This is a genomic window from Parvimonas parva (assembly GCF_045866535.1).
GTDB lineage: Bacteria > Bacillota > Clostridia > Tissierellales > Peptoniphilaceae > Parvimonas > Parvimonas parva.
In genome coordinates this window covers 461372-519042 of the sequence record NZ_AP038371.1, presented here as the reverse complement: position 1 = coordinate 519042, position 57671 = coordinate 461372, and the positions used below count along the sequence as shown (strand labels likewise).

Sequence of the window (57671 nt, the reverse complement as noted above, 5' to 3'; positions counted from 1 at the left end):
TACTACCTCCTCTTTTTATTCTTCATCTAAAAATTTTAAACCTAATTCGTGCATTTTATCTATTACTTCTTCTACAGATTTTTTACCAAAGTTTTTAATCTTCTTTAGTTGTTCTATATCTTGTGAAATAATATCTTTAACTGTATCAAGGTTTGCTCTTTTCAAACAGTTAAAACTTCTAAGGGATAAATCTAATTCTTCAACACTCTTAGATAAAACACTATTAGCATCTAAATTTTTACCATCTTTTATACTTGAATTATCAAGATTAATGTCTGGTAATGCTCTAAATAGACTTAAATAATCTATAAAGATTCCAGCACCTGTTGAAAGAGCTTCTTGTGGAGTTATAGTTCCATCTGTCCAAACTTCAATTTCAAGTTTGTCAAAATCTATACTTTGTCCAACTCTAGTATTTCCTACTGTAAAGTTTACTTTCTTTACAGGAGAAAATGAAGAATCAACTGCTATTGAATTAATATCGCAATATTCTTTATTCAAATCGCTAACTCTATATCCTTTACCATTTAAAACTAAAAGATCCATTCTGATTTCTCCCTCTTCGTTAAGAGTTGTTATATAGTGGTCTTTATTAGCTATTTCAACATTTTGATTTTCAGAAATATCTCCAGCTGTTACTACTTTTGGTCCTTTTACATTTAATTCTAATACTACAGGTTCTTCATTAAATTTCTTTAATGCAATTCCCTTAATATTTATTAAAATTTCAGGAACGTCAGCAATTGAGCCTTTAATTGTTGTAAACTCATGTCCAACACCGTCAATTTTAACAGTTGCTATGGCAGAGCCAGGAAGAGAACCTAAAAGAACTCTTCTCATAGAATTACCTAGCGTAGTACCATATCCTCTATCAAGAGGCATTATAGCAAATTTACCATAGTTTTTTTCAAGATCTATATCTAAAACTTCAATACTTGTATTTAAATCTTCTGTCATAGACTTTATCCTCCTTAGTCTAATTCATATCGAAACTTTTAAATACCTTTAAAAGTCTGCAATTATACTCTTCTTCTCTTTGGTGGTCTGCAACCATTATGTGGGATTGGAGTAACATCTTTAATTAAACTAACTTCAAGTCCAGTAGCTTGTAATGATCTGATAGCAGCTTCTCTACCTGACCCAGGTCCTTTAACGTAAACTTCTACAACTTTTAGTCCATGTTCCATAGCTTTTTTTGCAGCTTCTTCAGCAGCTTGTTGTGCAGCAAATGGAGTAGATTTTCTTGAACCTCTAAAACCTAATTGTCCAGCACTTGCCCAAGAAATTACATTACCGTTCAAATCACTAAGAGTTACCATAGTGTTGTTAAATGAAGAAACGATATGAGCTTGTCCTTTTTCAATGTTTTTACGCTCTCTTCTTTTTATACGAGCTTTTTGTTTCTTAACTGCCAATTAAATCCCCTCCTTATTTACCTTTTTTAGTACCAGAAACTTTCTTTGGACCTTTTCTTGTTCTGGCATTATTTTTAGTATTTTGTCCTCTTACAGGTAATCCTCTTCTATGTCTGATTCCTCTGTAACAGTTTATTTCTCTTAATCTCTTAATATTCATAGCGATTTCTCTACGTAAATCACCTTCAACAAGATATTTATCTATTTCAGCTCTTATTAAAGCAACTTCAGCTTCAGTTAAATCTTTAACTCTTGTATCTGGATTAATTCCAGCATTTCTAAGAATATCATTTGAAGTTTTTTTACCTATACCATAGATATAAGTTAAACCAATTTCTACTCTTTTTTCTCTTGGTAAGTCGACACCTACAATTCTTGCCACTGTTACCTACACCTCCATCTTTCTTAACCTTGTTTTTGTTTGTGCTTTGGATTTTCACAAATCACCATTACTCTACCTTTTCTCTTGATGATTTTACATTTTTCGCACATTTTCTTTACTGATGGTCTTACTTTCATTTAAGTCCCTCCTATGCTACTTGTTTCGCCAAGTTATTCTTCCTTTTGTTAAGTCATAAGGTGAAAGTTCAACTAATACCTTATCTCCCGGAAGAATTCTTATATAATTCATTCTTAATTTTCCTGATATATGAGCTGTTATTTCATGACCATTTGCAAGTTTAACCTTGAATATAGTATTCGGCATAGCATCAATAACAGTTCCTTCAACTTCTATAACATCCTTTTTGGACATTTAAAGAACCTCCTATTTTTCTACATTATCTTGTATATATGATTTTAATAGTTTTCTCACATTAGAATCATTAAATGATAATGGATTCAAACTAAAATCTTTAAGCACGTCATTATAAATTTGCAAATGCTTTGACTTTTTAAGTTTAGGTTTAGAAAGAGGTCTGTTACTACCATTAGCAACCTTTACTAATGATGAACTTATTACCTCAACTACGATCATTACTTCGCCCTTGTCACGGCCCTTAAGTGATTTTACAACCTGACCTACTTTAAAATCAAAATTTAGATCCATAGTACACTCTCCCAAATGTTAGACATTTTAAGAAAGAGACTCCTTAATTTGTGAAAAGACATCCTCAATAGGTAAAGTACCATCAACAGTTAAAATCAAGCCTAAATTCGTATAAAATTCAATTAGAGGAAAAGTTTGATTTTCATAAACTTCTATACGATCCAATACAGTTTTTTCATTATCATCAGCTCTTTGAATAACTTCACCTGAGCATTTATCGCAAACACCTTCTTCTTTAGTTGGGTTTACATCTACATGATAAGGAGTTCCACAGTCTTTACAAACTCTTCTTCCAGAAAGTCTTTTTACTAAGATATTTTTGTCAACTTCAATATTCACAACTCTATCTAATTTAAGTCCTCTTTCTTCTAAGCCTTTTTGTAAAGCTTCTGCTTGATTAATTGTTCTTGGAAAACCATCTAGTAAAAATCCATTTTTACAGTCATCTTTTGAAAGTCTGTCCCAAACTAAGTCAATAGTAAGTTCATCCGGTACTAATTGACCGTTGTCTAAGTAAGATTTAACCTTTTTTCCAAGTTCTGTTTCATTTTTTATATTATGTCTAAAAATATCTCCTGTTGAAATATGTGTTATTCCATATTCAGAAACGATACTTGACGCTTGAGTTCCCTTCCCAGCTCCTGGGGGTCCTAACAAAATTAGTCTCATATTTTATCTCCTATAAACTATTTATTTAAAAAACCTTTATAGTGTCTCATTAACATCATAGATTCTATTTGTTTCATTGTTTCAATTACAACACCAACTATGATTATAACTGATGTTCCACCAAAGTTTATTCTCATTCCACTTAAACGTGAAAGAACTATTGGTGCTGAAGCAACTAAAGCTAATATAATAGAACCTGAGAAAGTAATTCTATTTGATATTTTTTGTAAATATTCTCCAGTAGGCTTTCCTGGTCTAATTCCTGGAATAAACCCACCATATTGTTGTAAATTTTTTGCATATTCAACAGTGTTGAATTGAATTGATGAATAAAAGAATCCAAATAATATAATCAATATAAAGTTTAATATTGAATATACATACACACCAACTGAACCTTCAACTGTTAAATAAGAACTAATCCAACTTGGAGTTCCACCAGCAAATAATAATGAAAGAGTTTGTGGCATAGCTAATAAAGATGAGGCAAAGATTACCGGCATTACACCACTCATATTAACCTTAACAGGAATGTGAGTAGCTTGTCCACCATACATTTTTCTTCCTACAACTTTTTTAGCATATTGTACTGTTATTTTTCTTTCACCTTCGTTGATAAGCACAACGATTACAACTATTGCAATAGCTGCTAGTACAACACCTATTATTGTTAAAATTCCAACTGTTCCAGTCATAATTCCATAAGCAAATGTTCCGATTTGTGTTGGTAGGTTTGAAACTATACCAAGGAAGATGATGATTGAAATACCATTACCAATTCCTTTTTCAGTAATAATTTCTCCTAACCAAACTAAGAACATTGAGCCTGCTAGTAAAGATGTAATAATTAATCCTGATTGAATATATCCTTTTGCAACTATCGCTTTAGCAAATAATCCATTTGCTATTGCCATTGCTTCGAATATTCCAAGAATTACTGCACCTATTTTTGTATATTTTGCAACTTTTTTTTTGCCCATTTCTCCATCTCTTGCAATTTCTCCAAGTCTTGGGAATGCAATTGTAAGAAGTTGGACAACTATTGATGCTGTGATATAAGGATAGATACTAAGAGCAAAAACACTCATTTGCTTTAAACTACCCCCAGCAAGTAAGTCTAGTAAATTTACTAAACCACCTGAGTTACCGTTCATAAGTTGGTTAACAACATTCTTATCCATAAACGGAATGGGAATGATGTTACCAAGTCTATAAACAACAAACATCAATAATGTGAAAATCATTTTGCTTCTGATTTCTTTTATTCTCCATGCATTTGATAGAGTTTTGAACATATTAGATCACCTCTACCTTTCCTCCAATGCTTTCTATCTTTTCGATAGCGCTTTTAGTAAACTTGCTACAAGAAACTGTTAATTTTTTAGTTAATTCTCCATTTCCTAAAATTTTAACTCCATCTTTTGCTTTAGCTCTTTTAGCTAAATTAACTTCAAATATTAATTCTTCAGTAACTTCTGTACCGTCTTCAAAAATATTTAATTGTTCTACATTTACTTCTGCGTATGCTTTAGCGAAAATGTTAGTAAAACCTCTCTTTGGAAGTCTTCTGAATAGTGGCATTTGTCCACCTTCGAAGCCAGGTCTTACTCCACCGCCAGATCTTGAGTTTTGACCGTCACGTCCTTTACCACCGTACTTACCAAGTCCAGAACCGTAACCTCTACCAAGTCTCTTTCTTGCTTTTGAGCCTCCACCTTCAGCAGGTCTTAAATCATGTAACTTCACGCTTTATACCTCCTTAAATTTCTTCAACTTCAAGCATAAAACTAATTTGATTGATCATACCTCTAATTGATGGAGTGTCTTCTTTAACAACTGTTTGACCAACTTTTTTTAAACCTAAAGCTTCAACATTTTTAATATGTTTTTCTATTCTACCAATTTTACTCTTTTTAAGTGTTATTTTGAGCTTTGCCATTTTAAAAGCCCCCCTTAACCTAATATTTCTTCTACGGATTTTCCTCTTAATCTAGCAATATCTTCTGCTCTCTTAAGATTCTTTAATCCTTCCATAGTTGCGTTAACTATATTTCTAGCGTTAGTAGTTCCTAAAGATTTACTTCTTACATCTTTAATTCCGGCAAGTTCGCAAACCGCACGAACAGGACCACCAGCGATAACTCCAGTACCAGCTCCGGCAGGTTTTAATAAAACTCTACCTGCTCCGAAAACTCCAACAACTTCATGAGGAATTGTAGTATTTACAAGAGGTACTCTAATTACGTGTTTCTTAGCATCTTGAACGCCTTTTCTAATAGCTTCAGGAACTTCAAGTGCTTTACCAATACCAACACCAACGTGTCCGTTTCCATCACCAACAACAACAAGAGCGCTAAATCTAAAGTTTCTACCACCTTTTACTACTTTAGTAACACGGTTGATGGCAACTACTCTTTCTTCTAATTCTAATTTTTCTACTTCTTTAATTAAAAGTTCCATTAATTACCCTCCTGATACTAAAATTTAAGTCCAGCTTCTCTGGCTCCATCAGCTAATTCTTTAACTTTTCCATGGTATAAGTAACCACTTCTATCAAAAACTACTTCTGTAATGCCTTTTTCAATTGCTTTTTTACCAATTGCAAGACCAACAGCTTTAGCAGCTTCTTTGTTTGATTTTGATTCTAATGAAGCAAATTCTTTATCTAAAGTTGAAGCTGAAACCAAAGTTACACCTTTAGTATCGTCTATAATTTGAGCATATATATTAGTATTACTTCTATATAAATTTAATCTTGGTTTTTCAGGAGTTCCAGAAACTTTTTTTCTTACTCTAGCATGTCTTGCTTTTCTATTTTCATTTTTGTTAATTTGCTTTAACATTAAATTTCACTCCTTCCTATTTACCAGTCTTACCAACTTTACGTCTGATGTATTCTCCTTCATATCTAACACCTTTTCCTTTATATGGTTCAGGTCTTCTATGAGAACGAATATTCGCTGCAAAGTTTCCAAGTTTTTGTTTATCAATACCATTGATTACTATCTTATTTGGTTCAGGAACTTCAACAGTAATTCCTTCTGGATCTAAAACTTCAATTGGATGAGAATATCCTAAGTTTAAAGTTAATTTATTTCCAGCTTTAGCTGCTCTATATCCAGTTCCTTCTATAATCAAAGTTTTAGTAAATCCCTTTGAAACACCTTCAATCATGTTAGCAAGTAAAGTTCTTGTTAATCCATGAAGTGATTTATGTCTTTTTATTTCAGAAGGACGTTCTACATTTATTGTATCGCCTTCCATTTTAATGTTCATTTCTCTGCTTAATTGTTGAGTTAATACTCCCTTAGGTCCTTTTACTTCAACAAAGTTTTCTTCTCCCAAGATTACCTCAACTCCAGCAGGAACAACAATTGGTTTTAATCCAATTCTTGACATTGGTTTACCTCCTTAGTTTTAATCCTTAAGTCTGTTACCAAACGTAACAAAGAACCTCTCCACCAATACCTTCTTTTCTAGCAACTTTATCAGTTACAACTCCTTTTGATGTTGAGATAATTGCGATTCCAAGTCCTCCTAAAACTTTTGGAATTTCGTGGCTTCTAGCGTAAACTCTTAAACCAGGTTTTGAAATTCTCTTAAGTCCTGAGATAACTTTTTCGTTATTTTTTCCATATTTTAAGTCAACTGTGATGATACCTTGTTTGTCATCTTCAGTTACGTTATATCCTTCAATAAAACCTTCATCTAATAAAATTTGTACAAGATTCTTTTTCATTTTAGATGCAGGTATTTCAACAGATGAATGTCTTGCATTATTTCCGTTTCTAATTCTTGTAAGCATATCTGCTATAGGATCAGTCATCATATAAGCTTCCTCCTTTATCTAAATATTACCAACTAGCCTTTTTAACGCCAGGAATTTCTCCCTTGTAAGCTAATTCACGGAATACAATACGGCTGATTCCATATTTTCCAATATATCCATGAGGACGTCCAGTGATTTTACAACGGTTGTGTAAACGAGTTGGTGATGCATTTCTTGGTAATTTGCTTAAACCAACATAGTCCCCTTTGGCTTTTAATTCTGCACGTTTTGCAGCATATTTTTCAACTAACTTTTGACGTTTTAATTCACGTTGTACCATTGATTTTTTAGCCATTAAATTTCCCTCCTACTACTTTTTAAAAGGCATTCCTAATAGCTCTAAAAGTGCTTTAGACTCTTCGTCAGTCTTAGCAGTAGTAACTATTATAATATCCATTCCTCTTATTTGATCAATCATATCATATACGATTTCTGGGAATATTAATTGTTCTTTTATACCTAATGCGTAATTTCCTCTACCATCGAAACTTGAAGCACTAACACCTCTAAAGTCTCTTACACGTGGAAGAGCTATATTAACTAATCTATCTAGGAAATCATACATTTTTTCTCCTCTAAGAGTCACCTTAGTACCAATTTTCATACCTTCTCTTAATTTGAAGTTAGCAATTGATTTTTTAGCAGTAGTTATTACAGGTTTTTGACCTGAAATAATTTCCAAATCTCTTAAAGCGCTTTCTAAAGCTTTTGGATTATCTTTAGCTGAACCTAAACCGATGTTGATAACAATCTTATCTAGTTTAGGAACCTCCATAATATTTCTATATTTAAAACGTTCCATTAAAGCAGAAACTATTTCTTCTTTATATTTAACTTGCATTCTGGAAGTCACCGAGATTGCCTCCTTTCAACTATTTATCTATTTTTGAACCACTTTTTTTACTGATTCTAACTTTTTTATCTCCTTCAAGAGTGTAACCAATTTTAGAAGGCTTATTTACCTTTGTATCAAAGTACATTACGTTAGAAGCATCAATACTTCCTTCAACTTTGATTAAACCAGCTTCATCTTTAGGGCTTTTAGCTTTTTTGTGTTTAGTTTGAACGTTTACTCCTTCAACTATTACTCTATTTTCTTTAGCTAAAGTTTTAACTACTTTACCAGTCTTACCTTTATCTTTTCCTGCAATTACAATAACAGTATCTCCAGATTTAATTTTCATTCTAACACCTCCTATTATAATACTTCAGGTGCAAGAGATATAATCTTCATAAAGTTACCAGCTCTTAGCTCTCTTGTAACTGAACCGAAAATTCTTGTACCAACTGGGTTTTTATCATCTTTTATAATTACTGCTGCATTATCATCGAATCTAATGTAGCTTCCATCATTTCTTTTTATACTATTTGTTGTTCTAACGATTACCGCCTTTACAACGTCGCTTTTCTTAACAACTCCACCTGGTGCAGCACTTTTAACAGCACATACTACTATATCGCCAACTTTTGCATATTTCTTATTAGTACCACCTAGTACTCTAATAACAAGAAGTTCTTTAGCGCCAGAGTTGTCAGCAACTTTTAAACGACTTTCTGTTTGAATCATACGATACTCCTTTCCAGATGAAAATTATTTTACTCTTTCAAGTATCTCAACAAGTCTCCATCTCTTTTCTCTTGAAAGAGGTCTTGTTTCCATAATTTTAACTCTATCACCAATTAAACATTCATTATTTTCATCATGTGCTTTAAATTTTGTAGTTTTTTTCATTTGTTTTTTATAAAGTGGGTGAGAAACGAAAGTTGCAACTTCTACAACTATTGTCTTATCCATCTTATTAGAAACTACATTTCCTATTATGACTTTTCTACTATTTCTTTCCATATAGTATTAAGCCTCCTTTCCAGCATTAAGCTCACGTTCTCTGATAATAGTTTTAACACGAGCTATATCTTTTCTAATGCCACCAATTCTCATAGGATTTTCTAACTGTCCAGTGGCTAATTGAAAACGTAGATTAAATAATTCTACTTTTAAATCTTTTAATTTTGCTTGTAAATCACTATCGTTCATTTGGCGAATTTCTTTAATTTTCATTAGCTTCACCTTCCTTCATCTCACGAGTTATAAATTTAGTCTTTACAGGTAATTTATGAGCAGCAAGTCTCATAGCTTCTCTAGCTACATCAACAGGAACTCCACTCATTTCGAATAACACTCTACCTGGTTTAACAACTGCTACCCAATATTCAGGAGCCCCTTTACCAGAACCCATTCTTACTTCAGCAGGTTTTTTAGTAACAGGCTTATCAGGGAACACTTTAATCCAAATTTTACCGCCTCTTTTTATATATCTTGTCATCGCACGTCTTGCAGATTCGATTTGGTTTGCAGTCATCCAGCAAGGTTCTAATGCTTGAATTGCATAATCTCCGTAAGAAATTGTATTTCCTCTTAGAGCTTTACCAGTCATTCTGCCTCTATGAACTCTACGATATTTTACTCTCTTAGGCATTAACATAGACTCTTTCCTCCTTCCGGCAACTAAGCTTCTTTCTTAGCGCCAGTTTTATTAAATCTTTTCTTATTGTCTTTCTTGTTTCTTCTGTCTTTTTTAGCTGGTCTTTCTTCAATAACAGCAGCTTTCATTCCTGGAAGAACTTCTCCTTTGTATAACCAAACTTTTACACCTAATTTTCCATAAGTTGTATCAGCTTCAGCGAATCCATATTCAATGTCAGCTCTTAAAGTTTGTAGAGGAATTGTTCCTTCAGAATATCCTTCAGTTCTAGCCATATCAGCTCCACCAAGTCTTCCTGAAACAGCAGTTTTAATACCTTTTGCTCCAGATTTTAATGATCTTTGCATAGCTTGTTTCATAGCACGTCTAAAAGATACACGTCTTTCTAATTGTCCTGCAATGTTTTCAGCAACTAATTGAGCACTTAAGTCAGGTCTTTTAACTTCTTCAACATTAACAATTACTTTTTTACCAGTTAATTTTTCAATCTTAACTCTTAATTCTTCAACGCCAGCTCCTGATTTTCCGATTACCATTCCTGGTTTAGCAGTGAAAATTGTAACCTTTACTCTATTTGCTGATCTTTCTATTTCAACTTTAGGTACTCCTGAAAGAGCTACCTCTTTTTTAACAAGTTTACGAATATTGTGGTCTTCTACTAATAAATTACCGAATTCTTTTTTGTCGGCAAACCATCTTGAGTCCCAATCTTTGATTATTCCAACTCTTAACCCATGAGGATTAACTTTTTGACCCATTTTTTATCCTCCTTACACTATTTTTCTGCTACTGTTACACCAATATGACTTGATCTTTTCAAAATTGGGTAAGCTGAACCTTTAGCCTTTGGTCTCCATCTTTTCATAACTGGAGCATCATTTGCATAAGCTTCTAATACATAAAGGTCTTTTCTATCTAAATTATGATTGTTTTCCGCATTAGCGACAGCTGATTTTAATACCTTTTCTAATAATCTAGCACCCGCTTTTGGAGTGAATCTTAGAATAGATAAAGCTTCATCTACATGCTTTCCTCTTATTTCTCTACAAATAAAGTTTACTTTAAGAGGTGAAATTCTTTGATATTTTGCAATTGCTTTAGCTTGCATGTTATTTCCTCCTTATCTATTATCTTACTTTACTATTTTTTTCGTTCTTTCCAACATGTCCCTTGTAAGTTCTAGTTAAAACGAACTCTCCAAGTTTATGTCCTACCATATCATCAGTAATATAAATTGGTAAGTGCTTTCTTCCATCATGAACAGCTATTGTGTGTCCAACGAATTGTGGAAAAATTGTACTTCTTCTTGACCAAGTTTTTACAACTTTCTTTTCATCTGCACTGTTTAATGCATCTATTTTCTTTAAAAGATGATCATCACAAAATGGTCCTTTTTTAAGAGATCTACCCATTTGTTCTCCTCCTTAATTAGTTTTTAGTTCTTCTTCTTACTATGAACTTATTAGACTTTTTGTTTTTCTTTCTAGTCTTAAGTCCTAAAGCTGGTTTACCCCAAGGAGTTGAAGGTGCTGGACGTCCAACAGGAGTTCTACCTTCCCCACCACCGTGAGGGTGATCTACTGGGTTCATTGCAGATCCTCTAACGTGAGGTCTTTTGCCCATATGTCTTGATCTTCCTGCTTTACCTACTGTTACAAGTTCGTGACTTAAGTTACCAACTTGTCCAACAGTTGCTCTACATTCTAAATGAATTAATCTAAATTCACCTGAAGGTAATCTTAATTGTGCAAATCTTCCTTCTTTACCCATTAATTGAGCTTCAGAACCTGCACTTCTTACTAATTGTCCACCTTTTCCAGGTTTTAATTCAATATTATGAACATTTGTACCTACTGGAATGTCTTTTAATTTTAAAGCATTACCGATTACGATATCTGCATTTTCTCCAGATTCTATCATAGCTCCAACTTTTAATCCTTCTGGAGCTAAGATATATCTTTTTTCTCCGTCTAGATAATGAATTAATGCTATGTTAGCTGTTCTGTTTGGATCGTATTCGATAGATGCAACCTTTCCAGGTACTCCATCTTTATTTCTTTTAAAATCTATTATTCTATATTTTCTCTTAGCACCGCCACCTCTATGTCTAACGGTAACTCTACCTAATGAATTTCTTCCGCCTGATTTTGATAAAGAAACTACTAAAGACTTTTCAGGTTGAGTCTTAGTTATCTCATCAAAAGTTAAAACGCTCATTCCACGTACACCAGCAGAAGTTGGTTTATACTTTCTAATAGCCATTAATATTACCTCCTATATTAAATACTTTCGAAAAATTCAATTTCTTTAGAATCTTCTGTAAGAGTAACAATGGCTTTTTTCCAATCAGATCTTTTGCCAACATTAGCTCCCATTCTTTTTTTCTTACCAGTAATATTCATTGTGTTTACTTGTTTAACTTTTACACCGAAAATTGTTTCTACGGCTTTTTTGATTTCAGATTTGTTAGCCTTAGTATCAACTTTGAAAGTGTATCTTTTTGATTCCATATTTTCCATTGAACGTTCAGTTACAACTGGTTTAATAATAATATCATATGCTGTCATTATGCATACACCTCCTCAATTTTTGATAAGGCATCTTTTACGATTACAAGATTATCAAATCTCATTAAATCATAAACGTTCATATAATCTACAACAACAGTTTCAATCTTTGGAAGGTTAGCGAATGATTTAATAATCATATCATTTCCTTCTGGTAAAACTATCATAGTCTTTGTTTCTAAATTTAAGTTTCTTAAGATTTCTTTTGCTTTCTTAGTGCTGAATGCATCTACTGTTAAAGCATCTAAAATTCTTAATTCTCCTTCAAGAACTTTTGAAGAAAGAACTGACTTCATAGCAAGTCTTCTTACTTTCTTAGGAACTGAGTATCTGTAGCTTCTTGGCTTTGGTGCGAATACAACCCCGCCACCTTTCCATTGAGGAGCTCTTATACTACCTTGTCTAGCACGACCAGTACCTTTTTGTCTCCAAGGCTTTCTTCCGCCTCCACGTACTTCTGCACGAGTTTTAGCAGATTGAGTGCCTTGTCTTCTATTAGCTAAATGGTTCTTTACTACTTCATAAACAACATGTTCATTAACTTCAACACCAAAAATAGCTTCGTTTAATTCTATATCACCAACAACTTCTCCAAGTTGGTTATAAACATTAACCTTAGGCATTATTTATCCTCCTTAAACTATCTCTTAACCGCTTCTCTAATTGTTACTAAACCACCTTTAGGTCCTGGAATAGCACCTTTTACAAGAATTAGGTTCTTTTCAACGTCAACTTTTACAACAACAAGATTTTGAACAGTACTTTTTTCATTTCCCATTTTTCCACTTGCTTTTCTACCTTTAAGTACTCTACCTGGATAAGTACCAGCACTTCTAGCACCGGCTACTCTGTGAGATTTTGAACCGTGACCTTCTGGTCCTCTTCCGTAGTTCCATCTCTTGATAGCACCTTGAGTACCTTTACCTTTAGAAGTTCCGATAACATCAACCTTATCTCCTTCAGCAAATAAGTCAACTTTAATTTCTTGTCCAGTTTCAAAAGTTTCGCCTCCGTTTAATCTAAATTCTCTTACAAATCTCTTATATCCAACACTTACTTTGTCAAAATGTCCTTTAAGAGGTTTTGTAACCTTCTTTTCTTTTTTGTCCACATATCCACATTGGATTGCATTATAACCATCAGTTTCAACAGTTTTAACTTGTATAACGAACATTGGGCCCGCTTCAACAACTGTTACAGGAACAACTGCTCCATCTTCAGTAAAAATTTGAGTCATTCCAATTTTTTTACCTAAAATACTCTTCATTGAGTACACCTCCTATTACTTACAGCGGATTGATTTACAATCATTCTAAGATTTATAACTTAATTTCGATATCTACCCCACTTGGAAGATTTAATTTCTTTAAACTTTCCAAAGTCTTTTGATTTGGGTTTAGGATATCAATAAGTCTTTTATGTGTTCTTTGTTCGAATTGTTCTCTACTATCTTTGTATTTGTGAACAGCTCTTAAGATTGTAATGATTTCCTTTTCTGTTGGTAGTGGAATAGGTCCTGATACTTCTGCACCAGTTCTCTTTGCAGATTCCACTATTTGTTGTGCTGAGCTATCGATTAATTCATGATCGTAAGCTCTTAATCTAATTCTGATTTTTTGTTTGTTTGCCAATTTTTTTACCTCCTTATTTCGCATGTTTTGGCATCATGCAACTAGGTCTTCCGTATCAACTCATCCGTGTGTTCCATTTTCACTTCTAAAAAATACGGCGACCCGTCGCCGAAATCTAGTTCGACATACTCAGAAATAATTACCTCACAAGCTGTAAAACAGCCGTTTAATGTGAGCAACCTATTTCGTCAACGCCTTTTTGTGCACACAAGCACTCATATATTATACAATAACAAAATAGATTTTGCAATACTTTTTTTGAATTTTTTTAAGTTTTTTTTCGAATTTTTAAGCGTTTTTTCAAAAATATTTTATTATGTGATTTGAATTACATTTTTAATATATTTTTTGTTTTTATAAAATTTTTTTATGAAAAAATTTGAAAAAGTGATACAAATTGTACCACTTTTATCTAAAATTTATTCTTCTATTTTTAAAATTTCTTCCATATTTTCTTTTTCAAAAACTTCAACATTTTTTATATTATCAAATCGCCTTGTAATTTTTGTAGAAGTTGTAAAAATATCTTTAACATCTTTGCTCACTTTATTTATATCTTTTTCCAAAGTTTCCCATCTCTTGGCATATCTATCAAACTCAACAGAAAGAGAATTCAATTCTTTTTGAATTTCCAATGCATATTGAGATTGTTTTAAATTTTGAGATACTGCTTGTATTGTCGTAAGTATCGCCATCATCGTAGTTGGAGAAGTAATCCAAACACGCTTTGAATAAGCATACTCAACAATTTTAGGCATATAAGCATTAAGATAAGCAAATATAGCCTCTGCAGGTAAAAACAAAATCGCTTGATCTGTCGTTTCGTTTTTTATTATATATTTTGAAGAAATATCATCAATATGTTTATTTAAATTTTGTTCAAAACTCTTTTCGTTTTCAACTTTATTTTCAGCTACATCTTCAAAAATTCTTCTATAATTTTCTAAAGGGAATTTGCTGTCTATACAAATAGTTCCAACAGGCTCAGGCGCAAACAATACGGCATCTGCTAAAGTTCCATTTGAAAGTTTATATTGTTTTTGGTAAATTTCATTGTTATCACCAAAAGCAGATGATAAAACTTGATAGAGTTGTACCTCTCCAAAAATTCCACGAGTTTTTTTATCCGTCAAAACATTATTTAGATTTTGAACATTATTAGATAAAAATTCCATTTTCTTTTGAGCCTCATCAAGCCTACCCAAACTCTGCATAACATTACTAAAAGTCTTTTTTGTATCTTCAAAACTTTTTTCAAGTTTTAATTCAACACTTTCATTTATCTTGTCAAGTCTTCCCTCAACAACAGTTGTAAGATTCAAAAAATCCCTTTTAAGTTCAGATTTTAATTTGTCGTTAAAATTGAAAATCGAATCAATATTTTCTTTTCCAGCTTTTATAATATTATCATTAGTAGAATTTTTAAATTCAAGTAGTTGACTAGTAATCTTTTCGTTATTTACATTTAGCTTATCATTCAGTCTATTGAATTCATCAGAAAAGCTAAGTTTTAATTTTAAAATATCTTCATCTTTTATAACTTCATCATTAGATTTTTTTGAAATTTGTAAAATCAAAACAATTGCAACAACAACTAATATAATTAAAATACCTATTAAAAAATAAATCATATCTCACCTATTTCAAAATGCCGAATTCATAACCATTTGATTTGAAGTGGTCAATTATACTAGGTAATGTTCTTAATGTTAAGTCTTTTCCTTGAGAATCATGCATTAAAACAACTACAATATTTTGTTGTTTCCAATAACTCAAAGATGTCTTAACATATTTTAACATTTCAGCCTCGTTAGTAGGTCTAACTTTTAAAGGCTCAGCATCACCAGACAAACTGTTCCAGTCAATCCATTCAAGTCCTAAACTCTTTAAAGTTTCATCTCCATTACCACCGGATTCAAGCCCTTTCCAAGACATATGTCCACCAGGATATCTCCAAACACCTGTATTGAACTTATCTCCTAAAAGTTCTTTTAATCTTGCCATAGTCTTTTCAGCCTCTTCTTTTATTACAGCAGGATTTGGAACTCTTTTTGGATATAATTTATTATAGTCGTGAGTAAAACTATGGATAGCTATTCCATGTCCCTCATTTAATTCTCTTTCCAAATATGGTTTAGCTTGGTCGTTCAAAGTCTTACCTACTATAAAAAATGTAGCAGGAACTTGTTTTTCTTTTAATATATCTAACGCTTTATCAGTAATTCCCGGAGTTACACCATCATCAAAAGTCAAGAATACAACTTTCTTTCCGGTATATTCTTTTTTACTCATAATATAATCTCTAATTTCAGCAGTATCATAAGCATAAGCGTCTGCAGATTTTATATGATTTCCAGATTCTGCAAAGTCAATTCCACTTGGATTAGATTTTTCTTGTTCTTTTTCAACTTCAGTTTTCTTTTCAGTAGCATTATCATCTGATTTTTTAGTATCGTCTTTTTTAATCTGATTTTGTGTTTTATTTTGATTTAAAACTCCTAAAACATATTTACCACCTAAAAAAGAAAAAAGAGCCAAGAAAACTGCACATATAATTACAAAATTTTCTTTTCTTCTCTTTCTCTTCTTTCTCTCTCTCATTCTTCTTGTTCTTTCTTCATTATCTATCATTAAAATTACCTCCTAACCGCCATATTGTTATTATCTATAAGTATATCACATTTACAATTAAGTTGTAAACTCAATTAACATTGTTTAACAGTTTTTTTCAGAATGAAATTATGATATAATAAAATATATGACGAACTAAAAATTTAGTTTAAAAAAATAAATTAAAGGAGTTTTTATGAGAAACATTTATTCAAATCCACTTACAAACAGATACGCAAGCAAAGAAATGAGTTATATCTTTTCAGATGAATTCAAATTTAAAACTTGGAGAAAATTATGGATAACTCTTGCAAAAGGAGAAAAGAGCTTAGGATTAAATATTACAGATGAGCAAATCAAAGAACTTGAATCTTTTAAAGATGATATAAATTTTGAAGTTGCTTTAGAAAGAGAAAAAATTGTAAAGCACGATGTTATGAGTCATGTTTATGCTTATGGAGTTCAATGCCCTAATGCAAAAGGAATTATCCACCTTGGAGCAACAAGTTGTTTCGTTGGAGATAATACAGAACTTATTGTTATGAAAGAGGCTCTTTTGGTTGTTAAGAAAAAAATTATAAATGTTTTAAATTTATTAAAAACAAATGCCTTAAAATATAAAAAAATTCCTACTCTAGCATATACTCACTTTCAACCTGCACAACCTACAACAGTTGGAAAAAGATTAACATTATATATGCAAGATTTACTTATAGACCTTGAAGAATTGAATTTCATCTTAGAAAATCTAAAACTTCGTGGAGCAAAAGGAACAACAGGAAGTCAAGCATCTTTTATGGAACTTTTCGATAATGACGAAGAAAAAGTTAAAAAACTTGATAATTTCATAGCACAAGAAATGAATTTCAAAGGAGTTTTTGCAGTTTCAAGTCAAACATACACAAGAAAAATCGACAGTAAAATTTTATTTTTACTATCAAATATAGCACAATCTGCTCACAAATTTTCAAACGATTTAAGACTTTTACAACATTTAAAAGAAATAGAAGAACCTTTTGGAAAAAATCAAATCGGCTCATCAGCTATGCCTTATAAAAGAAATCCAATGAAATCAGAAAGAATCGGTGCATTATCAAACTTTGTAATTTCAAATGTAATAAACCCTTCTATGACTTTCGCTACACAATGGTTTGAAAGGACTTTAGACGACAGTGCAAACAAAAGACTTTCAATCTCTCAAGGATTCTTAGCGATAGACGGGATATTAGAACTCTATGCAAATGTAGTTGACGGAATGGTAGTTTATAAAAAAGTAATCGAAAAACATTTAATGGCTGAATTACCTTTTATGGCAAGTGAAAACATAATGATGAACCAAGTTAAAAAAGGTGGAGACAGACAAGAACTTCACGAAAGAATTAGAGAACTTTCACAAATAGCAGGTAAAAATGTAAAAGAAAAAGGACTTGAAAATAATTTATTAGAATTAATAAAAGATGATGAATTTTTTGACATAAACGAAGATGAACTTGAAGAAGTCTTAGACCCTTCAAAATACATCGGAAGATGCCCATCACAAGTTGATGAATTTATCGAAAATGAAGTCAATCCCGTATTAGAAAACAACAAAAATTTAATTGAAGAAATAAAAGAAATAGAAATTTAAAAAACGCTCCACTCGGAGCGTTTTTAATTTTCAATAATATCTCTAAAACTTACTTGCATCAACAGAATTTAAGTATTCTTCTATTGGTTCAACAGCTTTTTTGATAGTTCCGTCAATAAATGGGTTTTCTAAGTTTGCAACTTCAAGTAATTGTAAGAATGGTTTTGTTCCACCTGTTTTGCAAAGTCTTAAATAATCAGCAAAAGCAGATTTGTGGTCTTTTCTATCCTTATTCCAGAATTGGAAAGCACAAACTTGAGCCAAAGTATAATCTATATAGTAAAATGGCATTTGGTAAATATGTCTTTGTCTAAACCAGAATCCACCTTCTTCAAGAACTTTTATTCCTGCATAATCTCTATGTGGTAGATATTTCTTTTCCAATTCTCTATATTTTTCACGTCTTTCCTTTGGAGAAAGTTCAGGATTTTCATAAACGATATGTTGAAATTCATCAACTAACGCACCATAAGGTAAGAACATTAGACAATGAGCAATATGATTATATCTAAACTTGTCAGCCTCTTCTTCAAAGAATAAATCCATCCAAGGCCAAGTAAAAAATTCCATACTCATTGAATGAATTTCAGCTGATTCCATTCCTGGCCAAGTATATTCAGGAATATAATCCCTTGATGAAAAAACTTGGAAAGCATGTCCTGCCTCGTGAGTCAAAACTTCAACATCATGAGTTGTACCATTGAAATTAGCAAAGATAAAAGGACTTCTCCAATTTCTTAAGTAAGTACAATATCCACCAGCAGCCTTTGTTCCCTTTGAATCCAAGTCAAATAAATCTTTTGTTTTCATAAAGTCAAAAAATTCTTTTGTTTCAGGAGAAAGTTCACTATACATTTTTTCTGCTCTTTCAACTAACCATTTTTCTTCACCGTGCGGAGCAGGATTTCCTGTTTTAAAGAAAATTGGTTCATCATAGAAAGTCAACTTATCAACACCAATTCTCTTGCTTTGTTCTTCTCTTAACTTATTACAAATAGGAACAATAGTTTCTAAAATTTGTTTTCTATAACCTTCAACATCTTTAGCATTATAGTCAACTCTTCCCATTTTTTTGTAACCAAGCTCGATAAAGTTTTTATAGCCAAGTTTTTTAGCCATTCTATCTCTTATCTTAACAATCTTATCATAAATTTCGTCTAATTTTTCAGTTTGTTCTTCATAAATTTCTGAAATAAGATTTGTAGCTTTTCTTCTAGTTTCAGCATCTGAATCTTGAGAATATTTAGCAAGTTGAGTAAGGTTTAACTGTTCTCCATTCCATTCTTTTGAACAAGCAGATAAAAGTTTTTGATATTCCATAACAACTTTTGATTCTTCAACTAAATCTTCCATAATTGAAGGATTAAAAGTTAATAAATAATTTTCATATTTTTGGAATAAATAAACACCAAACTCTTCTTCTAATTCTTTTCTAAATTTACTATTAACAAAAGCTCTAACATATTCAACTTCAGCCTCTTGAACTCTTGGATAATTTTCTTGAATAAATTGCATTTCCTTATCAAAAAATTCATCTTTAGTATCAATAGAATTTTTTATATTTGCTAAAGTTATCATACTATCAGTAGTTCCACTAACTTCATTAAGTTCATTATAAGTTGCAACAGCTTTATCACTTGTATTAGCATTTACAAGTCTTTGAGTCAAAGCTCTAATATCAGCTATAAGCTTTTCAAAATCAGGACGAACATAATTATAATCGCCAAATTTTAAATCTAAATTTTCTTTATTCATACTTCCCTCCTAAATAATTAATCAACAATAATATTCTAACACATTTTAAGTATAAAAAACAATCTCATAAAGATTTAAATTTAAAAAAGGAATTACAAGCGTAATTCCTTTTAAAATTATCTTTTTAACATCATTGCGTATGGTTCCCAAGGGTCAATTTTGATTGATTCTTCTTCTAAGCCTTTTAACCATTTTTCGTCAACGAATTTTTTGTCAACTATTGCTGAAATATTTTCATTTGTAAACCAAGAGTCGCTCATTGAGAATATTCCTTTATCTCCAATTTCATCTCCCCAAGAGTTTTCAACTTGCCATTTTATTGGATTTCCATTTTCGTCTAAATCAACTCCAACAAAAGTCATTGCATGAGTTAAATCTGTATATCTGTAATCAATTCTGTCTGCTTTTGAAAACTCTCCAAGTTCTGTTAAAGTTTCATCATAGTTGAATAAGTCTTTGTCCATTATTCCTAATTTTCTATCACAATTTTTCATAACATCACAAGCAAACCAAACAGCCTCTCCCGCTTTAAGTGATGCTATAATTGCTTTTTTAATTTCTTCTTGTGGAACATTTAGTGATGCAACAGGATTTCCTTCCCTAACTGATTTGAAATATTTTAACTCAATCTTTTTACCAAATGGATATTTTCCTCTTGGGTCTTCGATTAAGTCAACCTTAGTTGCAAAGTAATCACCAACATATTCTTCATAAAATTTCATCGCAGTAAGATTTGTAATCTTTTGGAATTTATCATCTTTATCCATATATTCAAAGTCAAAAGTTTCCGGTAATTTTCCTAAAACTTTTGTACAAATGTTATAAACTTCATAAAGAGTTTCTTCTTTTAATTTTCTTAACTCCTCAACAGTTGCACCATTTAAATGAGCTTTTCTCATATTCATAGCAGTTCTCTTTAGTCTAACATTGATTTGTTCAACAAAAGCCTCTGAATTTGATGAGCTGAAAGTTTCAGGCATAACTGATTTAGGAACAATACCATATTTTGAAATTAAATCATCAAAACATTCAAAAAAGTTTCCATCATCTGCACCAAGGTCTAACAAACAATCCATAAGTCTTGTTCCAAGTGGTTCATCTATATGTTCAATCATAAGTTCTAAGAAGTTGTTTGATTTTTCCATTTTATCCATAAAGAAAAGATAAACTTGTGAAAATTCAAAAGTTTTTAAATTTAATTTTTCCATAACTTTTAATCTCAAAACATTAAGTCCTGAGAACATCCAACAACGGCCTGATTTCTTTTGATTTGTTATTTCAGCTTTCTTTACACTGTCTGAAAATTTAAAATTATGAAATCTTAAAACATCATTATTAAGAGAACTTTCTTGAATTCCAGTTCTAGCAATCGCATTTGAAATAACTCTACTTGTAGCATCGTTTTCAAAACGATTTTTAAAATTTTTCATCATTTCATTTGTTACCATTTTATTCCCTCCATATTTTATATTTTAACACAACTATAATAGCACAACAAAATCATTATTTCAATAGATTTCTAGAATTAATTGATATTTTTTATCGATTATTTGTATTATTAGAAAAAATTATATTTTTATAATACAAATATCAAAAAAAATATTTACTAATGTCGTTTTATATGTTACAATTCTATCGTAAGAAATTTTATTAACTAATTTTTCTTATAATATTTTATTTTAGGAGATTTACTATGAAAAAGAAATTCATAGCACCATTGTTAGTTGCATCAACTTTTGCCACAAGTTCAAGCTTAATCTTAGCAAAAGAGACAAATTTAACCAAAGAAGAAATCGTTTTAGAAAAAAATAAGCAAAAAAATATTGTTATGCTTAGAGAATCTGATTGGGGTGATGATTAATTATGGATATAGAATTTTTAAAAAACTTTATACTACCAAAATTAAGTATAATTTACATCATTGTCATGTTATTATTAATCAGAAAATTTAAGCTGATAACAAATCCTATTAAAATTATAATAGCGTCAAGTTCAATGGTGTTTGTATTTAATTATTTTGTATTGTGTAATAGTTTAAAATACTCTTTGATAGAAACTTTATGTCTAACACTTATTGCAAATATTCCTTTTTCTAAAAATACATTTAAGAGGAAGTAATAAAATGAAAAAATATAATTTTAAAAAATTTTTATACCTAACTTAATTTTACAATATGAGTTATTAGAAAAAATTATATTTTTATAATACAAATACCAAAAAAATATTGACTAATACTGTTTTATATGTTACAATTCCATTGTAAGAAATTTTATTAACTAATTTTTCTTATAATATTTTATTTTTTGGAGGTTTACTATGAAAAAGAAATTCATAGCACTATTGTTAATTGCATCAACTTTTGCTACAAGTTCAAGCTTAATCTTAGCAAAAGAGACAAATTTAATCAAAGAAGAAATCGTTTTAGAAAAAAATAAGCAAAAACCTATTGTTATGCTTAGAGAATCCGATTGGGGTGATGAAAACTATGGAAATTGGAAAGAAATAGCAAAACACCCTGAAAATTACAAAAAAGTAACAGCTTGTATGTTAAAAAAAATGGCACTTTTGGGAATAGACTTTTCTGTTCAAGAAGTGTTAGGAATGTTAGCTACAGGTTCAGCAATATATTATTTAGGAATTAAAGCTGTTATATCTTTAGGCTCATGCTTATTTGAGTAAATTAATATGGACTATTTAATTTTAAAAAGAATATGTATTATCTGTATAACATTATTTCTAGCATTTATAATCAGAAAAAAAAATAATATTAAAAATATCTATATTAAATACTTAATTTTTTCAATATTTTGTTTTACAATTAATTATTTTGGTAAATTTGTGACTTTAAAATCATTAATTATATATTATATATACTCTACCGTTCTGTTTTTCGCTGTTAGATATATATGTGAAAGGTCAAGTAAAAATGAAAAGAATAAAGAAGATAATTAAAACTTTTAATATTATATTAGTTTGCTTTTTATTTTTATTTTGTATTTCAAGTTGTAAAAATCACGAAACACAAAATACTCAACAAAATCAAAAAGAAAATTTATATATACAAAAAATATCTGTAAACAAGTTAATAGAAATAATTGACAACCAAGACAATTTTTCCTTCATAATAACAAAAAGTTCTTGTGATATGTGTGAAAATTTATACAGTATATTAAATAATCACAAAGATATAAAAATTGATTACGAAATAAAATTAGATAATACAGACAAAAATTATAAAAAAAATTTAAAGAAATTAAAGAATATTCTACCAAATTTAATGGTAGCTCCGGATTTAAATTTCAAAAAAGGAAATAAGATTTATAGATTCGACTCTGAGTATTCGGATATTAATTATGAAAATTTATCTTCTTGGATAAAAAAATATAAAAATAATGATTAATATTATACTAAGATATTTTATCTTTAATTTTTTAGTTTTAAAATTAAAAAAGTTGGTGTTTTATATGCCAACTTTTTTATTACAAAAAAGCTGTGATTATTCACAGCTTAGTATTTCTTCTATTTTGTTATGAACTAAATCTAAATTAGCTTTAGAATCAGAACTAAAAGGTATAACCAGATTCATATCTTTTACACCTAAAGTTTCTCTAACAATTTTTAAATGTTTATTCCATTGACCTCTTGAAATCTTATCGGCTTTTGTCGCAATAACATAACCACTGAAACCATATTCTAAAAGCCAATTATACATCATTACATCTTCCTTGCTCGGTGCATGTCTGATATCTACAACAAGTATAACTTCACACAAATTTTCTCTGTTTGAAAGATAAGTTTCAATAATTGTTCCCCATTTTTCCTTTTCACTTTTTGAAACTTGTGCATATCCATAACCGGGTAAATCGACCAATCTAAACTCATCATTTATTTTGTAAAAATTTACCGTTCTTGTTTTTCCGGGCTTAGAACTTGTTCTAGCTAAGTTTTTTCTATTTATAAAAGCATTTATAAAACTTGATTTTCCTACATTACTTCTTCCGGCAAATGCGACTTCTTTCAAATCAGAGTTAGGATATTGTGAAATAATCGCAGCTATTTGTTCTAATTCACTTGAAATTATTTTCACTTTACACCTCTTTTTCTAAAACTAAGTCTAACACTTCACAAACATCAGAAACAGGATAGATATTTAAAGTTTCTCTAATATCTTCAGGAATTTCTTCGATATCTACTTCATTTTCCTTTGGAATAATTATATTTTTTATTCCATATCTATTTCCAGCAAGAATTTTTTCTTTAAGACCACCAATAGCAAGAACTCTACCTCTTAAAGTAACTTCTCCTGTCATCGCAAATTGTCTATTAACTTTTCTGTTTGTAAGAGCACTTACGATTGCAGTTGTCATTGTTATCCCTGCAGATGGACCGTCTTTTGGTACTGCTCCTTCAGGAACGTGAATGTGAATGTCTTTTTCTTTATAAAAGTCCTCATTGATATTAAATTTATCAGCTTTACTTCTTACAAATGAAATTGCAGTCATCGCTGATTCTTTCATAACATCACCAAGTTGTCCGGTAAGTTGTATCTTTCCGGTGCCTTTAACAATATCTGTTTCTATTGTTAAAAGTTCTCCTCCGACTTCTGTCCAAGCTAAACCATTTACAAGTCCAACTTTATCTTCTTTTTCCAAAACGTCATCGTGATATTTTTTCTTTCCTAAGAAATCAACAAGATTTTTAGAATTCACTGTAACTTTTTTAGTCTTCTCTGAAACCAAAAGTACAGCCGATTTTCTTATAACTTTTTCTATCAGTCTTTCTAAGTTTCTAACTCCTGATTCCCTAGTATAATAACGAATCATATCTCTAACTGCATCAACTTTTATATCAAGCATTCTCTTAGTTATAGAAAAGTTTTTAAATGCCTTCGGAATTAAATGGTCGATAGCAATTTTTTCCTTTTCGTCATAAGTGTAACTTGAAACCGGTATAACTTCCATTCTATCAAGCAATGGTGATGGAATTGTAGAAGTTGTATTTGCAGTAGTAATAAACATAACTTTTGACAAATCAAAAGGAATATTTATATAGTTATCTGTAAATTTATTATTTTGCTCAGGGTCAAGAACTTCAAGTAATGCACTTGAAGGGTCGCCTCTAAAATCATTTGAAACTTTGTCTATTTCATCAAGCAACAATACAGGATTGTTTACTTTACATTGTTCTAACAAATTCAAAATTTTGCCCGGCATTGCTCCGACATAAGTTCTTCTATGACCTCTTATCTCACTTTCATCATGCAGTCCACCAAGCCTCATAGAAACAAATTCTCTATTCAAAGACTTTGCAATGGATTTTGCGATAGAAGTTTTACCAACTCCCGGAGGGCCAACTAAACAAATGATTGAACCTTTTTGATTGTTTGAAATCTGTCTTAAAGCTATCGACTCAACAATTCTATCCTTAACATCTTTAAGTCCAAAATGTTCCTTATCTAAAATTTTTCTAGTATAATTAACATCTAATTTTTCTTTTTTTGATTTTTTCCAAGGAAGTGCCACTATCTTATCAAGATAATTTCTAATTACATTTCCTTCAGGAGAGCCTGACGGAATTTCTGAAAGTTTTCTAATTTCTTTAAATAACATTTCCTCAATATTTTCGTCAAAACCAAAGCTCATTATTGCATTTGCATATTCATCAAGCTCTGAGCTTAAATCTTCTCCATCCCCAAGTTCTTCTTTTATTACATTTAGTTGTTCTCTTAAATAATATTCCCTTTGATTTTTATTAAGTCTTGATGAAACCTTTCTTGACAATTTTTCTTCAAGGAAAGATAACTCTATTGAATTTTGTAAAATTTCATAAAGTTTTTCAAGCCTTTGACGCATATCAAAAATTTTGAAATTTTCAAAATGCTCATCATCAGACAATCCCATTATATAACTTGCAACATTATTTGTGAATTTATCCATATTTAAAGAAACTTGAACACTAACTTCCGTATCAACATCTAAATGTCTTTTCTTAGTTGTGTAGTCTTCAAAAGCACCTTCAACCATATTTCTAAGAGTTAATAATTCAGCATCTTCACTCTCAACTTCATTGTAATAATATTCTTCAACATCTGCTCTTAAAAATCTACCGTCATCATAAATTTTCTTTGCCTTACATCTGCAAATACCCTCAGCTAAGACTCTAGTAACACCGTTATTCATCTTCAAAATTTGCTTAACGATAACAACTGTTCCCATTTCATATAAATCTTCAGCTTTAGGGTCCTCAGTTCTAATATCTTTTTGAGTAAAAACAACTAGAATAGAATCTTTTTTCAATGCAGTTTCTATTGCATCAATAGATTTTTTTCTTCCAGCATCAAAATGAACAACAGAATATGGGTAAATCCAAAGACCTCTAAGTGCAAGTACAGGTCTATTTAATTTTTCTTCAATATTAAAATTTATATTGCTCATAAATATTTTCCTTTATTCTTTACTTTCTTTAAAAGCTAAAACAGGCTTTGATTCTCCTAAAATAACTTCTTTTGTAACAGTACATTTCTCAACATCTTTTTCAGAAGGTAAATTGAACATAGTATCTAAAAGAGAATTTTCTATAACAGCACGAAGTCCTCTTGCTCCTGTTTTTCTTTCAAGAGCAATCCTTGCAATCTCTTTTATAGCCTCTTGTTCAAAATCAAGTTTTACATTGTCCATTGAGAAAAGCTCTTTATATTGTTTAATAAGCGCATTTTTTGGTTCTTCTAAAATTCTAACTAAAGAATTTTCATTTAAGCTTTCTAAAGTTACAATCATAGGTATTCTACCTACAAATTCAGGTATCAAACCATATTTTAACAAATCTTCAGGTCTTAAGTTTTTGATTATTTCAGAAAAATCATCAAGTTTTTCCGATTTAACTTCTGCACCAAAGCCCATTGATTTCTTTTCTAATCTCGATTTTAAAATTGATTCAATTCCTTGAAAAGCTCCTCCAACGATAAATAAAATATTTGACGTATCAACTTGAATATATTGTTGGTCTGGATGCTTTCTCCCTCCCTTTGGAGGAACATTTGCAACAGTTCCCTCAATAATCTTTAAAAGAGATTGTTGAACACCCTCTCCACTAACATCTCTTGTTATAGACGGATTTTCACTTTTTCTTGTAATCTTATCAATTTCATCAATATATATTATTCCCTTTTCAGCTCTTTCTATGTCGTAATCAGCTGCTTGAACTAATTTTAAAATTATATTCTCAACGTCCTCTCCAACATAACCTGCCTCAGTTAAAGTTGTCGCATCTGCAATAGCAAAAGGAACCTCCAAAACTTTCGCAAGAGTTTGAGCTAAAAGAGTTTTACCACTTCCAGTTGGGCCAACAAGTAAAATATTTGACTTTTGGATTTCAACATCACTTTGGGTATCTCTGTTAATTCTCTTATAGTGATTGTAAACAGCAACACTCAATGCTTTTTTAGCATCATCTTGTTGAATAATGTATTCGTCCAAAATTTTCTTTATCTCAACAGGAGTTGGTAATTTTTCCAGTCTTTCTTGTTTCTTTGTTCTTTCTTGATGTTCAAGCATGGAATGACAAATTTCTATACATTCATTACAAATATTAGCGTTAATTCCACTTACTATTTGGTCAACTTCTTCAACTTCTCTTCCACAAAAAGAACATCTGGTATTCTTTTTTTCCAAAATTAACTCCTTAATTTTCTATAACTTCATCAATAATTCCATATTCCTTTGCCTCATGCGCTGTCATATAGAAATCTCTATCTGTATCTTTTTCAATTTTTTCAAGTGGTTGTCCTGTTCTTTTAGCTAAAATTTCATTTAAAGTACTTCTTACCTTTAAAATCTTTTCAGCTTGAATTTTAATATCTTCAGCTTGACCTTGAGCACCACCAAGTGGTTGGTGAATCATAACATCAGCATTAGGAAGAGCAAATCTCTTTCCTTTTGCCCCTGAAGTTAATAAAAATGCTCCCATACTTGCTGCACGCCCAATACAAATTGTACTTACATCAGGCTTAATGTATTGCATTGTATCGTAAATCGCAAGTCCTGCACTAACAGAACCTCCCGGACTATTTATATAAATTTGAATATCTTTTTTAGGGTCTTCTGATTCTAAAAACAAAAGTTGTGCAACAATCAAATCTGCCATTTGGTCATTCACTTCTCCACTTAAAAATATAATTCTCTCCTTTAAAAGTCTTGAATAAATATCATAAGACCTTTCTCCTCTATTAGTTTGTTCAACTACCATAGGTATAAGTGCCATAATTACCTCCTAATAAAAACCCACCCTTCCACGATGCTTTGCATCGGGTGGGTACCCGGGAACTTTGTTGTTCCACAATAAAAAAATATAGCTTGATAAATGCAAGCTATATTTCAATTAATTATTCTTCAACAGTTTCTTTTTTAGGTTCTTGGAATTTAACAAGACTTACCAAATGATCAACCGCTTTTCTTCTAATTAAACTTGCAGTAATACCTTCTAGACCTTCTCCTGATTTTAATTCCTTCTTAAATCCTTCAAAATCTTTTACTTTCATATTCTTTCCGAATTCATCGATTTCCTTATCAATTTCTTCTTCAGAAACTTCAATATTTTCTAATTTTGCAAAAGCGTCAATAACAAGCTCAGCATTAGCTCTCTTAGTAGCCTCTGGTTTTAATTGTTCTCTAACAGCCTCTTCAGTAGTATTTAACATTTTGAAATAATTATCTAAATCCATATTGTATTGTCTAATTCTACCAGCAAAATCTCTAAAAGCCTTATCAACTTCTTCATTAATCATAGATTCTGGAGCCTCAACATTTGAACTTTCGATAAGAGCATCAATAGCATTATTTTGTTTTTGAACTAATGCATTTCTATCTGCTGATTCAACAAGATGTTTTTTGATGTCTGCTTTATATTCTTCTAATGTATCGAATTCTGAAACGTCTTTTGCAAACTCATCATCTAATTCTGGAAGTTGTTTTTCTTTAATTGAATTTATTTTAACTTTGAAAAGAGCAGCCTTTCCTTTTAATTCTTCTGAATGATATTCTTCTGGGAAAATAACATTAACATCAACATTATCTCCAATATTTTTACCGATTAATTGTTCTTCAAAACCAGGTATAAAAGTATGTGAACCAACAACTAAATCATAATTTTCAGATTTTCCACCGTCAAAAGCAATTCCTTCAACACTACCATCAAAGTCAATATTTACAGTATCCATATCCTTTACAGGTCTATCTTCAACTGTAATTATTCTTGCATTATTTTCTCTTTCTTTATTTACTCTTTCATCAACCATTTCATCAGTTACTTCAAATTTAACATCATCAGCAACTAAATTTTTATAATCTCCAAGTTCTGGAACTGGTCTTAATTCTTGGTCAAACTTAACAACGATAACTTTATCCTTATCAAATTCTTCAATATCAATCTTTGGCATACCACAGATATCTTTACCAATTTCTAATTCTTTAACAGCATCTTCGAATAAATCAGGTAATAATTCATTAACAGCGTCTTCAAAGAAGATTCCTTCTCCATAGTTTAATTCAATAATCTTTCTTGGAGCTTTACCTTTTCTAAATCCAGGAATGTTAAATCTTGATTTCATTTTGTTATAAACTTTATTAATTGAAGCATTAAAAGCCTCTGAACTAATTTCTGATGTAAAAACTACTCTTTTATCATCTCTTGATACTAATTTAGTATTCATCTATATTCCTCCTAATCACTTTATAAAAATTAAAGTTTTAAATTTTTCTATTTACATACTTAAAAAGTATAACATAAAAAAACATATATTTCAATAGATTAAATATATATTCTATCAATTTAGGTCCTTCATCTCCAAATTTTTCATAAACCTTTATTCATTTTCTAATTTGTGAATAATTTATATTATATTTTTTCTCTAAATATCCATATCCTCCTTTACACTCAAAATATTCTTCTACCATTTTCTTTTTCAGTTCAAAACTATATTTTGCCATAAAAAATACCAACCCCATTTAGTTAAATTTTTGGTCTAACTTTTTGGGGTCGGTACAATTTCTCCAACCTTTTACTGTTATGAAATAACAAGATTACCGGGTATCCTCCGATACAAAGCATCGTGAAATTATTTTGTTCCGAATAATCTATCCCCTGCATCTCCAAGTCCAGGAACGATATAGCTATGTTCATTTAGTCTCTCATCTAATGCAGCTACAAAAATATCCACATCAGGATGATTTCTTTGAACAGCTTCAACTCCTTCAGGAGCAGCAATTATACAAACCAATTTAATATTTTTACAACCTTTTTGTTTTAAAAGTTTTATGGCATCAGAAGCTGAACCTCCTGTTGCAAGCATTGGATCAAGAACTAAAAAATCTCTTTCTTCTGCATCTACAGGTAATTTACAATAATATTCAACAGGTTGTAAAGTTTCAGGATCACGATATAATCCAATATGTCCAACCTTTGCAGCTGGAAGAATATTTAACATTCCTTCAACCATTCCAAGTCCTGCTCTTAAAATAGGAACAACTCCTAATTTTTTTCCGGATAATCTTTTAACCATTGTTTTTTGTAAAGGTGTTTCAATTTCCACCTCATCAGTTTTTAAATCTCTTGTAACTTCATAAGCCATAAGCATTGAAATTTCATTTACCAAAGCTCTAAAATCTTTTCCTCCGGTATTTTTGTCTCTTAAATATCCTAACTTATGAGAAATAACCGGATGGTCAAACACTGTTAATTTTGACATATCATTTCCTCCTAAAATTGTGCAAAAATTTTTATTCTATTAATTTTTATCTTTAATATTATATCACAATTACCTTTTAATAATCAAATATCTTTAAAACAAAATTTTTATTAAAAATGTTGAAAAAAAATTTTTTTTATGTTATACTATTTCAGTAATTAAATTTGCCGGCGTGTCGGAACTGGCAGACGAGACAGACTCAAAATCTGTTATCCGCAAGGGTGTGTGGGTTCGAGTCCCACTGCCGGCACCATTTTTATTATCACAAAAAATTATAAAAATTAATTTAGTTCATTAGGAGTAGAGTTTTAACTCTACTTTTTTTGTTGCGATAATTTGTCAAATCAAGTGCAACAAAAAAGCAACATACTTTTTCGTACATTGCTTTTGGTTTTAATATTAAATTATTTAATTGAATTTTATATTCAAAGATTTATTTTTTATTTCAAAATCTACTGTATTGTAAAAATCGTCCCATTTTTCTTCAATTCTTCCACAATTAAAAGATAATTCAAAATCTTTAGATAAATTTTTAGGAACTAACCAACCAAAAAGGGTATCAATTTCCATATCTTCAAATTCAATATCTTTACATTCTCCAAAATCTAAGAAAAAAACTTTATTTTCCAAATTAGCTTTCTCTTGTACTTTAGAAAAAAATTTTAAAAATTTATCTGATTCTTTTGTCCTTAATCCTAGCATTGTTTATACCCTCTTTCAATATAGTTATAAATTCTTCATCAGGATTTGTATAAATATTGGTTATAATTTCTTTAAATTTTAACCTATCTTCCTTTTATGATTCCTTCAGATTAAACTCTTGCATATGATAACCAGCTTTTTTCCCAAATTGTTTGTCATTAATTTTCAAATCTTTTTTAGCTGTTCTTTTTATTTTCTCTATTTTATCATCTTTTTCAGCTTTAGTCAATTTTTTAATCCAAGTTTTCTTCTTTGTCCATACGTCTTGTTTTTTTATCTGCCGGCACCATTTCAACTAACATTTTATGTTAGTTTTTTTTACAAAAAAGGTATGTCGATTAAGACATACCTTTTAAATTACTCTACATTATTCATTTTTTCTCTACAAGTTTTTTCGATTAAATCTAATTTATCAACACTTTCTTGTTCTGTTTTTCCGATTGTATAAATATATAATTTAATCTTAGGTTCTGTTCCTGATGGTCTTAATGCATACCAAGAGCCGTCATTCAAATAATATTTCAAGCAATTTTGTCTTGGAAAATCTAAATATCCATCTTTAAAGTCAACTATTTCCTTTAAAGAAATTTCTTTCATTTCTTTAATCGGATTTTCTCTAAAGTCCTCCATCATTCTTCCAATTCTTGCTTGTCCTTCAATTCCTTCAAGTTCAAGAGAAATTTGTCTTTCATTATAATATCCAAACTCTTTGTAAATATCATTTAAAACTTCTAATAAACTCTTTCCTTGCTTTTTGTAATATCCTGCCATTTCGACAACCATCATTGATGCACCAACAGCGTCTTTATCCCTTACAAATGTTCCATAGCAGAAACCGATGCTTTCTTCATAACCAAAAACATAATTCTTTTCTTTAGTTATATCATATTCATTTGTCTTTCCACAAATATTTTTAAAGCCCGTTAATGTTTCAACTGTATCTATTCCATATTTTTTAGCTATCGCTCTTGATAAATCTCCGGTTACGATTGATTTTACTAAAACAGGATTTTCTGGCAAGTTTTTAAGTGCATATCTTTGTGAGAAAATGTAGTATGATAATAAAGCACCAATTCTATTTCCATTTAAGAATACATATTCTCCATTTTTATCTCTAACTTCAAGAGCAACTCTGTCGCAATCAGGGTCAGTTGCGATTAAAATATCAGCTCCTACTTCTTTACCTAAATTTTCTGAATAAAGAAATGCTTTAGGAACTTCAGGGTTTGGATAACCGACAGTTGTAAATTCAGGGTCAGGTAATTCTTGTTCCTTAACTACAAATACATTTTCAAAACCTCTTCTCTTTAAAACTTCTCTAACAGGTAAATTTCCAACACCGTTTAATGGAGTATAAACAACTTTAATATCCTTATCAACATTTTCGTCGTTTATAGTTAAATTTAAAACTTCTTTTTTATATTCTTCTTCAACTGATTCATCAATAAAACTTGCCATTCCACTTTTGATTGCCTCTTCAAAAGGAATTTGTTTAACATCTTCAAATTTTTCGATTTTTTCCATATGAGCAGAAATTTGATTTGCAATGTCGTCAAGAATTTGTGAGCCTTCTTTCCAGTATGCTTTATATCCGTTATATGCTTGTGGATTATGACTTGCAGTAACCATTACTCCTGCCATACAATTTAATTTTCTAATTGCATAAGAACACATCGGAGTCGGTCTTATCCCTTTATAAATATACGATTTAATTCCATTACCCGCCATTATTGAACAAGTAAGTTCAGCAAACTCTTTTGAGCCATATCTAACATCGTAGCTTATTGCAACTCCTCTTTCAATAGCTTCTTTTCCATGGTCAATAATTGTATTTGCAAGAGCTTGTCCTGCTTTTGAAACCATATACTTATTCATTCTGTTTGTTCCTGCACCAAGTTTACCACGAAGTCCGGCAGTTCCAAATTCTAAAACTTTATAAAATCTATCCTTAATTTCTTCTTCATTATCTTTTATTGAAAGTAAATCATTTTTTGTTTCTTCATCAAAAAAATCATTATTTAACCATTCTTCATAAACTTTTTTATAATCTATCATAATTCCCTCCTAAAATTTACATACTCTCAGTATATTTTACATCAATCAATATTTTTTTTCAATATATTTTTGATAAAAAAATACTACTCAAAAAAGTAGCATTTTTAAAACTATACAATTATACAAATTATAATAATTTGATCTATTTATTTTTATTATTTTTATAATTAACAAATAAAGTAATAAGCCAAAATGGAAACCAAGATAAAATAAAGCCAACATAAAGAGCATTAACTGAAAGTAATGAATAAAAAAGTCCTTTTGTTTCTTTAAAATTGTCCATAAAAATTTTACCATGATCTACTTTAAGATAAAAAACATTATGCAAGTATTCAGTATCAAACTTTCCATATCCAATATAATAAAAAATTTCAAAAAATATTATAAACGTCGCTATAAAAAAAACAAACGTTAAAATTGGTATTAAAAAATCTTTAAAAAAATTACTTTTTAAAAATTTATATTTGCTGTTATCTATTTTTTTCATCAAAAATTTACTTACAAAAAATATAATAAACAAAATAAACAAACAAATTATAATATTATAAAATACAACTATTTCTATATTATATTTAAAAGAATCCAAATACTTACTTATCTCATAAAAACTTAAAAACAACAAAAATATAGCCGTAATAATAATTTCAAAACCATTTGTTTTTTTTATCATCTAGTTGCCCCCTCTTCCATCGATACAATATCCATTACTATCAAACTTAAACCATTCTGAATTAATCTCTCCCCATTGATCTGCATATGCACCATAATCTCCCGGTATATGATACATCCATTTCCCATTATATATTTTCCAACCCGAATGTTCAATCAAATCTTCATAAGTAGAAAATTCATACCATTTCCCATTTATTTTTTTCCAAACACTTGGGTCTCCTGGAACATAAGCCCAATCAGAATCAATATAATACCAAGGTTCTCTTACAATTAAATCATAAGGATTTACCCCATATTCCTTATCTGTATGTTTTAATATTTTTCCTTTACTCCATCCGAAAAAATATTTTTCTTTAACTGTAATTTTCGAAAAATTCCTTCCTTCTTTTGTTTTAAAATTATGAATATAATATATTATACTACGCCCATATTATATTACTTTCCCATAAAAAATACAATCATTTTATTATATTTTTTCTTATGGATAAATATTATATTTATCCCATATTGTAAAATTAAGTTAGTGTCGGTAGTGATAGAAAAAAACAGTAAACCTTTTTTGATTTACTGTTCCTATGTTAGTTTTATTAAGTTATAAGCTACACAAACAAATATTTACCTATATCTCTATAAAAGCGTCAAAATGTAGCCGTCTATTACAGCAATTAGCAAATACATTACGAAACCTCTAACAAATGCTTCTATATGTTTTTTCGGATTTTGATAAAATTTCTTGTCTGGTATTTTACTCAAGCGGATACGCTTTGTATTTCGCCACCACAAAAGGTCTATGACTAACAAATCGAAAATATTCAACCCCTGCCCCATAATGCTTAAGTACAAAAAATTATTAAAGAAGTTATCTTCTTTGATAAAGAGACCCAAGAAAAACAGAATTACTGAAAATAATAATAGGTTGAATATAAACGTAATAAATTTATTATGTTTATTGAACTTCCCTTGATACTCCAAAATATTATTTATCTGAGCCTGTACTTCATCCGGATATGAAGAATAACTTTTTAAATTCTTATCGTCTGTACCAGTTCCGATATAGCAAAGTAAGAAAAATACAATACATAAAATTACTGTTTCAACTGCTACCACCATTTTGTTCCACCTTACCTTCAAATTTATCTTCCTAAAAAGCCAACAAACAAAGCTTGAATTATAGCTATAATAGGGACAAGCAAAAATGGAACTAACAAAAAATGTTCCCAAATTGCCAAATGTTTCATCCAATTCTTGAATTCATAATCCTTGTGTCCCTCTGTTCCCGGAATAACTATCTTTTCTTTATATTTTCCTTGAAATAAGAGACAATCCAATAACAAAAAATCTCCTATATTTAATATACTCCACTGAATGTATCCCATCCAAAATATATTCCAAAAGCCAACAACTCCTGAATGTAAAATACTTATTGTTGAATAAATAAAACAAATTCCAACAATGACGATAGTGAGTATCGTATTTATCTTTTTCTCTTGTTTTGTCATTTGCTTAAGAGCTGATTTCTGAATAGCCTTTGGATAGGAATCAAAAAACAATCTTGGATTTATTAGTACCAAACTAGCCACTATTCCATTAAAAATAGCTGCTATTGCAATTCCGTCAAGAATTGCTCGTATGAAGTCCATAAAATCAACCTCCTTCATATAATCCTAATTTTTCACATCGGATTCTTAGTCTTATCTCCAACAATCCAGTAATCACATATTTCTCCCCCAGATGCTAATGTCTGTTTTCTATGAAGAACTGCTTTCCTTTTCTCAAATACAATATGATCAACATCACAGCACAAAGGCAATAAATCAAGATAACCATTTTCTCCAGCAAATTTTTCCATAGGACACCTTGTAAAGTGATAATAGAAGCCATCCTTATGAAGATTTTTATCAAAATTAAAATCCCATGTATTATTCTTATATTTCTGATATTTATCTGCCCATTCTCTCATTTTATACATTTGTCCGGCAAATTTTTCCATATCTTTAGGATTATTTAAATCAAATCTACTTATAGCTTTGTTAATTAATTTATTATTTAAAAATTCAACAATTACTTCTTTAAAATCATCTATCTTAAAATCGCCCGCTCTGCATACAGCCATAAATACATAGCCTAAGTAAATATTACCTGACATAGGATTATTCGCACCAATATCTTCGGTCTTTTCAATCATTTGTTTATATAGACTACGTGCCTTTTTTAAGCTTTCCATAGTTTTATTCTTGCCAAATTTTCTAACCATTGGTCTTTTCAAAAATAAACTCATTAAATTAAAATACATACCTTTATATTTCACTAAAATCGCCCCACTAATTTTTCTACAAGCTTAGATTCATATTTTTTCAAAAATTATTACACCAATCAGACATCTAACAGCCAAAAGTTAGCCAAAATTAACTAATGATATTATAGCATTTTTTAGTTATTTTTTCTACTGCCGTATTTTCTACTCATTCGCTACTATTCCCTTTTGAATGTATTACCTTAAACAGCTTATCTTGAAATGTTTCCTTACTCTTTTTATCAAAATATATCTCTGTTACAATAGTTAATTATAAACTCTTTTTTTCAACAAAAAAAACAATTTAATTTCACCATAGTTACTTCTGTTTGATTATAAAATTGAAACTATGATATAATTAAATTCACATTAATTCAGTATAAAAAATAATTTAATTTCACCATAGTTACTTCTGTTTTATTATAAAATTGAAACTATGGTATAATTAAATTCACATTAATTCAGTATAAAAAATAATTTAATTTCACCATAGTTACTTCTGTTTTATTATAAAATTGAAACTATGGTATAATTAAATTCACATTAATTCAGTATAAAAAAATAATTTAATTTCACCATAGTTACTTCTGTTTGATTATAAAAATGGAACTATGGTATAATTAATAAGTAAGTAATTAAACAAAATAAATATGAGGTGATTAAATGAGATTTGTTTCTTGGAATGTAAATGGGCTTAGAGCTTGTATTAAAAAAGGATTTTTAGATTATTTTAACGATATTAATGTAGATTTTTTCTGTTTACAAGAAATTAAAATGAGTGAAGGACAACTTGACCTTGAACTTGATGGATATGAAACTTTTTATAATTATGCACAAAGAAAGGGATATAGTGGAACTGCTATTTTCACTAAACACAAACCTTTAAGTGTAAAGTATGGAATGGGGATTGAAGAACACGACAATGAAGGCAGACTTATAACTTTAGAATATGATGATTTCTTTTTAGTAACTTGCTATACTCCAAATTCAAAGCAAGAACTTTTAAGACTTGATTACAGAATGGTTTGGGAAGATGCATTTAGAGAATATCTACACGAATTAAATAAAACTAAATCTGTAATTGTATGTGGCGACTTAAATGTTGCTCATAAGGAAATTGACCTTAAAAATCCAAAGACAAACAGAAAAAATGCCGGTTTCACAGATCAAGAAAGAGAAAAAATGTCTATTCTTTTAGATAGTGGCTTTACAGACACTTTTAGATTTTTCTATCCGGATAAAGAAAATGAATACAGTTGGTGGAGTTACTTCGGCAAATCAAGAGAAAGAAATACAGGTTGGAGAATCGACTATTTCTTAACTTCAAAAGATATGGATAACAGACTTGTAGATGCACAAATTCATCAAAGCATCTTAGGAAGCGACCATTGTCCTGTTTACTTAGAAATAAAATAAATTAAAAAAGGCTATTGCAAAACGCAATAGTCTTTTTCTATTCAACAATTTTTAATTTTATATTGTTTTTGTCTTCAACTTCAACATAATTATTTTCTTTTACATAATCAATCAAAACTTCAGCAATATCTCTTGTATCTTCTTTTAAAGTTTTAAGCTCAGGAAAAAAAGAAAAATTTCCACCACCTGTTGCTCTATAATTATTCAATACAAGTTTATATTTTTTGTCTAAAATTAACTCTTCTCCATCTACTTTTACATCTGTTACGAAATTTGTACCATTTTTTGAAATGTTCATTGTATATTCTATTCCGTCAAGCATGTCGTAATTATACATTTCTCTTTTCGGATATAAAAATTTAGGATTTATATCAATTTCATTATCTTTAACAATCCAGTATGTCGATAATTGTGTTAAATAGTCTAAAATATTTTGTCCACTCATTTCTTTTAGAACTAATGTATTTGGGAATGGATAATTTAAAATTATATCTCTATATCTTAATTTTTTACCAAAACCGGGCATTACTTCAAAAAGACAACAAGCAGAAATATCTGCACCCATAGTTTCTTTTTGAATTTTGTTTATAAAAGTTGTAATTGAATGTTTTTCAAGTTGTGCTTTTTTTATATCGGAAATATACATTTCTTTGTTACAACTTCCAATTTCAATATCTAACCATTTTTCCGTTTCATTTAAAACTTCTTTAAATTTTTCTTCCACTTCAGTATCTATTTCATATCCTGAAATGTCTTTTATATTTACAGAAATTTTATCGTCAAACACAATTTCCATACAAGTTGAACAACCGTCTGCACATTGTATTACGAGTGTATCTTTTATCTTACCTGTTAGAGTCCTATGTTGATGTCCTGTAACTAAAACATCTATTCCGGAAATTTTATCACATATTTTATATCCAACATTTTCTCCGGTTAAATTTTCAGTCGGTTCTCCAGTTTCTAAATCTCTTTCAAAACCCCCATGATAAAAAACCACTACATAGTCAACCTTATCTCTAACGACTTCAACTGAGCTTTTAACAGTTTCAAAAACATTTAAAACCTCTAAATTTTCTAAATTTTTAGGATTTTCCCAATGGTCAATATAATCAGTCACAACTCCAATTAATGCAACTTTTTTATTATCTATTTCAACTATATCTGTTCTTCCAAGATTTTCATTTTTATATTTTACATTGCAAGTAATACATTTTGCATTATTTTCTTCAACATAATTATATAAAAATTCATTTCCATAATTAAAATCGTGATTTCCTATATTTATATAATCACATTTCAAATGGTTAAGAGCTTTTGCAACAATATTTTTTTTAACATTTGAATTAGCATAAGTTACTAGAGGAGTACCTTGATTAATATCACCATTATCAACGTAAATTACTTTTCCTTTTTTTCTTTCTTCTTTTAAAAAGTTCGAAAATCTGGAAAGTCCTTTACTTGCAATACTTGAGTTTACAAAGTTATATGCTAATAAATTTCCATGAACATCTGTTGTTGATAAAATTTTAAAAGCCATTAATATCCCCTCGCTAATTTTCTTCTAACTTTGTTTGAAAATACTTCTATAATTAAAACTAAAACTATAATTCCAACTAAAATAGATCCAACTTCATTCCAACGATAATTATTCATCGCAAATATAAGTGGCGCACCAATACCACCTGCTCCAACAAGACCAAGTACAGATGCATCTCTTAAATTCATATCAAATCTGTAAATTACAATTGAGATTAATTTTGAGTAAAGTTGTGGTAAAATTCCATATCTTATTTGCTCAATCTTTGTACAACCAATAGCTGAAAGTGATTCGATAATTCCAAAATCTAAATCCTCTATAACATCAATATACAATTTAGTAACCATTCCGATAGATACAACTGACATTGTAAATACTCCGGCTAACGCACCCGGACCTGTAACGCCGATAAACATAAGTCCATATATAAACGCAGGAACAGTTCTAACACACATTGTAAAAAATCTTCCAATTACAGCTACATATTTTGAAACAATTTTCTTTGCAGAAATAAACGCAAAAGGAATTGATATAATCGCACCGATTATTGTACCTAAAAATGCAATACACATTGTTTCAAAAAGTAAATAAATTACACCTTTATTATCAAGTCTAAAAAGAAATTCCATATCTGGATGCAAAATACCATTTATAATATTTTTTGCAATACTCATAGAGTCCTTAACATCATCACCCTTTTTGATAGACATTGCAGACCAAACTAAAAGTCCTAAAACAATCACAATAACTGCTATGATATAAGTATATGATTTTGGTTCTTTATTTAATTTTTCTTCTACTTTTAAATTCTTCATACCAATTACTCCAATCTTCCTCTAAAATGTTCACTTATAATTTCAATTACAAAAACAGTTACAAGTAATAAAAATACTATGGTACCAACTTTTGAATATTCTCTCCAGCCAAGTTTTTCATTTAAAATCATTCCAATACCACCTGCTCCAACATAACCTAAAATTGCAGCATATCTTACATTTCCTTCAAAGTTAAACAAAGCAGTAGAAATATATGAAGGTAATACAACCGGTAATATCGCATATCTAAAAGCATAAAATTTTGTAAATCCCATTGATTCCATACATTCAAAAGCTCCCATATCAACAGTTTCTATTGATTCGTAAAGTAACTTTCCAACATAAGATAATGAAAAAATAAAAATTGCAACTGTTCCGGCAAAAGTTCCAAGTCCCCATATATAAGTTGCTATTAAAGCACAAACAAGTGAAGGTAAAGTTCTTAAAATACTTAAAAATAATTTAAAAAATCCATTTACAAACTTATTTTTAGTTATATTACTAGATGCTAAAATAGCAATAGGAAGTGATACCAAAGCTCCTAAAAAAGAACCCATTAATGACATTTTTATAGTGTCAAAAAGAGGAGTTAAAACCTCTCCACTATAGCTAAAATCCGGTGGAATCATTCCTTTTAAAATATTAAAAAAGTTCCCAAAATTTTCAAAAACTTCAAAATTAAAACCTGTAACATTTATTGAAATATACATCAACAAAATTACAATAATTGTAATTAAAGGAGTTTTTGAACGAGGTCTAAAAACTACTTTCCCATTTACCAGAGTAATTTTTTCTTTAGGAAATATCTTATCAAATATATTTTTCATATTATTCTCCAGCTAAAAATAAATCTTTTTGGTAAATTTTGTCTAAAATTTCTTTTGTAATATCACTTGATTTTCCATCATAAACAATTCTACCTTTATTTATTCCAACAACTCTATCACAATATTTTAAAGCTAAATCAACATCATGAATGTTAATCAAAATAGTAATTTTATTTTCTTTATTAATTTTTCTAAAATCTTCCATAACTTGATTAGAAGTTACCGGGTCAAGAGCTGCAACCGGCTCATCTGCTAAAATAATTTGTGGATTTTGTCCTAAAGCTCTGGCAAGAGCAACTCTTTGTTGTTGTCCACCCGAAAGTTGATCAACTCTAACATAAGCCTTTTCTAACATATCAACTTTATCAAGAGCCTCTAAAGACTTCATCTTACATTCCTTTGGAAATATTCCAAAAAATTTTCTAAACCCTGTTAAATCAGGTACAAATGCAGTTAAAACATTTTTTATAACGGTTGTTCTTGTAACTAAATTAAAAGATTGAAAAATCATACCAATTTTTCTTCTAAATTTTCTAATTTCTGAACCACTTAATTTTTTTACATCGACATCATTTACAATTAATTCTCCTGACGTAATTTCATGCATCTTATTGACACATCTGATTAATGTAGATTTTCCTGAACCGGAAAGCCCTATAATCGCAACAAATTCCCCTTGTTCAATCTTTAAATCTACATCTACCAAACCCTTAGTTCCGTTAGGATAAACCTTGCTAACTTTTTTAAATTCTATCATAATTTTCTCCATATAATTTGTTAAAAAAGGGAGAGATTTCTCTCTCCCTAACTCTCACACAATTTAATTAATTCAACATTATTTTAATTTTTTTACAATTTCTTGAGCTTTAGCTTCATTATCATAATCAGCATCTTTTGCCGGTTGATAACCTTCATGACTATAAACAGCTATAACTTTTTTACCTTCTTCTGTTTTAGCAATTTCAATCAATGCTTTTTCTAAAGCTTTTTTAAATTCAGGCGTTACATTTTTAGATTTTTTAGAAACACTTACTGTATCATTATAGATAGCAGGTGTTACACCTATAAGATTTGTTTCATCCCAAATAGATGCTTTTCTTCCATAAGTTTCATTCCATTTCTTTTCTTGGTCAAGTCTGGCGTCAGCGTATGTACAAAGCACATCTACTTGTCCTGAAGCAAGTCTGGCGAATGCAGAACCATAAGAATCACTTAAAATAGCATTGTTTCCTAAATCTTTAATTGTCTTTCCGAAAGTTTCATTTAACCAAAGAGTTGGATAAATATAACCTGCAGGTGAAGTTGGATTCATAACACTCCATTTTAAATCTTTAACATCTTCCCATGCTAACTTTTCTCCGGAATTTACTTTCTTAGCGATAGCTTGACCTTTTTCAGATGGTCCGGCAATCATTAATGCTCTATAAGAAGTAACTTGATTATCAGTTTTCTTTGTAGGCTTTTGTTCATTCCAAACCTTAGCAGAATCATCATTTACTGAAAGTCCTTTTCTAGTTGCAGTCAAAAGAACTTCTGCCCCATCTCTATATAAAACATAAGTTCCGGCAGGAATAAATCCAATATCCAAAGTTCCGGCATTAAGTCCTTCCCCTACTGCCTCAAAACTTGTTCCAACTGTTATATCAACATTCTTAACGTCAAATCCTTCTTTTGATAATTGATCCTTCAATAATTTTTTTAAAGGTTCAGTTGCAGTAACTATCTCTGATGGTTCTCTTGAAGGTACAAAACCGATTGAAATCTTTTCAATAGCAGTTTTTCCATCAGAAGATTTTTTTGCTTCTTTTTTAGAGCCACAGCCCACAAGAAGTCCGGCACTTAAAACAAGTGCTAAAGATGAAATTAAAATTTTCTTAAATAGTTTCATAATTCCCCCTGTATATTAGTGAAATATAAATTGTATGATTTACCCTTATATTATATCATTTTGAACAAGTGTTTACAATTACAAATATGACTTTTATTTAATTTTTTTGTGTTATGATACAATTGATGTGAGACCAAGGGTACAAAAAAAAGAGAATATCCTATATAATTAAAACAACAAAAAAATTAACCAGAAAGGAACTCTCTTTTATGAATAATATTATATTACAAAATCAAGAAAATATAAAACACAACCAACGTTATATCCCTCATTTACTTCAAACAAGATACCATGCTGTTAAAACTTACAGAAACGGTAATTCTGTTAGCTTTGTTTGTAGAAGATATAAAATATCTAAAGCCTCCCTTATGCGTTGGAATAAAAGATTTGATGGCTCTATTGACTCCCTTAGGGATAAATCTCATAGACCTTTATCTAAACATCCTAATTCTAATACCGATACTGAAATTTATTGGATTAAAAATCTCATTAGAAGAAATCCTAATATTTCTTTGATTGAACTTTATGCTAAACTTAAACTAAATAAAGGTTATACTAGACACCCTTGCTCCCTTTTTAGATTCCTTAGAAAACTTGGTTTTTTTTAAGATGTTAAACAACCTTCCAAACCCTATGTTCCTAGACCTTATCATACTCCTACTAAAATTGGTGTTAAAATGCAACTTGATGTTAAATATGTTCCCAATTCTTGTTATGTTGGTAAATATCCTGACAAATTCTACCAATATACAATTATTGATGAGGCAACTCGTGAAAGGTTTATTTATCCTTTTAAGGAACAATCTTCTTATAGTACTGTTACTTTTGTTAAAATGGCTATTAAACACTTTGGTTATACTCCTGAAATTATTCAAACCGATAATGGCTTTGAATTTACACATTTTAAAGATACTAAAAGAGTTCATCCTTTTGACAAACTATGTAATGAATTGGGTATTAAACATCAATTAATCAGACCTAGAACACCTAGACACAACGGAAAGGTTGAAAGAAGTCATAGAAATGACAATGAAAGATTTTACAGTAATTTATCTTTTTATTCTTATGAAGATTTGATTGTACAAATGAAAAAATATCTCTACAAATCTAATAGATTACCTATGCAAACTTTAAATTGGCTTTCACCTATTGAAAAACGTAAAGAATTATTAGAATTAAAGGAGAATTAATTCTCCTTTAATTCTAACATACAGGTTATGTTTTTTTATAATTTTTGGTCTCACGTCATTTACAAATGTACAATATGACTTTTATTTAATTTTTTTGATATTTTTTTATTAAAACATTTACAATTATACTTATACTATATAATAAATCGAAAAAATTTATAAAATTTAATCAACAAAAAAGCGAGTAAAACAAACTCGCTTATATCATAACATCAATATTAATTAATAACTAAAAAACGCCACAAAGGCAAACAACCCAAACAAAATTACAATTTGCTTTTCTTAATTCTTTATAACATTCGTCAATTGTTGCCCCACTTGTATGTATATCGTCAACCAATAGAATATTTTTTTCGGTTAAATCCCCTTCGACTGAAAAAGAATTTTTCAAATTCATACTTCTTTCTTCTAATGATAAAAAATGTTGTGATTTTGTATTTTTTACTTTGTGTAAATCATCAAACAATGGTATTTTTGAATATTTTGATATTTCTTCAGCCAAAAGCTTTGAATGATTATATCCTCTTAATTTTAATTTTTTCTTGCTTGACGGAACATAGGCAATGTAATCCATTTTTTCAAGCAAAGTTTTATCTAAGTTTTCAAACATCAACTTTCCAAAAGGTTTTTTAAGATAAACTCCATTTTCAAACTTAAATTCCTTTATTTTCTTTTTAATTATTCCAGAATAGTAAAATAAAATATCTTTTTTAAAAATTTCTTCTCCATAATCATTAAAAATCTCTTTGTCATATCTTCTAATTTCAGATATACATTCTTCACATAGATATGAGTTTTTAATCACATTTTCTTTACAGAAAAAGCAATAATCTTCATTATAAAAAAATGTTTTAAAAAATTTTCTAAGCATTACAACAATTCCTCTACAAGTCCAAAAAAGTGTTTAATTCTATTTTCTAAATTTGAATATCTACTGTTTATCGTATTGTTTTGAATCATATTGTTCATAACATTTTTATCTCCAACCAAAACAATATTTTCTTTAGCTCTAGTTATTGCAGTATATAATAAATTTCTGGTTTGAAGTAATCTATATCCGTCAAACATAGGAATGATTACAGCTTTAAACTCAGAACCTTGCGACTTATGTATAGTTATCGCATAGGCAAGTTCTAAATTATCCAAATCTTCCAAACTATATTCAATTTCTCTTTTATCGTCCATTTCAACCGTAACTTTTTTACTAGATTTATCTATAAAAATTATATGTCCCATATCTCCGTTATAAACTCCAAAAGCCTCTTCTCCGTCGGAGTCCAAAAAAGAAAGATTGTAATTGTTCTTAGTCTGCATAACTTTATCATTTACACGAAAAATTTTATTTCCAACCAAAAGCTCATCACTTGTTTCAGTTTTTGGATTTAAAATATCCTGTAATAACCTATTCAACTCCATAACTCCACAGATACCTTTTCTGCTTTGAGTTAAAATCTGAATATCTTTAGAAAAATTATAACCATAAGCCTTTGGAAGTCTTTTACTTATCAAATCCACAACTATATTTCTAGTTCGCATCGGACTTTCAGTTTTTAAAAAGAAAAAATCACTATTTTTTTCATTTAAAATCGGTTCTTGTCCGTTATTTATTTTATGTGCATTAACTATTATATTGCTATTTTCAGACTGTCTAAAAATATCAACTAACTTTGTATATTTTATTTTTTCTGAATTTATCAAATCCCTTAAAACATTACCTGAGCCAACACTTGGCAACTGGTCAACATCTCCAACTATAATTAACTTTGTACTGTCCTTTATTCCTCTTAGAAGTTTTTCAAAAAGTACGATATCAACCATACTCATTTCGTCAATTATGATTAAATCCGTATCTAAAGGATTATCTTCGTTGTATTCAAAATGTCCAATATCATCATAACTACTTGGAATATATCCTAACATTCTGTGAATTGTTTTCGCCTCAAAACCTGTCGTTTCTTCAATTCTTTTAGACGCTCTTCCAGTAGGAGCGCAAAGAGATATATTATATCCATTATTCATAAATATTTTTGCTATTGTATTTATTATTGTAGTCTTTCCGGTACCGGGTCCTCCGGTTATTATTGTAACATTTTCTTCAAAACAAGATTTTATTGCATCAATTTGAATTTTTGATAGTTTTATGGATAAATCTTTTAAAGATTTTTTTATTTCACTATCAACATCAAATAAAATTTCCATATCTTCATTTAAAGCCGTTTTTGCAAGTTTACTTGCAACATAACTTTCCGAAACATAAAGATAATCTAAATAAATATTTGTTTCTTCAAAAGAATTATCAATAACAATATCAGAAGATAAGAGTAAGTTCATATAAACAGGCTCAATAAGGTCTGTTTCAACATTAATCAACTTAGACACTTCAAGAGTAAGTTTATCTTTCGGATAATAAACATGACCGAAATTAATAGCTTTTTGAGTTAAAACATAAAGTATCGCCGATTCAATTCTGTATGGACTATTTTTATTCAAATTGTTTTTCAAAGCAATCTCATCAGCTTTCAAAAATCCAATTCCCTTTACATTCTTAATCAGCTTATATGGATTTTCATTAATAATTTCTAAAGTATTTTCTCTAAAGATGCTATAAATTTTTTTGGATAAACTAAGGCTTATTCCAAGTCCACTAAGATGAAATAAAATATTTTTACTAAATCTTAATTCTTCAACGGATTTTTTTATTTTTTCGATACTTTTCTTTCCGATTCCTCTAACTTCAATCAATCTATCAGTTTCATCAAAGACAATATCCAAACTCTTCTTTCCAAATTCTTCAACTATAAATCTTGCATTCTTTGGACCAATCGTTGAAATAATACCGCTGGCTAAATATCTTTCAATCTCAGCAACAGAGCTTGGAAGTTTCTTTTCGTAAGAAGACATATTTAATTGTTCGCCATATTTATTATCGTATGTAAATTCTCCCTCTATTTCTAAAGTTTCTCCAACGTTAATTGAATCAAAAATACCTACAATTTTCAATTCTCCATCAGTTGTATTCAAGTCAAAAACGGAATATCCATTTTCTTCATTTACATATCTAACCTTTATAACTTCTCCTGTTACTTTCATAACTTCTCCCGCATACAAATTTAGGAAACTACAAGTAGTTTCCTAAAAAATTAATCTTCTATTCTTTCAATATTCGCACCTAAAGACTTCATTTTGCCAACAAAATCATTATATCCTCTATCTATATGATAGATATTTCCGATTGTTGTTGTACCATCTGCAACAAGTCCTGCTAACACTAAAGCTGCTCCCGCTCTTAAATCAGTTGCTTTTACTTCTGCTCCAACAAGTTGTCTAACACCGGCAATTCTTGCCTCTTTACCACTTGTAGCAATGATTGCACCCATTTTATTAAGTTCTTCAACATGCATAAATCTATTTTCAAAAACTGTTTCTGTAACTTTTGCTTGGTCTTCACAAACACATAAATAAGCCATAAATTGTGCTTGAACATCTGTTGGAAAACCGGGATAAGGTAAAGTTTTTATATCTGTTCCTTTAATCTTATCAGCACCCTTTACAAAAATTGAATCTTCATCTTCATTTACAACAACATAAGCGCCAGTTTCTTTAAGTTTTGCAATAACCGGTTTAATATGATTTGAAATACAATTTTGAACAACAACTTTTCCACCTGTAATCGCAGCAGCTATCATAAATGTAGAAGCCTCAATTCTATCAGGGATAATTGTATGAACAGTACCTTTTAACTTTTCAACTCCAACAATTCTAATTGTAGAAGTTCCGGCACCTGTAATCTTAGCGCCCATTTTATTTAAAAAGTTGCCTAAATCTACAATTTCAGGTTCTTTTGCTGCATTTTCAATTATAGTTTCACCTTTAGCTAAAGTTGCAGCCATCATTATATTTTGAGTCGCACCAACTGAAGGGAAATCTAAATAAATAGTATCTCCATAAAGTTTTTCGCCTCTTGCTGAAACCTTATCAGGTTCTTCATCGATTAATGCACCTAAAATTTTAAATCCTTTTAAGTGCAAGTCAATAGGACGTGAACCTATTGCACAGCCACCAGGTAAAAACGCCTCTGCTCTTCCAAATCTTGCAAGTAGTGGACCCATAACTAAAAATGACGCTCTCATTTTTTCCATTAGAGTTCTATCAGTTACAAATGAATTTATATGACTGGAATCTATTGAAACTCTATTTTCAGATAAAAATTCAACTTTTGCTCCCAAACTTTCTAAAACTTTTAAAATTATTTTTACATCTACCAAATTAGGAACATCTTCTAAAATTATCGGCTCAGTTCCCAATAATGACGCAGCTATAATAGGAAGTGCTGCATTCTTCGCTCCATCTATCTTAACAGTGCCTTCTAAAGGTCCACTCTTTTTTACTAATATCTTAGGCAAACAAATCCCTCCAAAATATTTTTTTATTACAATTTCATTAATTAAATTATCTTTTAATATCTAGACTAATGTAAACTTAATTATATCATATTTCCCAATTCAGACAAATTTTTATAAGGTTAAATATGATGAAATTAAATTATCTTTTAACATCTACACTAGTGTAAATTTAATTATATCACATTTTCTGATTTTATGGTATATTTTCAAATTATTTATTGTTTTTCTTGGACTTATATCTTAATTGTGAATCTAATATCTTCTTTCTCATTCTTAAACTCTTAGGTGTAATTTCGATATATTCATCACTTTCGATAAATTCCAACATTTCTTCCAAACTCATAATTTTTGGAGGACTAAGTTTTAAAGCATCGTCTGATGCTGAAGACCTAATATTTGTTTGTTGTTTTTTCTTACAAACATTAACTTCAATATCAAGACCTTTTGCATTAGAACCTACAACCATTCCTTCATACACTTCTGCCTGTGGAGAAATAAATAATATTCCTCTTTCTTGTGCAGCATTTAATCCATAAGCAGTAGCAACACCTGTTTCAAAACAAATTAATGAACCGACATTTCTCTTTGGAATTTCTCCTTTAAATGGTTCATAATCCTTAAACTCAGTATTTAAAGTTCCACTTCCTCTAGTATCAGTTAAAAATTCTGAACGGTACCCAATAAGACCTCTTGCAGGAATATTGAATATAAGTCTGGTATAACCGGCTTGTGATGGATTCATATCAATTAAGTCCGCTTTTCTTTGTCCTAATTTTTCTATGATTGATCCTACAAACTCTTGGTCAACATCGATTGTTACAGTTTCTATCGGCTCTAATAATTTACCATTTTCATCTTTTTTATATAATACTTCAGGTTTAGAAACTTGGAATTCATATCCCTCTCTTCTCATATTTTCGATTAAAACAGAAAGATGCAATTCACCTCTACCTGAAACTCTAAAACTATCTGTTGAATCTGTGTCTTCAACTCTTAAACTTACATCTGTTTCAAGTTCTTTATATAATCTTGCACGAATTTGCCTACTTGTAACAAATTTTCCTTCCTTACCTGCAAAAGGAGAATTATTTACTATAAAGTTCATTGCAAGAGTTGGTTCAGAAATCTTTACAAAAGGAACAGGAGTAACATCATCTAAAGAACACAAAGTATCTCCAATGCTAATTCCTTCAACGCCGGTTACGGCAATAATATTTCCTACTGATGAACTTTCAATTTCTTTTCTTGATAAATTTTCAAATTCATAAATCTTAGTTATCTTTATTTTTTTATTTACGCTACTGTCATTATAGTTTACAATAACTGCATCATCCCCAAGTTTAACACTACCACTTTCAATTTTACCAATACCTATTCTACCAACATATTCGCTATAATCTGTTGTTGAAATAAGTAGTTTAAAAGGTGCATTTTCATCTCCCTTTGGAGCAGGAACATAATCAACGATAACATCTAAAAGAGTTTTCATATCCTCAGTTTTTTCGTTGAAATCCATAGTTGCATAACCGGCTCTTGCTGATGCAAAAACAAATGGACTTTCTAAATATTCCTCTGATGCCTCAAGTTGAATAAATAAATCTAAAACTTCATCAACAACTTCTTCACATCTAGCCTCAGGTCTATCAATTTTATTTATACAAATAATAGTTGGAAGTCCAAGTTCAAATGCCTTTCTCAAAACAAATTTTGTTTGTGGCATAGGCCCTTCAAAAGCATCAACAACAAGAACAACACCATTAGCCATTTTTAAAACACGTTCAACCTCTCCACCGAAGTCGGCATGTCCCGGAGTGTCAATTACATTTATCTTAACTCCCTTATAGTCAATAGCTGTATTTTTTGAAAGAATTGTAATTCCTCTTTCTCTTTCAATATCATTAGAGTCCATTACTCTCTCTTTAACATCTTGATTTTCTCTAAATGCACCACTACTCTTTAATAAACAGTCAACAAGAGTAGTCTTACCATGGTCAACGTGTGCAATAATTGCAACATTTCTTATATTTTCAATCTTTCTCATATATTTTCCTTTCTAAATTTTAAATTCAACGCATAACAATTAATTATAGCATATAAATACAAAAAAGTAAAATAATTTTGTTGGTTTTATGCCTTTTTATCTAAAAAAGACAATCCGTTACGAACTGTCTCTTTTGAAATATTTGCATTAAATTTTTATTCTAGTAAAATATTGCTCTTCATTTTCGCTAAATATATATGCTCCACAATTTAGCTGAGTTTTTAAAGAGTAAGGATTATCCTTATTTACACTCATATAAATTTCGTCTTCTTCAATTTCATCTTTTATAAGCTCGATTACTAGTTTAAGTCCTCTAGTTGCATAGCCTTTATTTCTATATTTTTTTATAATTCCATAACCGATATGCCCTGCTCCATCTCTTAAAGAGTCATTAAGTTTTTTGCGTACTTTAAAAAGTCCCACAATTTCACCATTATCCCATAGAAAATAATAATTTTGAGCAACTCTATTAGGTTTTAAGTCAATTCCCTTAGATTGTTTTTCACAAGTTGGAATTACCTCGTTTACAAAATCTTCAAATGAAACATTATAAAATTTATTCTCAAATCCATTTTCATCCTCAGGAATTGAAGTTATTGCAATATATTCTTTCTTTGCATCTTCAATATTCATCTCTTTTAAAAATAACATATAATCACCTTTTATATAAGTCTTATATTTCTTTTAGTTTTAAAATTTCCTCATCTTTTATTTCTAAAATTTCTATTTTATTTTTTATTTCTTCGTATTCAAAATAACTTCCAATAAGTTCTTCAAAACTATTTTCTGCATTTATTTTGGAAATTTTTCCATTAACTATTTCAACATTATAACCTTTTTCTTCATTTAACACAAAAGTACATTTTGGAGATTGTCCATATATCCACTCTTTTGTAGAATATTTTTCTTCTTTTATTCTATCAATATTTAAAATATCTTCTTCTGTCAATTCATAAATTTTAAAATCTTCTCTCATTTTTAAAATTTCATTTTTCAACTTTTCAATAAAATCTGAAATTTCATAATTCAAATTTGAAATATCTTTTAAATTTGCAACACTACTTCTAACAGACTTGGCAGAATTCGAAACAACTTGCTTGTGTTTTACATTCAAAGCTCCTCTTAAATCCTCTAAATTACTATTAAACAAAATACAACCATGGTGTAAAACTCTCTTCTTTCGCATAAACTGAGAATGTCCACAAATTTTATTTTCTCCAACTCTAAAATCATTTCTTGGAGAAACATAAGCATCTATATTCAAACTTAAAAGAGCATTATACATCGGTTTTAAAAATTCTTTAAAATTTAGTTCTGTATCTCCGGTCGTATTTGTTATGTAGGTATAATTCAGATTTCCAAAATCGTGAACAACAGTTCCCCCTCCCGAAATTCTCCTTGCAATTTTTATTTTATTTTCAAAACAGTATTTCATATTTACTTCTTCAACTAAATTTTGATGCTTTCCAATAACAACGGAAGGCTCATTAATCCAAAGCATGAATATTTCATCTTCTTTAAATTTTTCAAAGATATATTCTTCCATTGCCAAGTTGAAATAGACATCTGTAATTTTATTTTTTATAAAAATCATATTTTCTCCTTAATTTCATAAATCATAAATAAACTTACAATTATTTTATCATATTCAATGAAAAAAGGATAGAATTTTTTTCTATCCTTTCAAAAATAAATTTCTATTTTCTTGGTAAATGAACGCTAACTCCTTCAACATCTGCGATTGCCTCGTAGATTGCCTCTGAGAATGTTGGGTGTCCGAATACCATTTTAATTGCTTCTTCAACTGTAATTTCTGATTGCATTAAAACTGAAACTTCGTTGATTAATTCACTTGCTCTAGGTCCAACGATATGTGCTCCTAAGATTTCTCCATATCTTGCATCTGAAATAATTTTAACCATTCCTGATGAATCTCCATGAGCTAATGCTCTTCCGTTTGCTCCATAGTTAAATTTACCAACTTTTACATCATATAATTTCTTAGCATCTTCTTCTGTTAATCCTACACTACCAATTTCAGGATATGTGTAAATTGCTCTTGGAATGATATTATTATTATATTTATCTGACTTTCCTTCAACGATTTCAGACGCTACAATATCTCCCATTTTAAATGCTGAATGTGCTAGAAGATTTATTCCGTTTGAATCTCCCGGAGCATAAACATTCTTCATACTTGATTGCATTTTTTCATTTACAACAACATTTCCATTTGATAATTCAAGTTTTACATCTTTTAATGCAGTTAAGTCAGCCTCTCTTGTTGTAACTAAAACAAGTTCTGAACTTGAAATTTCTTCTGAGCCTGCTAATACTTTTTCTCCGGAAATTTCTGTAATTTCTTTTCCAAAAATAAATTTAACTCCAGCTTTTTCTAAAGATTTAATTAAAATTGAAGAAACTTCTTTATCTATAACTTCAACAGCAAAGTCTTTCTTTTCAACAACTGTTACCTTAGTACCAAATGAATTAAAGATTTGAGCCATTTCAACTCCAATATAATCTGCACCGATTATTGTTAAAGTTTTAGGAGCCTCTTTTAAGTCTAATGCCTCATCTGTATCTATAACATTTTTAGAGTCAGAGCCTTTAATATTTTTAACACATTTTGAACCACCAGCAAAAATGATTGAACCACAAACAAGTTCTTTTCCACTTTCTAAAGTTACATTTCCATTTGCATTTATATAAGCAGTTTCTTTAAACATTTCAACTGAATTGCTCTTTAATAAGAATTCAACTCCTGCAGTAAGTTTTTTAACGATTGAATTTTTAAATTTCAATGCCTTAGCTACATCAACAGTTGCGTTATCATTTTCTAAAACAATTCCTCTTTTACTTGAGGCTTTAATTCTTTCTATATCTTCAACATTTTGTAAATATGTCTTTGTAGGGATACAACCTCTATTTAAGCAAGTACCACCAAACTTATTATTTTCAGCAATAGCAACTTTTGCTCCCTTTTGAGCAGATTTGATAGCTGAATAATAACCAGCAGGGCCTCCACCGATTACAACTACATCATATTCACCGTCTTTTAATTCTTTTTTAGTTTCTGTTTTAACATCAACTTTTTCTTCTTTTGAAGTTTCTTTTACTTCTTCCTTAACTTCTTCTTTTACAGGTTCTGATGCACTTTCAGGAATTACATCTCCCTCATCACCGATATATGCAATAGTTGTTATAACCGGAACAATTTCTCCGTCTTGTTTTAAAATCTTTAATAAGGTTCCTGATGCCTCTGCCTCAATTTCCATATTAACTTTATCAGTCATTATTTCTAAAATTATTTCGCCAGCCTCAACCTTATCTCCTTCTTTTTTTAGCCACTTTACAATTTGGCCTTCTTCCATTTCACTACCAGCTTTTGGCATTATTATTTCTGTTAACATAATTTTCTCCTCACACTAAACTAAAATTGAAATAGGATTTTCTAAATAATTTTTCAAAGTATTTAAAAACTTTGCAGCCTCCATTCCATCAACAACTCTATGGTCAACCGTAATTGACAACTTCATAATAGGTCTTATAGCTATTTCTCCATTAAGCACAACCGGTTTATCAACAGTTGCACTAACACCTAAAATAGCACTATTTGGTTGATTGATGATTGGAGCAAATGAATCTATTCCAAACATTCCTAAATTACTAATAGTAAATGTACTATCTTCTAACTCTTCTGATTCTAATTTCATTTCAACAGCTTTTTTAGTTAAATCTTTCAATGAAATCATAAGTTCCCTTAAACTCATCTTTTCTGCATTCTTAACTACCGGAGTTAAAAGTCCATTTTCAAGACCAACAGCCATAGCAAGATTTACATATTTATGAAGTAAAATCTTAGTTCCGTCTTTTGACAAACTACAATTTACATAAGGATGTTTCATTAAACTCTTAACAGTTGCTAAAGAAATTATATCTGTAATAGTAAGTTTGTATCCAGTTTCTTCTTTTAATTGCTCCATAATATTTGCTCTTAAAGTCTTAACTTCTGTCATATCAACTTCTATATTAGCAACAAAAACCGGAGCTGTGAAATAACTTTCACTCATTCTCTTAGCAACAGTTCTTCTCATCATTGACATTGGAACTTCTGTAATTTCGCCATAAGATTTTTGAACTTCTGTAACTTCAGGTTGTAGAACTTCTATCTTAGCTTCTTGTGCAACTACATTTTCATTTCTCAAGAAATCTAAAACATCGTCTTTTAAAATTTTTCCATTAACACCTGTTCCAACAACTTTTGATAAATCTATATTTTCAACTTCTGCAATTTTCTTTGCAAGAGATGAAACTCTAATAATTCCAAAATTTTTAAAATTTAAAACATCTTCTTTTTGTATTCTTCCCTTAGGACCTGTTCCCTTTAGTAATGATAAGTCGATATTATTTTGTTTAGATAAAAATCTTGCAACGGGAGTTGCTCTAAATTTTATATCAGACATAATTTCCTCCTATCTATTAACTGCTTTTCTAATCGCATTTTTTATATCTTCAACACTTGGAACAATAACTGCCTCCAAGTTTTTAGCAGAAGGAATATTTGTATCAGCACCTGCCACTCTATAAATTGGAGCGTCTAAGTAATCAAAAGCATCACTTTCAGCAATTCTTGCAGAAATTTCTCCACCAAATCCACCAGTCTTGAATGAATCATGGCAAAGTACAAGTCTTCCCGTTTTCTTTACAGATTCAACAATTATTTCTTCATCTAAAGGTACTAAAGTAATAGGGTCAACAACCTCAACGCTAATTCCTTCAGCTTTTAATTCTTCTGATGCTTGTAAAGCTCTTTCTAACATTCTTCCCCAAGAAACTAAAGTTACATCTTTCCCTTCAACTTTAACTTCACCTTTTCCAATCTCTACAATTTCTCCAACTTTAACTTCGCCTTTTCTTCCAAAAAGTGCTTTTGATTCGATAAAAATTACAGGATTGTTATCTCTAACAGATGCCTTTAAAATTCCATAAGCATCATTTACAGTTCCTGGTGCAACAACCTTTAAGCCAGGAATATGGCAGAACCATGATTCAAGAGCCTTACAATGTTGAGCAGCGGCTCCAGTACCTGAACCTGACGCACAACGATAAACAACCGGTAAACTAACTTCTCCACCTAACATATATCTCATTGGAGCAGCTTCATTTACTATAGCATCCATAGCGATTGTAACAAAGTCCATAAAAGTTAAATCAACGATAGGACGCATACCAACTGATGCAGCGCCGGCAGCAGCACCTGCGATAGCAGCCTCACTAATAGGACAATCTCTAACTCTTTCTTCTCCAAATTCTTCTAACATTCCAACAGTAGTTCCAAAGTCCCCACCGAAAATACCAACATCTTCTCCCATTAAAAACACATTTTCATCTCTACGCATTTCTTCAGACATTGCTTCTTTTATTGCCTCACGCAAAGTCATAATCTTTATTTCACTAGCCATAATCTTCTCCTATTTTAATAAATTTTAAGCATAATTATCTGTAAAAGCATCTTTTTCGTCAGCTAAAGGTGATTCCTTAGCAAAAGTTATTGCATCAGCAATAATTTTCTTTACATTTTCTTCCATATCGTCAAGTTCTTTTTCAGTTGCAATTTCATTTTCAATTAAATATTTTTTATATGCTACATTCGGGTCTTTTTCTTTCCAAGCATCAACCTCTGCCTTATCTCTATACTTACCGGCATCTGATGCAGAGTGTCCAAACCATCTATAACTCTTTGATTCAACTAAAACAGGACCATTTCCCTCTCTTGCATATTCAATAGCCTCACTCATAGCGTCATAAACATCTAAAACATTATTTCCGTCTTCAACATAAATTGATTTTACTTTATAAGCCTCTGCTCTATCAACAACTCTTTTGGCAGTCATTGATCTTTGTTGAGACATTGAGATACCATAATTATTATTTATTACATAAAATATTAAAGGTAATTTCCAAATTGATGCCATATTTAAACATTCGTGGAAACTTCCCTCGTTAGTAGCACTTTCACCCATACAACAAACAACAACATTGCCTGTCTTTTTCATCTTTTGAGCAAGTGCAGCACCGGTACTTAAACCATGTCCACCACCAACGATACCATTACAACCCATATTATTTACTTCAAGATTATAAAGGTGCATACTACCTCCACGACCTTTACATTGTCCGGTAGCCTTTCCTAAAATTTCTGCCATCATTTTATTTATATCAATACCTTTTGAAATTGTTTGACCATGTCCTCTATGATTTGAATACATTAAATCTTCTTTTCTCATAGGATAAATAGCACCTACATTCGCAGCCTCTTCTCCAACAGAATAGTGTGTCATTCCATGAATAAAACCTCTTGAATATAATTTACTAAGCTCCATATCAAAATGTCTTATAAGTAACATTTTGTCATACATTTCCAAAAGTTCTTTTTTTGTTAAATTTTTTGAATTATTCACAATAAACCTCCAAATTAAATATCAAAATTAATTTCTATCAATTAATATTTTGTATCAATATTTTACCTCAATTTTTTCATAAATATCAAAACTTATTCAAGTTTTTAACAAAAAATTTTCAAGTATTCAATTATAGTGATTCAAATCACGATAAATTCAAAAATTTTTATTACATTTTTGTAATTATTTTATTTTTTTATCAAATTATGATAAAATATATCTATTAGATAAATTAATCAAGGAGAATGTTATGAAAAAATTTTTTAAATTATTTTTAATGTTAATGGCTCTTACATTAGTTGCCTGTTCAAATAATAAAAAAGAAAAAAAGGATGAAACTAAAACTTCAAACACAGAAATAACAACGGCAATAAAAAAACAAAAATATAATCTTGACCCAAGATATTCAGATAGTATTGAAAATGATGCTGTTGTTTCTCAACTTTTCGAAGGTCTTACAGAATATTCATCACATGGAAAAATTGCTTTAAATCAAGCTGAAAATATAGAAAAAAGTGAAGATTTTAAAAAATGGAAAATAACTTTAAGAAAAAATTTAAAATGGTCAGACGGTTCAGACATAACTGTCGAAGATTATGTTAAATCTTGGCTTAGCATTTTAAGTAGTGAAAATAAAAATCCAAATGCCTTTAAATTATTTTTTATAAAAGATGCAAAAACAATTTATGACGGAAAGGCAAAATTAAAAGAATTTAACGGAATTAAAATTTTAGATAAAAACACAATTGAAGTAAATATGGAATATCCAGTTAAAAACTTTGACGAAATACTTTCAAATGTTTTTATGTTCCCTACAAAAAAAGATACTAAAATTGAAAAAGAAAATCTTATAACTAACAGCGCTTTTAAAATCAAAAGCTATGGAGATGAAGAAATAGTTTTAGAAAAAAATGAAAATTACTGGGATAATGTAAATACGAAAGTAAAAAAAGTAACTTTAAAATTAGTCGAAAATGATATACTTGCTTA

The 57671-nt window shown here is 29.8% G+C and carries 68 protein-coding genes, 1 tRNA gene and 1 pseudogene (1 of these 70 cut by a window edge); 8 read left to right on the top strand and 62 right to left on the bottom strand.

Features of this window, described 5'->3' with window-relative positions; genetic code table 11:
- Window positions 1-15: 15 nt before the first annotated feature.
- The 31 genes from ACKTSI_RS02725 to ACKTSI_RS02575 form a co-directional block, all read right to left on the bottom strand.
- Window positions 16-957, bottom strand: coding sequence for a DNA-directed RNA polymerase subunit alpha (locus ACKTSI_RS02725; RefSeq protein ID WP_068473697.1), 942 nt, complete (start codon window positions 955-957; stop codon window positions 16-18).
- Between the two features lie 62 nt (window positions 958-1019).
- Window positions 1020-1415 (bottom strand): 30S ribosomal protein S11, encoded by a 396-nt coding sequence (gene rpsK, locus ACKTSI_RS02720; protein ID WP_068473700.1) that lies wholly within the window; start codon window positions 1413-1415, stop codon window positions 1020-1022.
- Window positions 1416-1428: 13 nt separating this feature from the next.
- Entirely contained in the window at window positions 1429-1797 is a 369-nt protein-coding gene (rpsM, locus tag ACKTSI_RS02715; RefSeq protein WP_068473703.1) for a 30S ribosomal protein S13, read from the bottom strand.
- A 23-nt stretch (window positions 1798-1820) separates the two neighbouring features.
- Complete coding sequence (rpmJ, locus tag ACKTSI_RS02710) at window positions 1821-1934, bottom strand: 50S ribosomal protein L36 (RefSeq protein ID WP_011026314.1); 114 nt, start codon at window positions 1932-1934, stop codon at window positions 1821-1823.
- A 16-nt stretch (window positions 1935-1950) separates the two neighbouring features.
- Window positions 1951-2169 carry a translation initiation factor IF-1 gene (gene infA, locus ACKTSI_RS02705; protein ID WP_004833593.1) on the bottom strand — a complete coding sequence of 73 codons (219 nt, stop codon included), beginning with the start codon at window positions 2167-2169 and terminating at the stop codon, window positions 1951-1953.
- 12 nt (window positions 2170-2181) lie between these two features.
- Complete coding sequence (locus ACKTSI_RS02700; RefSeq protein ID WP_407863051.1) at window positions 2182-2391, bottom strand: hypothetical protein; 210 nt, start codon at window positions 2389-2391, stop codon at window positions 2182-2184.
- A 99-nt stretch (window positions 2392-2490) separates the two neighbouring features.
- Window positions 2491-3132 carry an adenylate kinase gene (locus ACKTSI_RS02695; RefSeq protein WP_201275635.1) on the bottom strand — a complete coding sequence of 214 codons (642 nt, stop codon included), beginning with the start codon at window positions 3130-3132 and terminating at the stop codon, window positions 2491-2493.
- A 17-nt stretch (window positions 3133-3149) separates the two neighbouring features.
- Window positions 3150-4427, bottom strand: coding sequence for a preprotein translocase subunit SecY (gene secY, locus ACKTSI_RS02690; RefSeq protein WP_311525866.1), 1278 nt, complete (start codon window positions 4425-4427; stop codon window positions 3150-3152).
- Between the two features lies 1 nt (window position 4428).
- Window positions 4429-4878, bottom strand: coding sequence for a 50S ribosomal protein L15 (rplO, locus tag ACKTSI_RS02685; protein ID WP_068473713.1), 450 nt, complete (start codon window positions 4876-4878; stop codon window positions 4429-4431).
- 13 nt (window positions 4879-4891) lie between these two features.
- Window positions 4892-5071, bottom strand: coding sequence for a 50S ribosomal protein L30 (gene rpmD / locus ACKTSI_RS02680; RefSeq protein WP_068473718.1), 180 nt, complete (start codon window positions 5069-5071; stop codon window positions 4892-4894).
- A gap of 14 nt (window positions 5072-5085) precedes the next feature.
- The gene (gene rpsE, locus ACKTSI_RS02675; RefSeq protein WP_068473721.1) at window positions 5086-5592 is read right to left on the bottom strand and encodes a 30S ribosomal protein S5; all 507 of its coding nucleotides are present in this window, start codon (window positions 5590-5592) and stop codon (window positions 5086-5088) included.
- A 17-nt stretch (window positions 5593-5609) separates the two neighbouring features.
- A complete protein-coding gene (rplR, locus tag ACKTSI_RS02670) occupies window positions 5610-5975 on the bottom strand; it encodes a 50S ribosomal protein L18 (RefSeq protein ID WP_068473725.1) in 366 nt (121 codons plus the stop codon).
- Between the two features lie 16 nt (window positions 5976-5991).
- Window positions 5992-6531, bottom strand: a complete 540-nt coding sequence (gene rplF / locus ACKTSI_RS02665) for a 50S ribosomal protein L6 (RefSeq protein ID WP_068473728.1) — start codon at window positions 6529-6531, stop codon at window positions 5992-5994.
- A gap of 34 nt (window positions 6532-6565) precedes the next feature.
- A complete protein-coding gene (gene rpsH, locus ACKTSI_RS02660; RefSeq protein ID WP_068473732.1) occupies window positions 6566-6961 on the bottom strand; it encodes a 30S ribosomal protein S8 in 396 nt (131 codons plus the stop codon).
- 25 nt (window positions 6962-6986) lie between these two features.
- Window positions 6987-7256, bottom strand: coding sequence for a 30S ribosomal protein S14 (gene rpsN / locus ACKTSI_RS02655; protein WP_004833609.1), 270 nt, complete (start codon window positions 7254-7256; stop codon window positions 6987-6989).
- A 15-nt stretch (window positions 7257-7271) separates the two neighbouring features.
- Entirely contained in the window at window positions 7272-7814 is a 543-nt protein-coding gene (rplE, locus tag ACKTSI_RS02650; protein ID WP_082713912.1) for a 50S ribosomal protein L5, read from the bottom strand.
- 19 nt (window positions 7815-7833) lie between these two features.
- Complete coding sequence (gene rplX, locus ACKTSI_RS02645) at window positions 7834-8145, bottom strand: 50S ribosomal protein L24 (protein ID WP_068473735.1); 312 nt, start codon at window positions 8143-8145, stop codon at window positions 7834-7836.
- Window positions 8146-8159: 14 nt separating this feature from the next.
- A complete protein-coding gene (gene rplN, locus ACKTSI_RS02640) occupies window positions 8160-8528 on the bottom strand; it encodes a 50S ribosomal protein L14 (RefSeq protein ID WP_068473741.1) in 369 nt (122 codons plus the stop codon).
- A gap of 24 nt (window positions 8529-8552) precedes the next feature.
- On the bottom strand, window positions 8553-8807 hold the full coding sequence (gene rpsQ, locus ACKTSI_RS02635) for a 30S ribosomal protein S17 (protein ID WP_004833613.1): 255 nt from the start codon (window positions 8805-8807) through the stop codon (window positions 8553-8555).
- Window positions 8808-8813: 6 nt separating this feature from the next.
- On the bottom strand, window positions 8814-9020 hold the full coding sequence (gene rpmC / locus ACKTSI_RS02630) for a 50S ribosomal protein L29 (protein ID WP_009448199.1): 207 nt from the start codon (window positions 9018-9020) through the stop codon (window positions 8814-8816).
- Window positions 9010-9444: a 50S ribosomal protein L16 gene (rplP, locus tag ACKTSI_RS02625; RefSeq protein ID WP_004833615.1), complete on the bottom strand. Its 435-nt coding sequence runs from the start codon at window positions 9442-9444 to the stop codon at window positions 9010-9012. Before rplP ends, rpmC begins: the two co-directional genes overlap by 11 nt.
- 23 nt (window positions 9445-9467) lie before the next feature.
- Window positions 9468-10202, bottom strand: coding sequence for a 30S ribosomal protein S3 (gene rpsC / locus ACKTSI_RS02620; RefSeq protein ID WP_068473744.1), 735 nt, complete (start codon window positions 10200-10202; stop codon window positions 9468-9470).
- 17 nt (window positions 10203-10219) lie between these two features.
- Window positions 10220-10552: a 50S ribosomal protein L22 gene (rplV, locus tag ACKTSI_RS02615; RefSeq protein WP_068473746.1), complete on the bottom strand. Its 333-nt coding sequence runs from the start codon at window positions 10550-10552 to the stop codon at window positions 10220-10222.
- Between the two features lie 19 nt (window positions 10553-10571).
- Complete coding sequence (gene rpsS / locus ACKTSI_RS02610; protein WP_009372520.1) at window positions 10572-10856, bottom strand: 30S ribosomal protein S19; 285 nt, start codon at window positions 10854-10856, stop codon at window positions 10572-10574.
- A 16-nt stretch (window positions 10857-10872) separates the two neighbouring features.
- Complete coding sequence (rplB, locus tag ACKTSI_RS02605; protein ID WP_068473749.1) at window positions 10873-11706, bottom strand: 50S ribosomal protein L2; 834 nt, start codon at window positions 11704-11706, stop codon at window positions 10873-10875.
- Between the two features lie 17 nt (window positions 11707-11723).
- Complete coding sequence (rplW, locus tag ACKTSI_RS02600; RefSeq protein ID WP_197415927.1) at window positions 11724-12014, bottom strand: 50S ribosomal protein L23; 291 nt, start codon at window positions 12012-12014, stop codon at window positions 11724-11726.
- Entirely contained in the window at window positions 12011-12634 is a 624-nt protein-coding gene (rplD, locus tag ACKTSI_RS02595) for a 50S ribosomal protein L4 (protein WP_068473755.1), read from the bottom strand. Before rplD ends, rplW begins: the two co-directional genes overlap by 4 nt.
- 17 nt (window positions 12635-12651) lie before the next feature.
- The gene (gene rplC, locus ACKTSI_RS02590; RefSeq protein ID WP_407863050.1) at window positions 12652-13278 is read right to left on the bottom strand and encodes a 50S ribosomal protein L3; all 627 of its coding nucleotides are present in this window, start codon (window positions 13276-13278) and stop codon (window positions 12652-12654) included.
- Window positions 13279-13330: 52 nt separating this feature from the next.
- Window positions 13331-13666, bottom strand: a complete 336-nt coding sequence (rpsJ, locus tag ACKTSI_RS02585) for a 30S ribosomal protein S10 (RefSeq protein WP_004833624.1) — start codon at window positions 13664-13666, stop codon at window positions 13331-13333.
- 395 nt (window positions 13667-14061) lie between these two features.
- Window positions 14062-15273 (bottom strand): DNA recombination protein RmuC, encoded by a 1212-nt coding sequence (locus ACKTSI_RS02580; protein WP_407863049.1) that lies wholly within the window; start codon window positions 15271-15273, stop codon window positions 14062-14064.
- 7 nt (window positions 15274-15280) lie between these two features.
- Window positions 15281-16273: a polysaccharide deacetylase family protein gene (locus ACKTSI_RS02575; RefSeq protein WP_201275639.1), complete on the bottom strand. Its 993-nt coding sequence runs from the start codon at window positions 16271-16273 to the stop codon at window positions 15281-15283.
- 175 nt (window positions 16274-16448) lie between these two features.
- Here ACKTSI_RS02575 and purB point away from each other — a divergent pair, with 175 nt between their 5' ends.
- Window positions 16449-17879 (top strand): adenylosuccinate lyase, encoded by a 1431-nt coding sequence (purB, locus tag ACKTSI_RS02570; protein ID WP_407863048.1) that lies wholly within the window; start codon window positions 16449-16451, stop codon window positions 17877-17879.
- A gap of 42 nt (window positions 17880-17921) precedes the next feature.
- Here purB and ACKTSI_RS02565 read toward each other — a convergent pair whose 3' ends face one another.
- Together ACKTSI_RS02565 and ACKTSI_RS02560 are read right to left on the bottom strand one after the other, a co-directional pair.
- On the bottom strand, window positions 17922-19634 hold the full coding sequence (locus ACKTSI_RS02565; RefSeq protein ID WP_407863047.1) for a M3 family oligoendopeptidase: 1713 nt from the start codon (window positions 19632-19634) through the stop codon (window positions 17922-17924).
- A 116-nt stretch (window positions 19635-19750) separates the two neighbouring features.
- Window positions 19751-21082, bottom strand: coding sequence for an aminopeptidase C (locus ACKTSI_RS02560; RefSeq protein WP_068473773.1), 1332 nt, complete (start codon window positions 21080-21082; stop codon window positions 19751-19753).
- Window positions 21083-21327: 245 nt separating this feature from the next.
- On the opposite strand from ACKTSI_RS02560, the gene ACKTSI_RS02555 reads away from it, so the two are divergent.
- From ACKTSI_RS02555 to ACKTSI_RS02545, 3 genes are all read left to right on the top strand, one after another.
- Window positions 21328-21495 carry a hypothetical protein gene (locus tag ACKTSI_RS02555; protein ID WP_407863046.1) on the top strand — a complete coding sequence of 56 codons (168 nt, stop codon included), beginning with the start codon at window positions 21328-21330 and terminating at the stop codon, window positions 21493-21495.
- 455 nt (window positions 21496-21950) lie between these two features.
- Window positions 21951-22313 (top strand): hypothetical protein, encoded by a 363-nt coding sequence (locus ACKTSI_RS02550; RefSeq protein WP_308577578.1) that lies wholly within the window; start codon window positions 21951-21953, stop codon window positions 22311-22313.
- Window positions 22314-22560: 247 nt separating this feature from the next.
- Window positions 22561-23034 carry a hypothetical protein gene (locus ACKTSI_RS02545; RefSeq protein ID WP_407863045.1) on the top strand — a complete coding sequence of 158 codons (474 nt, stop codon included), beginning with the start codon at window positions 22561-22563 and terminating at the stop codon, window positions 23032-23034.
- A gap of 96 nt (window positions 23035-23130) precedes the next feature.
- On the opposite strand, the gene yihA is transcribed toward ACKTSI_RS02545, so the two are convergent.
- The 6 genes from yihA to upp all read right to left on the bottom strand — a co-directional run bounded on the left by yihA (window position 23131) and on the right by upp (window position 30375).
- Complete coding sequence (yihA, locus tag ACKTSI_RS02540; RefSeq protein WP_068473783.1) at window positions 23131-23721, bottom strand: ribosome biogenesis GTP-binding protein YihA/YsxC; 591 nt, start codon at window positions 23719-23721, stop codon at window positions 23131-23133.
- A 1-nt stretch (window position 23722) separates the two neighbouring features.
- Entirely contained in the window at window positions 23723-26068 is a 2346-nt protein-coding gene (gene lon / locus ACKTSI_RS02535; RefSeq protein ID WP_201275644.1) for an endopeptidase La, read from the bottom strand.
- A 12-nt stretch (window positions 26069-26080) separates the two neighbouring features.
- Complete coding sequence (gene clpX, locus ACKTSI_RS02530) at window positions 26081-27304, bottom strand: ATP-dependent Clp protease ATP-binding subunit ClpX (protein ID WP_068473789.1); 1224 nt, start codon at window positions 27302-27304, stop codon at window positions 26081-26083.
- A gap of 10 nt (window positions 27305-27314) precedes the next feature.
- Window positions 27315-27893 carry an ATP-dependent Clp endopeptidase proteolytic subunit ClpP gene (gene clpP / locus ACKTSI_RS02525; protein ID WP_068473792.1) on the bottom strand — a complete coding sequence of 193 codons (579 nt, stop codon included), beginning with the start codon at window positions 27891-27893 and terminating at the stop codon, window positions 27315-27317.
- Between the two features lie 121 nt (window positions 27894-28014).
- Window positions 28015-29340: a trigger factor gene (gene tig, locus ACKTSI_RS02520; protein ID WP_068473795.1), complete on the bottom strand. Its 1326-nt coding sequence runs from the start codon at window positions 29338-29340 to the stop codon at window positions 28015-28017.
- Window positions 29341-29745: 405 nt separating this feature from the next.
- Window positions 29746-30375, bottom strand: a complete 630-nt coding sequence (gene upp, locus ACKTSI_RS02515; protein ID WP_068473797.1) for a uracil phosphoribosyltransferase — start codon at window positions 30373-30375, stop codon at window positions 29746-29748.
- A gap of 166 nt (window positions 30376-30541) precedes the next feature.
- Here upp and ACKTSI_RS02510 point away from each other — a divergent pair.
- Window positions 30542-30628 (top strand) — tRNA-Leu (locus ACKTSI_RS02510).
- A gap of 155 nt (window positions 30629-30783) precedes the next feature.
- Here ACKTSI_RS02510 and ACKTSI_RS02505 read toward each other — a convergent pair.
- The 8 genes from ACKTSI_RS02505 to ACKTSI_RS02470 all read right to left on the bottom strand — a co-directional run bounded on the left by ACKTSI_RS02505 (window position 30784) and on the right by ACKTSI_RS02470 (window position 36362).
- Complete coding sequence (locus tag ACKTSI_RS02505) at window positions 30784-31077, bottom strand: hypothetical protein (RefSeq protein ID WP_288979701.1); 294 nt, start codon at window positions 31075-31077, stop codon at window positions 30784-30786.
- Window positions 31078-31171: 94 nt separating this feature from the next.
- The gene (locus tag ACKTSI_RS02500) at window positions 31172-31372 is read right to left on the bottom strand and encodes a hypothetical protein (RefSeq protein ID WP_288979700.1); all 201 of its coding nucleotides are present in this window, start codon (window positions 31370-31372) and stop codon (window positions 31172-31174) included.
- Window positions 31373-31434: 62 nt separating this feature from the next.
- The gene (locus ACKTSI_RS02495; RefSeq protein WP_407863119.1) at window positions 31435-33129 is read right to left on the bottom strand and encodes a phospho-sugar mutase; all 1695 of its coding nucleotides are present in this window, start codon (window positions 33127-33129) and stop codon (window positions 31435-31437) included.
- 145 nt (window positions 33130-33274) lie between these two features.
- Window positions 33275-33802 carry a hypothetical protein gene (locus ACKTSI_RS02490; protein WP_407863044.1) on the bottom strand — a complete coding sequence of 176 codons (528 nt, stop codon included), beginning with the start codon at window positions 33800-33802 and terminating at the stop codon, window positions 33275-33277.
- A 629-nt stretch (window positions 33803-34431) separates the two neighbouring features.
- The gene (locus tag ACKTSI_RS02485; RefSeq protein WP_407863043.1) at window positions 34432-34914 is read right to left on the bottom strand and encodes an ABC transporter permease; all 483 of its coding nucleotides are present in this window, start codon (window positions 34912-34914) and stop codon (window positions 34432-34434) included.
- Window positions 34915-34937: 23 nt separating this feature from the next.
- Entirely contained in the window at window positions 34938-35444 is a 507-nt protein-coding gene (locus tag ACKTSI_RS02480; RefSeq protein ID WP_407863042.1) for a hypothetical protein, read from the bottom strand.
- A gap of 32 nt (window positions 35445-35476) precedes the next feature.
- Entirely contained in the window at window positions 35477-36070 is a 594-nt protein-coding gene (locus tag ACKTSI_RS02475; protein WP_407863041.1) for an L-2-amino-thiazoline-4-carboxylic acid hydrolase, read from the bottom strand.
- A 196-nt stretch (window positions 36071-36266) separates the two neighbouring features.
- Window positions 36267-36362, bottom strand: coding sequence for a hypothetical protein (locus ACKTSI_RS02470; RefSeq protein ID WP_407863118.1), 96 nt, complete (start codon window positions 36360-36362; stop codon window positions 36267-36269).
- Between the two features lie 398 nt (window positions 36363-36760).
- On the opposite strand from ACKTSI_RS02470, the gene ACKTSI_RS02465 reads away from it, so the two are divergent.
- On the top strand, window positions 36761-37513 hold the full coding sequence (locus ACKTSI_RS02465; protein ID WP_068473817.1) for an exodeoxyribonuclease III: 753 nt from the start codon (window positions 36761-36763) through the stop codon (window positions 37511-37513).
- Between the two features lie 37 nt (window positions 37514-37550).
- On the opposite strand, the gene ACKTSI_RS02460 is transcribed toward ACKTSI_RS02465, so the two are convergent.
- The 5 genes from ACKTSI_RS02460 to ACKTSI_RS02440 form a co-directional block, all read right to left on the bottom strand.
- A complete protein-coding gene (locus ACKTSI_RS02460) occupies window positions 37551-39053 on the bottom strand; it encodes a bifunctional metallophosphatase/5'-nucleotidase (protein ID WP_407863040.1) in 1503 nt (500 codons plus the stop codon).
- On the bottom strand, window positions 39053-39868 hold the full coding sequence (gene phnE, locus ACKTSI_RS02455) for a phosphonate ABC transporter, permease protein PhnE (protein WP_068473823.1): 816 nt from the start codon (window positions 39866-39868) through the stop codon (window positions 39053-39055). Before phnE (ACKTSI_RS02455) ends, ACKTSI_RS02460 begins: the two co-directional genes overlap by 1 nt.
- Before the next feature lie 5 nt (window positions 39869-39873).
- A complete protein-coding gene (phnE, locus tag ACKTSI_RS02450) occupies window positions 39874-40695 on the bottom strand; it encodes a phosphonate ABC transporter, permease protein PhnE (RefSeq protein ID WP_407863039.1) in 822 nt (273 codons plus the stop codon).
- A 1-nt stretch (window position 40696) separates the two neighbouring features.
- A complete protein-coding gene (gene phnC / locus ACKTSI_RS02445; protein WP_068473829.1) occupies window positions 40697-41452 on the bottom strand; it encodes a phosphonate ABC transporter ATP-binding protein in 756 nt (251 codons plus the stop codon).
- A 78-nt stretch (window positions 41453-41530) separates the two neighbouring features.
- Window positions 41531-42583 (bottom strand): phosphate/phosphite/phosphonate ABC transporter substrate-binding protein, encoded by a 1053-nt coding sequence (locus ACKTSI_RS02440; protein WP_407863038.1) that lies wholly within the window; start codon window positions 42581-42583, stop codon window positions 41531-41533.
- 209 nt (window positions 42584-42792) lie between these two features.
- On the opposite strand from ACKTSI_RS02440, the pseudogene ACKTSI_RS02435 reads away from it, so the two are divergent.
- A pseudogene (locus tag ACKTSI_RS02435) lies at window positions 42793-43773 on the top strand (DDE-type integrase/transposase/recombinase).
- Between the two features lie 229 nt (window positions 43774-44002).
- Here the strand turns inward: ACKTSI_RS02435 and ACKTSI_RS02430 are convergent.
- The 10 genes from ACKTSI_RS02430 to ACKTSI_RS02385 all read right to left on the bottom strand — a co-directional run bounded on the left by ACKTSI_RS02430 (window position 44003) and on the right by ACKTSI_RS02385 (window position 56681).
- Window positions 44003-44644: a ComF family protein gene (locus ACKTSI_RS02430; RefSeq protein ID WP_407863037.1), complete on the bottom strand. Its 642-nt coding sequence runs from the start codon at window positions 44642-44644 to the stop codon at window positions 44003-44005.
- The gene (locus ACKTSI_RS02425; protein WP_407863036.1) at window positions 44644-46863 is read right to left on the bottom strand and encodes an ATP-dependent RecD-like DNA helicase; all 2220 of its coding nucleotides are present in this window, start codon (window positions 46861-46863) and stop codon (window positions 44644-44646) included. The genes ACKTSI_RS02430 and ACKTSI_RS02425 overlap by 1 nt, the downstream gene beginning before the upstream one ends.
- Before the next feature lie 50 nt (window positions 46864-46913).
- The gene (gene murA, locus ACKTSI_RS02420) at window positions 46914-48176 is read right to left on the bottom strand and encodes a UDP-N-acetylglucosamine 1-carboxyvinyltransferase (protein WP_407863035.1); all 1263 of its coding nucleotides are present in this window, start codon (window positions 48174-48176) and stop codon (window positions 46914-46916) included.
- A 211-nt stretch (window positions 48177-48387) separates the two neighbouring features.
- Window positions 48388-50217, bottom strand: a complete 1830-nt coding sequence (typA, locus tag ACKTSI_RS02415) for a translational GTPase TypA (RefSeq protein ID WP_407863034.1) — start codon at window positions 50215-50217, stop codon at window positions 48388-48390.
- Between the two features lie 147 nt (window positions 50218-50364).
- Window positions 50365-50868: a GNAT family N-acetyltransferase gene (locus ACKTSI_RS02410; RefSeq protein ID WP_068473849.1), complete on the bottom strand. Its 504-nt coding sequence runs from the start codon at window positions 50866-50868 to the stop codon at window positions 50365-50367.
- 22 nt (window positions 50869-50890) lie between these two features.
- Complete coding sequence (locus ACKTSI_RS02405) at window positions 50891-51811, bottom strand: biotin/lipoate A/B protein ligase family protein (protein WP_407863033.1); 921 nt, start codon at window positions 51809-51811, stop codon at window positions 50891-50893.
- Between the two features lie 103 nt (window positions 51812-51914).
- The gene (gene lpdA / locus ACKTSI_RS02400; RefSeq protein ID WP_407863032.1) at window positions 51915-53630 is read right to left on the bottom strand and encodes a dihydrolipoyl dehydrogenase; all 1716 of its coding nucleotides are present in this window, start codon (window positions 53628-53630) and stop codon (window positions 51915-51917) included.
- A 15-nt stretch (window positions 53631-53645) separates the two neighbouring features.
- Complete coding sequence (locus ACKTSI_RS02395; protein WP_288868746.1) at window positions 53646-54683, bottom strand: dihydrolipoamide acetyltransferase; 1038 nt, start codon at window positions 54681-54683, stop codon at window positions 53646-53648.
- A 9-nt stretch (window positions 54684-54692) separates the two neighbouring features.
- Window positions 54693-55682, bottom strand: a complete 990-nt coding sequence (locus ACKTSI_RS02390; RefSeq protein ID WP_068473861.1) for an alpha-ketoacid dehydrogenase subunit beta — start codon at window positions 55680-55682, stop codon at window positions 54693-54695.
- Window positions 55683-55706: 24 nt separating this feature from the next.
- Window positions 55707-56681 carry a thiamine pyrophosphate-dependent dehydrogenase E1 component subunit alpha gene (locus tag ACKTSI_RS02385; protein ID WP_308577381.1) on the bottom strand — a complete coding sequence of 325 codons (975 nt, stop codon included), beginning with the start codon at window positions 56679-56681 and terminating at the stop codon, window positions 55707-55709.
- Window positions 56682-56931: 250 nt separating this feature from the next.
- On the opposite strand from ACKTSI_RS02385, the gene ACKTSI_RS02380 reads away from it, so the two are divergent.
- Window positions 56932-57671, top strand: partial view of an ABC transporter substrate-binding protein gene (locus ACKTSI_RS02380; protein ID WP_407863031.1) — the 5' portion only. Its footprint extends 700 nt past the window's final position; only the first 740 of its 1440 coding nucleotides appear in the window; its start codon is at window positions 56932-56934; its stop codon lies beyond the right edge, outside the window.

Coding starts and splice junctions, on each gene's coding strand:
- typA (WP_407863034.1), bottom strand. CDS start 50,217: ATGAGAAAGATTGAAAATATAAGAAATGTTGCAATTATTGCACACGTT.
- rplV (WP_068473746.1), bottom strand. CDS start 10,552: ATGCAAGCTAAAGCAATTGCAAAATATCAAAGAATTTCACCTCTTAAA.
- rplD (WP_068473755.1), bottom strand. CDS start 12,634: ATGCCTAAGGTTAATGTTTATAACCAACTTGGAGAAGTTGTTGGTGAT.
- ACKTSI_RS02545 (WP_407863045.1), top strand. CDS start 22,561: ATGAAAAGAATAAAGAAGATAATTAAAACTTTTAATATTATATTAGTT.
- ACKTSI_RS02425 (WP_407863036.1), bottom strand. CDS start 46,863: ATGAAAGTAACAGGAGAAGTTATAAAGGTTAGATATGTAAATGAAGAA.
- rpmD (WP_068473718.1), bottom strand. CDS start 5,071: ATGGCAAAGCTCAAAATAACACTTAAAAAGAGTAAAATTGGTAGAATA.
- ACKTSI_RS02555 (WP_407863046.1), top strand. CDS start 21,328: ATGAAAAAGAAATTCATAGCACCATTGTTAGTTGCATCAACTTTTGCC.
- ACKTSI_RS02390 (WP_068473861.1), bottom strand. CDS start 55,682: ATGGCTAGTGAAATAAAGATTATGACTTTGCGTGAGGCAATAAAAGAA.
- lon (WP_201275644.1), bottom strand. CDS start 26,068: ATGAGCAATATAAATTTTAATATTGAAGAAAAATTAAATAGACCTGTA.
- rplX (WP_068473735.1), bottom strand. CDS start 8,145: ATGAAAATTAAATCTGGAGATACTGTTATTGTAATTGCAGGAAAAGAT.
- rplB (WP_068473749.1), bottom strand. CDS start 11,706: ATGGCTATTAGAAAGTATAAACCAACTTCTGCTGGTGTACGTGGAATG.
- purB (WP_407863048.1), top strand. CDS start 16,449: ATGAGAAACATTTATTCAAATCCACTTACAAACAGATACGCAAGCAAA.
- infA (WP_004833593.1), bottom strand. CDS start 2,169: ATGTCCAAAAAGGATGTTATAGAAGTTGAAGGAACTGTTATTGATGCT.
- ACKTSI_RS02490 (WP_407863044.1), bottom strand. CDS start 33,802: ATGATAAAAAAAACAAATGGTTTTGAAATTATTATTACGGCTATATTT.
- ACKTSI_RS02410 (WP_068473849.1), bottom strand. CDS start 50,868: ATGTTATTTTTAAAAGAGATGAATATTGAAGATGCAAAGAAAGAATAT.
- ACKTSI_RS02465 (WP_068473817.1), top strand. CDS start 36,761: ATGAGATTTGTTTCTTGGAATGTAAATGGGCTTAGAGCTTGTATTAAA.
- phnC (WP_068473829.1), bottom strand. CDS start 41,452: ATGATAGAATTTAAAAAAGTTAGCAAGGTTTATCCTAACGGAACTAAG.
- rpsC (WP_068473744.1), bottom strand. CDS start 10,202: ATGGGTCAAAAAGTTAATCCTCATGGGTTAAGAGTTGGAATAATCAAA.
- lpdA (WP_407863032.1), bottom strand. CDS start 53,630: ATGTTAACAGAAATAATAATGCCAAAAGCTGGTAGTGAAATGGAAGAA.
- rpsS (WP_009372520.1), bottom strand. CDS start 10,856: ATGGGTAGATCTCTTAAAAAAGGACCATTTTGTGATGATCATCTTTTA.
- rpsN (WP_004833609.1), bottom strand. CDS start 7,256: ATGGCTAAAAAATCAATGGTACAACGTGAATTAAAACGTCAAAAGTTA.
- phnE (WP_068473823.1), bottom strand. CDS start 39,868: ATGAAGAATTTAAAAGTAGAAGAAAAATTAAATAAAGAACCAAAATCA.
- ACKTSI_RS02580 (WP_407863049.1), bottom strand. CDS start 15,273: ATGATTTATTTTTTAATAGGTATTTTAATTATATTAGTTGTTGTTGCA.
- rplC (WP_407863050.1), bottom strand. CDS start 13,278: ATGAAGAGTATTTTAGGTAAAAAAATTGGAATGACTCAAATTTTTACT.
- rplF (WP_068473728.1), bottom strand. CDS start 6,531: ATGTCAAGAATTGGATTAAAACCAATTGTTGTTCCTGCTGGAGTTGAG.
- ACKTSI_RS02550 (WP_308577578.1), top strand. CDS start 21,951: ATGAAAAAGAAATTCATAGCACTATTGTTAATTGCATCAACTTTTGCT.
- ACKTSI_RS02430 (WP_407863037.1), bottom strand. CDS start 44,644: ATGCTTAGAAAATTTTTTAAAACATTTTTTTATAATGAAGATTATTGC.
- rplR (WP_068473725.1), bottom strand. CDS start 5,975: ATGTTAAAGCAAATTAACAAAAATGAAAATAGAAAAGCAAGACATGCT.
- ACKTSI_RS02565 (WP_407863047.1), bottom strand. CDS start 19,634: ATGAATAAAGAAAATTTAGATTTAAAATTTGGCGATTATAATTATGTT.
- ACKTSI_RS02505 (WP_288979701.1), bottom strand. CDS start 31,077: ATGCTAGGATTAAGGACAAAAGAATCAGATAAATTTTTAAAATTTTTT.
- ACKTSI_RS02440 (WP_407863038.1), bottom strand. CDS start 42,583: ATGAAACTATTTAAGAAAATTTTAATTTCATCTTTAGCACTTGTTTTA.
- ACKTSI_RS02560 (WP_068473773.1), bottom strand. CDS start 21,082: ATGGTAACAAATGAAATGATGAAAAATTTTAAAAATCGTTTTGAAAAC.
- rpsJ (WP_004833624.1), bottom strand. CDS start 13,666: ATGCGAAATAAGGAGGTAAAAAAATTGGCAAACAAACAAAAAATCAGA.
- secY (WP_311525866.1), bottom strand. CDS start 4,427: ATGTTCAAAACTCTATCAAATGCATGGAGAATAAAAGAAATCAGAAGC.
- ACKTSI_RS02460 (WP_407863040.1), bottom strand. CDS start 39,053: ATGGCTTTTAAAATTTTATCAACAACAGATGTTCATGGAAATTTATTA.
- rplP (WP_004833615.1), bottom strand. CDS start 9,444: ATGTTAATGCCTAAGAGAGTAAAATATCGTAGAGTTCATAGAGGCAGA.
- ACKTSI_RS02725 (WP_068473697.1), bottom strand. CDS start 957: ATGACAGAAGATTTAAATACAAGTATTGAAGTTTTAGATATAGATCTT.
- ACKTSI_RS02485 (WP_407863043.1), bottom strand. CDS start 34,914: ATGGTGGTAGCAGTTGAAACAGTAATTTTATGTATTGTATTTTTCTTA.
- phnE (WP_407863039.1), bottom strand. CDS start 40,695: ATGAAAAATATATTTGATAAGATATTTCCTAAAGAAAAAATTACTCTG.
- ACKTSI_RS02405 (WP_407863033.1), bottom strand. CDS start 51,811: ATGATTTTTATAAAAAATAAAATTACAGATGTCTATTTCAACTTGGCA.
- rpmJ (WP_011026314.1), bottom strand. CDS start 1,934: ATGAAAGTAAGACCATCAGTAAAGAAAATGTGCGAAAAATGTAAAATC.
- rpsQ (WP_004833613.1), bottom strand. CDS start 8,807: ATGGAAAGAAATAGTAGAAAAGTCATAATAGGAAATGTAGTTTCTAAT.
- rpmC (WP_009448199.1), bottom strand. CDS start 9,020: ATGAAAATTAAAGAAATTCGCCAAATGAACGATAGTGATTTACAAGCA.
- rpsE (WP_068473721.1), bottom strand. CDS start 5,592: ATGGAACTTTTAATTAAAGAAGTAGAAAAATTAGAATTAGAAGAAAGA.
- ACKTSI_RS02695 (WP_201275635.1), bottom strand. CDS start 3,132: ATGAGACTAATTTTGTTAGGACCCCCAGGAGCTGGGAAGGGAACTCAA.
- rpsH (WP_068473732.1), bottom strand. CDS start 6,961: ATGATGACTGATCCTATAGCAGATATGCTTACAAGAATTAGAAACGGA.
- ACKTSI_RS02700 (WP_407863051.1), bottom strand. CDS start 2,391: ATGATCGTAGTTGAGGTAATAAGTTCATCATTAGTAAAGGTTGCTAAT.
- rplN (WP_068473741.1), bottom strand. CDS start 8,528: ATGATTCAAACAGAAAGTCGTTTAAAAGTTGCTGACAACTCTGGCGCT.
- ACKTSI_RS02480 (WP_407863042.1), bottom strand. CDS start 35,444: ATGGACTTCATACGAGCAATTCTTGACGGAATTGCAATAGCAGCTATT.
- ACKTSI_RS02395 (WP_288868746.1), bottom strand. CDS start 54,683: ATGTCTGATATAAAATTTAGAGCAACTCCCGTTGCAAGATTTTTATCT.
- clpP (WP_068473792.1), bottom strand. CDS start 27,893: ATGGCACTTATACCTATGGTAGTTGAACAAACTAATAGAGGAGAAAGG.
- tig (WP_068473795.1), bottom strand. CDS start 29,340: ATGAATACTAAATTAGTATCAAGAGATGATAAAAGAGTAGTTTTTACA.
- upp (WP_068473797.1), bottom strand. CDS start 30,375: ATGTCAAAATTAACAGTGTTTGACCATCCGGTTATTTCTCATAAGTTA.
- ACKTSI_RS02575 (WP_201275639.1), bottom strand. CDS start 16,273: ATGATAGATAATGAAGAAAGAACAAGAAGAATGAGAGAGAGAAAGAAG.